Source organism: Sphingobacterium sp. 40-24 (assembly GCF_001899705.1).
Classification (GTDB): domain Bacteria; phylum Bacteroidota; class Bacteroidia; order Sphingobacteriales; family Sphingobacteriaceae; genus Sphingobacterium; species Sphingobacterium multivorum.
In genome coordinates this window covers 173,014-230,684 of the sequence record NZ_MKWH01000067.1, presented here as the reverse complement: position 1 = coordinate 230,684, position 57,671 = coordinate 173,014, and the positions used below count along the sequence as shown (strand labels likewise).

At 41.4% G+C, this 57,671-nt stretch carries 47 protein-coding genes (2 of these 47 only partly in view); 13 read left to right on the top strand and 34 right to left on the bottom strand.

Going from position 1 to position 57,671, the window contains the following annotated elements:
- The 11 genes from BGP15_RS26040 to BGP15_RS25990 form a co-directional block, all read right to left on the bottom strand.
- Nucleotides 1-399, bottom strand: partial view of a GDSL-type esterase/lipase family protein gene (locus BGP15_RS26040; protein WP_286771156.1) — the 5' portion only. Its footprint begins 291 nt before the window's first position; only the first 399 of its 690 coding nucleotides appear in the window; the start codon lies at nucleotides 397-399; its stop codon lies off the left edge, out of view.
- Between the two features lie 5 nt (nucleotides 400-404).
- Nucleotides 405-1,721, bottom strand: a complete 1,317-nt coding sequence (locus tag BGP15_RS26035) for an MFS transporter (RefSeq protein ID WP_286771155.1) — start codon at nucleotides 1,719-1,721, stop codon at nucleotides 405-407.
- Nucleotide 1,722: 1 nt separating this feature from the next.
- Complete coding sequence (locus BGP15_RS26030; RefSeq protein WP_286771154.1) at nucleotides 1,723-3,150, bottom strand: DUF5009 domain-containing protein; 1,428 nt, start codon at nucleotides 3,148-3,150, stop codon at nucleotides 1,723-1,725.
- Nucleotides 3,151-3,174: 24 nt separating this feature from the next.
- Nucleotides 3,175-5,025 carry an FAD-dependent oxidoreductase gene (locus tag BGP15_RS26025; RefSeq protein WP_286771153.1) on the bottom strand — a complete coding sequence of 617 codons (1,851 nt, stop codon included), beginning with the start codon at nucleotides 5,023-5,025 and terminating at the stop codon, nucleotides 3,175-3,177.
- Between the two features lie 125 nt (nucleotides 5,026-5,150).
- Nucleotides 5,151-5,942: an alpha/beta hydrolase gene (locus BGP15_RS26020; protein WP_201638924.1), complete on the bottom strand. Its 792-nt coding sequence runs from the start codon at nucleotides 5,940-5,942 to the stop codon at nucleotides 5,151-5,153.
- A 251-nt stretch (nucleotides 5,943-6,193) separates the two neighbouring features.
- Entirely contained in the window at nucleotides 6,194-8,692 is a 2,499-nt protein-coding gene (locus BGP15_RS26015) for a glycoside hydrolase family 2 TIM barrel-domain containing protein (protein ID WP_286771152.1), read from the bottom strand.
- Nucleotides 8,693-8,718: 26 nt separating this feature from the next.
- Entirely contained in the window at nucleotides 8,719-10,632 is a 1,914-nt protein-coding gene (locus tag BGP15_RS26010) for a glycoside hydrolase family 43 protein (RefSeq protein ID WP_286771151.1), read from the bottom strand.
- A 123-nt stretch (nucleotides 10,633-10,755) separates the two neighbouring features.
- Nucleotides 10,756-11,433, bottom strand: coding sequence for a DUF3823 domain-containing protein (locus BGP15_RS26005; protein WP_286771150.1), 678 nt, complete (start codon nucleotides 11,431-11,433; stop codon nucleotides 10,756-10,758).
- Between the two features lie 12 nt (nucleotides 11,434-11,445).
- Entirely contained in the window at nucleotides 11,446-13,296 is a 1,851-nt protein-coding gene (locus BGP15_RS26000) for a RagB/SusD family nutrient uptake outer membrane protein (RefSeq protein WP_115050423.1), read from the bottom strand.
- Between the two features lies 1 nt (nucleotide 13,297).
- Complete coding sequence (locus BGP15_RS25995; RefSeq protein WP_070568055.1) at nucleotides 13,298-16,420, bottom strand: SusC/RagA family TonB-linked outer membrane protein; 3,123 nt, start codon at nucleotides 16,418-16,420, stop codon at nucleotides 13,298-13,300.
- A gap of 362 nt (nucleotides 16,421-16,782) precedes the next feature.
- A complete protein-coding gene (locus BGP15_RS25990; protein ID WP_286771149.1) occupies nucleotides 16,783-20,778 on the bottom strand; it encodes a hybrid sensor histidine kinase/response regulator transcription factor in 3,996 nt (1,331 codons plus the stop codon).
- Nucleotides 20,779-21,146: 368 nt separating this feature from the next.
- On the opposite strand from BGP15_RS25990, the gene BGP15_RS25985 reads away from it, so the two are divergent.
- The gene (locus tag BGP15_RS25985) at nucleotides 21,147-23,438 is read left to right on the top strand and encodes a family 20 glycosylhydrolase (RefSeq protein WP_286771148.1); all 2,292 of its coding nucleotides are present in this window, start codon (nucleotides 21,147-21,149) and stop codon (nucleotides 23,436-23,438) included.
- A gap of 134 nt (nucleotides 23,439-23,572) precedes the next feature.
- Nucleotides 23,573-24,340 carry a DUF4382 domain-containing protein gene (locus BGP15_RS25980; protein ID WP_286771147.1) on the top strand — a complete coding sequence of 256 codons (768 nt, stop codon included), beginning with the start codon at nucleotides 23,573-23,575 and terminating at the stop codon, nucleotides 24,338-24,340.
- A gap of 164 nt (nucleotides 24,341-24,504) precedes the next feature.
- Here BGP15_RS25980 and BGP15_RS25975 read toward each other — a convergent pair whose 3' ends face one another.
- Both BGP15_RS25975 and BGP15_RS25970 read right to left on the bottom strand, forming a co-directional pair.
- On the bottom strand, nucleotides 24,505-26,961 hold the full coding sequence (locus BGP15_RS25975; RefSeq protein WP_286771146.1) for a PIG-L family deacetylase: 2,457 nt from the start codon (nucleotides 26,959-26,961) through the stop codon (nucleotides 24,505-24,507).
- Between the two features lie 136 nt (nucleotides 26,962-27,097).
- On the bottom strand, nucleotides 27,098-28,123 hold the full coding sequence (locus tag BGP15_RS25970) for a sulfite exporter TauE/SafE family protein (protein ID WP_286771145.1): 1,026 nt from the start codon (nucleotides 28,121-28,123) through the stop codon (nucleotides 27,098-27,100).
- 261 nt (nucleotides 28,124-28,384) lie between these two features.
- Here BGP15_RS25970 and BGP15_RS25965 point away from each other — a divergent pair, with 261 nt between their 5' ends.
- Complete coding sequence (locus BGP15_RS25965; RefSeq protein ID WP_286753615.1) at nucleotides 28,385-28,624, top strand: hypothetical protein; 240 nt, start codon at nucleotides 28,385-28,387, stop codon at nucleotides 28,622-28,624.
- Nucleotides 28,625-28,636: 12 nt separating this feature from the next.
- Here the strand turns inward: BGP15_RS25965 and BGP15_RS25960 are convergent, their stop codons facing one another.
- Together BGP15_RS25960 and BGP15_RS25955 are read right to left on the bottom strand one after the other, a co-directional pair.
- The gene (locus BGP15_RS25960) at nucleotides 28,637-29,350 is read right to left on the bottom strand and encodes a LytR/AlgR family response regulator transcription factor (protein WP_112376016.1); all 714 of its coding nucleotides are present in this window, start codon (nucleotides 29,348-29,350) and stop codon (nucleotides 28,637-28,639) included.
- Nucleotides 29,347-30,210 (bottom strand): sensor histidine kinase, encoded by an 864-nt coding sequence (locus tag BGP15_RS25955; RefSeq protein ID WP_286771144.1) that lies wholly within the window; start codon nucleotides 30,208-30,210, stop codon nucleotides 29,347-29,349. The genes BGP15_RS25960 and BGP15_RS25955 overlap by 4 nt, the downstream gene beginning before the upstream one ends.
- Nucleotides 30,211-30,642: 432 nt before the next feature.
- On the opposite strand from BGP15_RS25955, the gene BGP15_RS25950 reads away from it, so the two are divergent.
- Nucleotides 30,643-31,620 (top strand): hypothetical protein, encoded by a 978-nt coding sequence (locus BGP15_RS25950; RefSeq protein WP_286771143.1) that lies wholly within the window; start codon nucleotides 30,643-30,645, stop codon nucleotides 31,618-31,620.
- On the opposite strand, the gene BGP15_RS25945 is transcribed toward BGP15_RS25950, so the two are convergent.
- The 5 genes from BGP15_RS25945 to BGP15_RS25925 form a co-directional block, all read right to left on the bottom strand.
- Nucleotides 31,604-32,290, bottom strand: coding sequence for a class I SAM-dependent methyltransferase (locus BGP15_RS25945; protein WP_286771142.1), 687 nt, complete (start codon nucleotides 32,288-32,290; stop codon nucleotides 31,604-31,606). The two genes, BGP15_RS25950 and BGP15_RS25945, sit on opposite strands and share 17 nt — an antisense overlap.
- Before the next feature lie 694 nt (nucleotides 32,291-32,984).
- The gene (locus BGP15_RS25940; RefSeq protein WP_286753611.1) at nucleotides 32,985-34,196 is read right to left on the bottom strand and encodes a GTP-binding protein; all 1,212 of its coding nucleotides are present in this window, start codon (nucleotides 34,194-34,196) and stop codon (nucleotides 32,985-32,987) included.
- A gap of 444 nt (nucleotides 34,197-34,640) precedes the next feature.
- Complete coding sequence (locus BGP15_RS25935) at nucleotides 34,641-35,237, bottom strand: outer membrane beta-barrel protein (RefSeq protein WP_286771141.1); 597 nt, start codon at nucleotides 35,235-35,237, stop codon at nucleotides 34,641-34,643.
- Between the two features lie 25 nt (nucleotides 35,238-35,262).
- Nucleotides 35,263-35,454: a hypothetical protein gene (locus BGP15_RS25930; RefSeq protein ID WP_286771140.1), complete on the bottom strand. Its 192-nt coding sequence runs from the start codon at nucleotides 35,452-35,454 to the stop codon at nucleotides 35,263-35,265.
- Nucleotides 35,455-35,649: 195 nt separating this feature from the next.
- Nucleotides 35,650-36,099 carry a protein-disulfide reductase DsbD N-terminal domain-containing protein gene (locus tag BGP15_RS25925; RefSeq protein ID WP_112376009.1) on the bottom strand — a complete coding sequence of 150 codons (450 nt, stop codon included), beginning with the start codon at nucleotides 36,097-36,099 and terminating at the stop codon, nucleotides 35,650-35,652.
- A 366-nt stretch (nucleotides 36,100-36,465) separates the two neighbouring features.
- Between BGP15_RS25925 and BGP15_RS25920 the strand changes: the two genes are divergently transcribed.
- Nucleotides 36,466-36,975 carry a ClbS/DfsB family four-helix bundle protein gene (locus BGP15_RS25920; RefSeq protein ID WP_201638913.1) on the top strand — a complete coding sequence of 170 codons (510 nt, stop codon included), beginning with the start codon at nucleotides 36,466-36,468 and terminating at the stop codon, nucleotides 36,973-36,975.
- Between the two features lie 52 nt (nucleotides 36,976-37,027).
- Complete coding sequence (locus tag BGP15_RS25915; RefSeq protein ID WP_112376008.1) at nucleotides 37,028-37,180, top strand: lmo0937 family membrane protein; 153 nt, start codon at nucleotides 37,028-37,030, stop codon at nucleotides 37,178-37,180.
- A gap of 106 nt (nucleotides 37,181-37,286) precedes the next feature.
- On the opposite strand, the gene BGP15_RS25910 is transcribed toward BGP15_RS25915, so the two are convergent.
- A complete protein-coding gene (locus BGP15_RS25910; RefSeq protein ID WP_070568092.1) occupies nucleotides 37,287-37,793 on the bottom strand; it encodes a pyridoxamine 5'-phosphate oxidase family protein in 507 nt (168 codons plus the stop codon).
- A 183-nt stretch (nucleotides 37,794-37,976) separates the two neighbouring features.
- Between BGP15_RS25910 and BGP15_RS25905 the strand changes: the two genes are divergently transcribed.
- Complete coding sequence (locus BGP15_RS25905) at nucleotides 37,977-39,230, top strand: putative DNA modification/repair radical SAM protein (protein ID WP_070568095.1); 1,254 nt, start codon at nucleotides 37,977-37,979, stop codon at nucleotides 39,228-39,230.
- A complete protein-coding gene (locus BGP15_RS25900) occupies nucleotides 39,230-39,988 on the top strand; it encodes a TIGR03915 family putative DNA repair protein (RefSeq protein ID WP_286771139.1) in 759 nt (252 codons plus the stop codon). Before BGP15_RS25905 ends, BGP15_RS25900 begins: the two co-directional genes overlap by 1 nt.
- 49 nt (nucleotides 39,989-40,037) lie before the next feature.
- On the opposite strand, the gene BGP15_RS25895 is transcribed toward BGP15_RS25900, so the two are convergent.
- The 6 genes from BGP15_RS25895 to BGP15_RS25870 all read right to left on the bottom strand — a co-directional run bounded on the left by BGP15_RS25895 (nucleotide 40,038) and on the right by BGP15_RS25870 (nucleotide 43,850).
- Nucleotides 40,038-40,211 carry a hypothetical protein gene (locus BGP15_RS25895; protein WP_167450493.1) on the bottom strand — a complete coding sequence of 58 codons (174 nt, stop codon included), beginning with the start codon at nucleotides 40,209-40,211 and terminating at the stop codon, nucleotides 40,038-40,040.
- 486 nt (nucleotides 40,212-40,697) lie between these two features.
- Complete coding sequence (locus tag BGP15_RS25890) at nucleotides 40,698-41,564, bottom strand: AraC family transcriptional regulator (protein ID WP_286753606.1); 867 nt, start codon at nucleotides 41,562-41,564, stop codon at nucleotides 40,698-40,700.
- 40 nt (nucleotides 41,565-41,604) lie between these two features.
- Nucleotides 41,605-41,991 carry a hypothetical protein gene (locus BGP15_RS25885; protein ID WP_286771138.1) on the bottom strand — a complete coding sequence of 129 codons (387 nt, stop codon included), beginning with the start codon at nucleotides 41,989-41,991 and terminating at the stop codon, nucleotides 41,605-41,607.
- 9 nt (nucleotides 41,992-42,000) lie between these two features.
- Complete coding sequence (locus BGP15_RS25880) at nucleotides 42,001-42,492, bottom strand: c-type cytochrome (RefSeq protein WP_286771137.1); 492 nt, start codon at nucleotides 42,490-42,492, stop codon at nucleotides 42,001-42,003.
- 42 nt (nucleotides 42,493-42,534) lie between these two features.
- Complete coding sequence (locus BGP15_RS25875; RefSeq protein ID WP_286771136.1) at nucleotides 42,535-43,389, bottom strand: FixH family protein; 855 nt, start codon at nucleotides 43,387-43,389, stop codon at nucleotides 42,535-42,537.
- An 83-nt stretch (nucleotides 43,390-43,472) separates the two neighbouring features.
- Nucleotides 43,473-43,850, bottom strand: a complete 378-nt coding sequence (locus tag BGP15_RS25870; RefSeq protein WP_286771135.1) for a hypothetical protein — start codon at nucleotides 43,848-43,850, stop codon at nucleotides 43,473-43,475.
- 134 nt (nucleotides 43,851-43,984) lie between these two features.
- Here BGP15_RS25870 and BGP15_RS25865 point away from each other — a divergent pair, with 134 nt between their 5' ends.
- Complete coding sequence (locus tag BGP15_RS25865) at nucleotides 43,985-44,689, top strand: hypothetical protein (protein ID WP_286771134.1); 705 nt, start codon at nucleotides 43,985-43,987, stop codon at nucleotides 44,687-44,689.
- Nucleotides 44,690-44,910: 221 nt separating this feature from the next.
- A complete protein-coding gene (locus BGP15_RS25860) occupies nucleotides 44,911-45,597 on the top strand; it encodes a class I SAM-dependent methyltransferase (RefSeq protein ID WP_286771133.1) in 687 nt (228 codons plus the stop codon).
- 167 nt (nucleotides 45,598-45,764) lie between these two features.
- Here BGP15_RS25860 and BGP15_RS25855 read toward each other — a convergent pair whose 3' ends face one another.
- A complete protein-coding gene (locus BGP15_RS25855; protein WP_286771132.1) occupies nucleotides 45,765-46,658 on the bottom strand; it encodes a sensor histidine kinase in 894 nt (297 codons plus the stop codon).
- A 202-nt stretch (nucleotides 46,659-46,860) separates the two neighbouring features.
- Here BGP15_RS25855 and BGP15_RS25850 point away from each other — a divergent pair, with 202 nt between their 5' ends.
- Together BGP15_RS25850 and BGP15_RS25845 are read left to right on the top strand one after the other, a co-directional pair.
- Nucleotides 46,861-47,955, top strand: coding sequence for a zinc-binding dehydrogenase (locus BGP15_RS25850; protein ID WP_159333143.1), 1,095 nt, complete (start codon nucleotides 46,861-46,863; stop codon nucleotides 47,953-47,955).
- On the top strand, nucleotides 47,955-49,238 hold the full coding sequence (locus BGP15_RS25845; RefSeq protein WP_286771131.1) for an MFS transporter: 1,284 nt from the start codon (nucleotides 47,955-47,957) through the stop codon (nucleotides 49,236-49,238). Before BGP15_RS25850 ends, BGP15_RS25845 begins: the two co-directional genes overlap by 1 nt.
- 329 nt (nucleotides 49,239-49,567) lie before the next feature.
- Here BGP15_RS25845 and BGP15_RS25840 read toward each other — a convergent pair whose 3' ends face one another.
- The 3 genes from BGP15_RS25840 to BGP15_RS25830 form a co-directional block, all read right to left on the bottom strand.
- Nucleotides 49,568-50,935, bottom strand: coding sequence for a mechanosensitive ion channel family protein (locus BGP15_RS25840; protein WP_286771130.1), 1,368 nt, complete (start codon nucleotides 50,933-50,935; stop codon nucleotides 49,568-49,570).
- Nucleotides 50,935-52,005, bottom strand: a complete 1,071-nt coding sequence (locus BGP15_RS25835; protein ID WP_286771129.1) for a hypothetical protein — start codon at nucleotides 52,003-52,005, stop codon at nucleotides 50,935-50,937. The genes BGP15_RS25840 and BGP15_RS25835 overlap by 1 nt, the downstream gene beginning before the upstream one ends.
- A gap of 122 nt (nucleotides 52,006-52,127) precedes the next feature.
- A complete protein-coding gene (locus tag BGP15_RS25830) occupies nucleotides 52,128-53,144 on the bottom strand; it encodes a zinc-binding alcohol dehydrogenase family protein (protein ID WP_286771128.1) in 1,017 nt (338 codons plus the stop codon).
- A gap of 365 nt (nucleotides 53,145-53,509) precedes the next feature.
- Here BGP15_RS25830 and BGP15_RS25825 point away from each other — a divergent pair, with 365 nt between their 5' ends.
- Entirely contained in the window at nucleotides 53,510-54,373 is an 864-nt protein-coding gene (locus tag BGP15_RS25825) for a helix-turn-helix transcriptional regulator (protein ID WP_286753598.1), read from the top strand.
- A 33-nt stretch (nucleotides 54,374-54,406) separates the two neighbouring features.
- Here BGP15_RS25825 and BGP15_RS25820 read toward each other — a convergent pair whose 3' ends face one another.
- The 3 genes in view from BGP15_RS25820 to BGP15_RS25810 are tightly spaced (at most 19 nt apart) and all read right to left on the bottom strand, a layout consistent with a single transcriptional unit that may run on beyond the window.
- Nucleotides 54,407-56,458, bottom strand: a complete 2,052-nt coding sequence (locus BGP15_RS25820) for an alpha-glucuronidase (protein WP_286771127.1) — start codon at nucleotides 56,456-56,458, stop codon at nucleotides 54,407-54,409.
- 19 nt (nucleotides 56,459-56,477) lie between these two features.
- A complete protein-coding gene (locus BGP15_RS25815) occupies nucleotides 56,478-57,449 on the bottom strand; it encodes a glycoside hydrolase family 43 protein (RefSeq protein WP_286771126.1) in 972 nt (323 codons plus the stop codon).
- A 5-nt stretch (nucleotides 57,450-57,454) separates the two neighbouring features.
- On the bottom strand, nucleotides 57,455-57,671 hold the end of the coding sequence (locus tag BGP15_RS25810; RefSeq protein ID WP_286771125.1) for an endo-1,4-beta-xylanase. Its footprint extends 929 nt past the window's final position; only the last 217 of its 1,146 coding nucleotides appear in the window; the start codon falls outside the window, past its right edge; the stop codon is at nucleotides 57,455-57,457.

The window sequence follows — 57,671 nt, the reverse complement described above, 5'->3', positions numbered from 1 at the left end:
CTGCTTTATTATCCTTTCTATATTCGTTGAAATAATGGAAAGCGGTATTCCTCTTTTCATGTCGTTCACCCCACAGAGCAGAAATATTTTTCGTGGTCTGGACGCTAATATCTCGTCTAGTCGTGCTAAAATACCGTAAGTCACATCGCCGCTAATCCCACGATTGATCACATGCTTCCGCTGGAGGATTTCTTGCCATTTTCCACCTTCGGTAATGCTATTGCCAAGGAAAACGATTTCGTCCTTCTGATTGGGCATCGCTTTAAAAAACTCAAGCCTTGCGCGATAATGCTGATTATCAAACGTAGAATCAATACCCTTTGATTGCGCTAAAGTCAATGCCGGTAAAAAAAAAGGCAACAATAGGGCCTTCCAGTTCCTATAAGAAAGTCTGTTCATATGCATTAATTATTTTCGTCGGTATGCTCTTTTTCGGGTTTTCGCAATGGCACCCACCAGGAAACCAAAAAGGCTGGAATAGTAGAAATCAACACCCAGATAAAAAATTCTTTATAGCCCAAATGATCACTCAGCCAGCCGCTGATCATCGAAGGAATCATAAACCCCAGATTAACAAGTCCACTTCCGAAAGCGTAGTGTGCCATCTTATATTTGCCTGGGGCAATATTTTGCATGATAAAAAGAATAATTCCGATAAAGCCAAAACCATATCCAAAGTACTCGATGGCGACAGCAGCAGCTATGAGATAAAGGTTCGTCGGCAATGTGATCGCAAGAAATGCATAAGCTACAAATGGAACATTAAAGAAGGCACAAAGGATCATAAGTGTCCTCCGGTCTAAGCCCTTTTTGGATACAAAGTGCCCTGCGACAATCGACCCCAACACAAAAGCTATGGCACCAAATACACCATAAAGCAATCCAATTTCCGAAGTACTCAGGCCAAGGCCGCCTTCGGTACGTTGCGCTTTAAAAAATAAGGGGGTGATCTTAATGGCCTGCCCTTCAGCAAAACGATAAAAGACAATAAAAAGCAAACTAAACCAAATATTCTTTTTCTGAAAAAAAGTTATGATAACGTCTTTAAGCGTATCCATCCCCTCCTTTAAAGAAGTGGATTTGGGAGCTTCATCGTGAGCAGGTAAAGCACGTATGCTGTACAATCCTATCCCCAACATAATAAATCCATAAGCAAACATCACCACCATCCACGCGGATTTAATGCCGATTTCCTGCTCCAATTGCCCCGCCAAATAAACGAGTACGCCGCCAGAAAAAACTTTGGCCACATTATAGAAGGCACCTTGCCAGCCGACATATTTTGCCTGTTGTTTTGCATTCAGTTCATTCAAATATACCCCGTCGGCTGCGGTATCATGTGTGGAGCCACTGAATGCGATCAGTGTCAATAAGGCAATGGAGAAGCTAAAGAAATGATCCAACTGTAGCGTAAGACCAAGCAGACCAAAGAGTAGCCCCGTGAGTATCTGCGTGGTATAGACAAAAAATTTCTTGGTCTTATACAGCTCCAAAAAAGGCCCCCATAAAGGTTTTATTGTCCAGGGCAGCATAATCAAAGAGGTCCAAAAAGCAATCTTTGCGTCCGATACCCCCAAATTTTTATACATAATGGAGCTCGCACCCGAAAGGGCAACAAAAGGTAGCCCCATGGCAAACCATGTTGTGGAGATCCAAAAAATAGGCGGAAGTGCCTTACGCCCTTTGCGAAGCTCCATCGTTTGTTCTAATAATTCATTCATTTTATGACTTCCAATAAAGTTTTAACCGGCTGCTCAGTATCGTCAACAGCGCCACGATTCCAGTGAATAATACACCTCGCATCACTCCCCCAAAAACACCCTGTGCCCCCATCTGATCAAGAGCGCTCTGTAGTCCCGTAAGCGCCAAAAGTGGGATCAACACTAGATTTCCTGCGGTATAGGCGACCATGGGATTTTTACCAACCAGTGCTATACCTCGAAACAGCGATTTTCCAAAAGCAAGTTTCTCGATACAACACAACATTGTTAGCGCATAACAGGCTAAGCCCGTGCAGACAAAATAATAGCTGTATGTGGAATAATCCTTTTTTATTCCACCCTCATACGCTTCGAAGATCAGTCCTAAAAAAAGCAGATAGCTTCCGAGCACAGCCATTTTTGCCTGTAGTGTCAGTACTTCGCCCTTCCGAAAAACACCTGAACAGAAGCATAGTGAAAAGATCAACATCAGGGTAAGTCCGATATTGATATCGAGATAACGCATATAGAGATTGAAGACATTCAGCCCAATGAGAATGGCACAGAGCGAACCTTGTAACGCTAGTTGAGACCGCTGCATCCTGGGTTTGTCGACCAACGACCTATCAGCAATAATCCACTCGCCGACAACTGTAGCCGGAAGAATAATAAAGAGGTATTTGAGGTAATAAAATTGATAAAGCCAAGTCGCAGGGCTAAGTTTGTAGATAAATTCGTTGATACTACCGACTTCTTTCGCGCCCAAAAAAACGCCCATAATAAATGGTAAAATCGCCATACGTAACCAGATTGATTTCGCCGTCAGCCACCACCACAGTGTTCCAAACAAAGCCATATTGGCCAGTACCAGAATAATAATATCTGTCTTCTCGAGGGTAAATTTATCCGTTTGTGCATACAGCAGATACAGCATCCCTACAGATAGCAACAGGGCCGCTACGTGAACAAGTCTCGCGGTCCGCATCGGCAAATAGGGCGTTAAATCGGCATAGAGGGCAAAGAGCAGGACAAAACCCACGATTGACAAGAGATACTGCGACGCAGCAGGCTCACCACTCATAACCCAAGCGCGCATATAAAAAGAAAATAAGGCGAAAAAGAATAAGGCAACGAAACGTTTAAAAATTGTACTCACAATACGCCAAGCGTTTAGGTTAGCCACTTTTTTCCGCATAGCCAATGGGATGGCCGCCCCCATCGTAAAAAGGAAAATCGGAAAAACCAGATCTACCCAGGTTATACCCGCTATACTGGGATCAAATACATGTTTGGGCGGTGGCACCTGTGCATGGTACATCCAAGCAGGAAGGTTTCCAAATGAAATGCTCGATGAAAGCACCATTAAAAGGATGGCAATTCCTCGCAGCACATCTAAACTATCGTTTCGCTGTTGTGGAGTCGCTGTGGAATTTGGTAAAATTGGTATCATCTCGTTTTTCTATGCGTTAGGAAATCAATTTTTTGTTGCTATAAATTGGCCGGTAAAATCCACTGGCCGTTCAAATGGCTTTAGGATATCATCCAACACAACCGCCACTTGAGCCTTTGTTAACACTTGATTTTCTTTTGCTGCAATGACGGACCAGATTTTATCTTTATCCAAAGTGGGATCGACTTGGAGCAATAGAGCCACAAAAAATCCTGCGGTCACATCGGCACCCGAGCCAGCGACTTTATCGGCCGCTGGATAATAACTACGCATACCATCGATCAGATCCACTTCGCTTATACGGTGTTCGGGATAGAACCAGGTCTGATTGGCCCATTTGTATGGCACTCCTCTGCCTTTAAGAATACCTGTTGCTCCAATACGTTGGATTACCTGAAAAAGGCTATCTTTTGGATCAACATCTATAAAGGGCATGAGATAGGCATGATTATCCAAAAGTACTTGTTGCACTTGTCGCAACGAAAGTTCTTTGGGGCTTACACCTTGTTTTGCGGACAGCGCTGCAAGTACTCCGGCAGCTTGACCAACACCCAATACCACTGGCTGAAGGCGGGTGGCTCCAGCCACAATATTGCTCACACTGATGCTTTTTTCAGCAACGATAAAATCCGTTACTTTCTCAGGAATCAAACTTCCAAGGGGCACATTATAAGAAGGTACCCGAATCTTAACAAAATCGATTTTGGGTGCATCCGGGTTCTTCAGGTGATGATGATCGATGGTATAGTCCCCTACTATCCCTCCAGTGCGGTATAAGGGCAGCTCCTGCTCATAAGGACGCTGCACATAAGGCAATGTCAACTGGACCAAGCCCTTAGCGCGTCTAGACTCGCGATGATAAGCAATAAAGGGAAGTTTATCGGCCGTATCATATTCATCATCAGCAAGCCCCAAGTTTTTAAAACCAAGCTGATTTTGAAGATGATATACAAAACGTAAGGTATGATCTTTCGCCTTTTGCAACTCCAAAGCCCTCGCCTTTGGCGACATTTCGATAATATTCAGGTAGATATCATTTCCATCTTTAGGCCAGTTTATCATGTATTTTCCATTCGGCAATTTGCCATAGGTAATCATTTGATCACAATTGATGATAGGCGTATCACTGTGTGAAGCAGGATCTTTAACATCACAGGCATGTTCAAATTCTTTAGGATCATAACCCTGAGGTTTCTGTAGCAATCTTTTTGGATCAGCACCATAGTCTTTCAGAATAGCGACATAAGTAAGGTCTTGAATTATTGAATTGGCCTTTTCGGGAGCAAATTCCTCTTTCGTATCGTAGCGGCTATCCATACCGATGCTGTAAGCAACACCCGCACGCGGCAAGAGATCACCCAATTCCGTCGCATCGACTAAAATAGAAGCGTTTACGGTTTTCTTTTTTCCTTCCTGTTCAATGGCAACGGTCCAGCCTTTAGCCTGTTTTTTCAGGTCTAAAAGGGTACTTCTATACCAAACGTCAATATTTTTTTCGGCTCCAACCATCTTTTTTAGCAAACGGTTACCGACCGAAGGTTCAAATAGCGTATTGCTTACCCAGCCTGTTTCCACGGCCTTTGGACCACCATAATAGGCATAAAGCTCTGTCCTAAATTCGCCCCATATTCCCGAAGGCATACGATGGTTACCGTCAATAGCGGAGACCCCAGCGGCAGTGAGCATACCACCCAACCAGCTTGTCTCTTCCACCACAAGGACCTTACTTCCCAAACGGGCAGCCTGCAAAGCCGCAGAAACACCGCTTGCGCCTCCCCCAACAATCAATACATCGTATGAAGCAACAGCCTGCCCCTGCGAGGAGAGCGTGACAGAAACCAATAAAATAGAAAAAAAAGATTTAAACCAATTCATATGAAGTTAATTGCAGTAAATAATTTGAAAAATACGCGCCGAATACCGACGTAAGAACCAGAGATACACGGTTTTGTTGTCGGACTAAAGGATCAGTATAAGGTGAATAAAACATAGGTTATCGATTAATGGATCAGACGATTAAAATAAGCGAAATGAACCGGAATGGTTTTAGCCCAATAGCCAGAGGTATGAGCGCCGGGCTGAGCAATATAAGTGGCTTTGATCTTGAGTACATCACAGCTATCCCGAAGGGACTTATTGGCCCCATATAGATAATCTTCAGTACCACAATCAAAAATAAATGTCTTTTCAGTCCCTACGATCTTATGGACATTATGAATGGCACTAAAACGATCGAATAATGGATTTTGATCGCTGTATTGCCCTAAATGTTGTGCTAGACTTGTCTTCTTGAAAGCCGAATGTCTCAGATTGACAACTCCCGAACTGCTACCGGCACTCTTAAAAAAAGATGGATAGTTAAAAAAGAGCCAAAGTGCACCATGCCCCCCCATGCTCACACCCGTAATAAATGAGTTGTCCCGATCCGTATGATATTTATCCTGTATGTAAGGCATTAATTCCCCTGTCAAAAATCGACCAAATTGTGCTCTGCCTTTTTGTGGACTGTCTAAAAACCAGCTCGTACCAAGACCATCAGGGCATACAACGACAAAGCCATATTGATCGCTCAATGCCTGAAAATCGATAAATCTTGACAGGCTTTTATAATTCGCCCCATGGCTATGCAACACATATACAACAGGTAACGCACGGTTGTCCGGCTTCATCTTTGGTGTATAAACGTAGCCAGAATCTACTCCAGAAAGATGAGCAGACTGCAAGGTATAAAGCTTTTGTCCTTTGGCCAACATGCTGCCGACCACACATAAAAGGCATATGATTAAACGCATTGGTATAATTGAGTCAGTCTTTAGATTTATAGTGAAGCTAAATTAATAATAAAATTTATAATAAAAAAAGTATTTAATAATTTTTTTTATTTAATACTGCTTTATTACGGTATTTTATAACGAAGTAATTACGGATAGACCGCTGAAATAAAAAAAAGAGCATGGAAGGTTTTTCCAATGCTCTTTTTATTCCCAAGATGAAACACCTGGTAATGAATTGACTTACTTATTTCGTAAACCTTATTTATTCTTTATTTTATCCGGCATTTTACCGTTGCTGTTTTCAACCAAGGTGCGGTAAAACGTACATCGACCGTTTCTCCAGATTTACCCAAAGCCTGAACATAAGTGATCATCTTTCCGTGATAAACGCGCTGCTTCTTGTCCGTATAATCGCCCATATCGGCATTATTTCCAGCTTCCATTCCAAGTAGACGCGCATTTCCCACGATGTCACAGGTAATTTCATCCTCCGATATTAAGACAGGAACGCCCTTTTCATCCAGGATCTGCAAAGCAATCTGGATCACTCCACCAGCTTCGACTTGCTGATTACCCAACATGACAGCTTGAATAACTGCGGGTCTCTCGCTGGATTGAATCGCATGCCGAACGACCTCCTTGCCATTCGCATCCAAACCCACCACCTCTAGCTTTCCTGCTTTATAAGGAATGTCCCAAAAGATGATCCCTGTTTTCTGATCGTAGTTTTTCTTTTCGCCCACCACTTGAGCATCCAATTCTAAGCGCGCGCTAGCACTATTGGTATAACAGACCACCCTGATCTGCTGGCCCTCTTGGTAGTTCCAGACTGGCCAGGCGTCCATGGAAGGTGCCTCATTTTTCCGTTGCCCCTGTTCAGATTCCAATGCAGACCAAACATCTGTGGCTGCGGCACCTCCCTGCAATGGATAAGTACCCAAGTAAGCCATCGGTTTATCCAACCACAGTGATTGACGGTAATAGCCTCGCGGCTTGATAAAACCTGCGAAATCCAGCAGTCCTGAATAAAATCCACGTGAAGGCCAACGCCCCGACTCTCCGAGGTAGTCAATACCTGTCCACAAAAATTGGCCAAATATATGGTTGTTGTCACGTACCGCAAGCCATGCTGGAAGATCGTGTCGATTCTCGCTTCCAAAAATTACCCGTGCTGGATAGCGCTGATGATCCTGCTGATAACGACTTTCGGTATAATTGTATCCAGCAATATCAAGTGCTCCCGGATAGGCTGTTTCATTCGACATCGCTACCCCGGCAAGCCCTGCTGTAACAGCCCTACTTTTATCATATTTTTTTACAACCGCTACCAAGCGTTTGGCGATATCCCCCAATCGCATCGCATCTGGTGCATCCTTTTTGTAACCACCATACGAGGCCTGCGTGAAACCACCTTCCTTCTTCTCGCCGTTAAGGACAGGATGTGAATAAGGGTCATTTGGATAATCCACTTCGTTGCCTATGCTCCAGGCGAAGATCGAAAGGTGATTGCGGTCTCTTTTGACCATATCGGCCAGATCCTGCTCTCCCCAGGATTCAAAAAAGTCGTATGATCCCTCAAAACCCGGTGTCCCGACATTCCATCCCTGTAACCATTTCCTCTTCGGGTACTCCCACTCGTCGAAGGCTTCGTCCATAACAAGTAAACCGAGCTCATCACATAAAGCATAAAGCGATGATGCCTGCGGATTATGACTGGTTCGAATGGCATTAACCCCCAAAGATTTTAAGGTAAGCAGTCGGCGGCGCCATACTTCAGTATACATTTCAGCTCCCAATACCCCAGCGTCGTGATGCAAACAAACGCCTTTGACTTTCATCCAGGAATTGTTTAAGGCAAAGCCCTTGTTCGGATCAAATGTAAAGGCCCTAAAGCCTGTTTTCACCTCTGACTGATCAATCCGCTTTCCATTTTGGCTTACGATGGTCCGCAGGGTATATTGTGTGGGTTGATCCAAACTCCACAACGATGGATTCGATACTGCCAATTGCTGTGTTACAGTTGCCTTATTCGAGGCCCCGACCTGCACTTTCTGCGACTTTTTGGCAACCACCTTTCCTGTTGGATCAAGCAGCTCCTGCTCCACTTTAATCGGGGCAGCAACTTGCGTACTGTTGACAAGGGCTACTTCTGTATTTAAAATACCTTTTCCTTGTCTTAGTTCTGGATAGGCATAGACTCCCCATTGATCGATATGCAGCGTATTCGCCTTTACAAGCCATACATCGCGATAGATTCCTGATCCTGTATACCATCTTGAATCGGCGCTTTTACTATGGTCGACCTTAACAGCAATGGTATTTTCCTTCCCAAACTCAATGTATGGTGTGATATCGTACGAAAAGGAAACGTAGCCATTGGGCCGCTTTCCAACCGATTTACCATTGACAAAAACTTCGCTTCGGTTGTAAACCCCCTCAAAATATAGAAACAACCTTTTCCCCTGATCTTCCACTGGTATGGTCAGTTGTTTTCGATACCAGCCAATGCCGCCGGGTAAATAGCCCGTCGCACTGGCTAGCGTTGGGCTCAGTGGATATTTTACGCTCCAATCATGGGGCAAACTAATGGGCTGCCAGCCTGCGCGATTCTTTTCAGCGCCTGCCTGTCCTTCAATATCGCCCAAATGGAAACGCCAATCCGAATTCACACGTTCGGCGATACCAAATCCGGGCTGTGCATATAAGCTATTCATACCCAAATAACTTGACACAGCTAAAACGGCCAGATTTCTTATTATTTTTTTCATTGTACTATATGCATAAGGTTTAGTGATTAAAGTGTAGGAACGACAGGCAATACATGGCCCTGATCATCAAAAAATAACCGGTCCATGCACACCTCTCGATTAAACCCAGCAGCATCGCCCATATCGATACCTTTGGGATAATTGAAACGATGGTATACAATATACCATTCATCTTTACCTGGAATCTGCAAAATAGAATTATGCCCTGTACCATAAATGCCTTTGGTAGGATCTTTTTGCAAGACTAAATTATTTTCAGGAACAGTGATCGGTCCATCGGGAGAAGTCGCGGTTCCATAACGTACCCGATAATTTTCACTTCGGGTGTCGTCCTCCGACCAAAAGAAATAATAAAGACCTTTTCGGTAGACAACATAGGCGCCTTCCCGGAAAGTCTTGTCGGGTGTTAACACTTTGAGTGTATTTCTTTTAATCGAGATCATATCCTTATTGAGTTCAGCAACAGCTAGGTAGCCATTTCCCCAATACAGGTAGCTTTTTCCCGATTTCGGATCGTTAAACACTGCAGGGTCAATTTCCTGCCCTCCTTTTACACCATTTGGTTTAAAATCGATCAAGGGTTTACCTGAATCTTTAAATGGGCCTGTTGGCAAATCGGCCACCGCAACACCAATCTTTTGGGCCGCTGTAAAGTAATAATAGTACTTATAATCGTTCTTGATTTTCTTTTCCGTAATTGTAGGTGCCCATGCATGTCGAGGCCCCCAAGCAACATCTTTTTTCAGATCCAAAATCACACCCTCATCTTTCCAATGAATTAGATCTGTGGAAGAAAAAGTTTTAAAATAATAACCACCCCAACCGTCAAAGCCATCACTCGTTGGATAGATATAGTATTTCTTTGTTTTATTGGAATAGAGGACATCCGGATCGGCATAAAAGCCATCCAATACTGGATTCTTTCTGAATGTGAATTCCATATCTTTGGATTTCCCCCATTTGGTGGTCAAATCCAGAATTTCTTGTCTTGAAATAGGAATGATGGTCCCATGCCGTGGATGAAAATCCATGTCAATTTGATGGTCGATTACTTTAAAACGATCAAGGTCTTCAGAGGTGCAGAATTGATACTTCCCCTTACCATAGACATCATACATCAGGATATATTTGTCCGACTGATTGAGTTTAAAGACACTGGATCCTTCCACAGCATCATTGGTCTGCTGTTTATAGCCCGGTTGTTCAATCCACTTACCCGAAGTCAGGGAATCGGTTATCGCCAGCTTAATGCCATTTCCATGTCCTTCGGTCTTGTAAAAAAGGTAGAACAAACCATTCTTTGCAATAATATCGCCATCGATACAGGATTTACCATTTTTTGGAAGAAACAGCACGTTAGGTTCGGTTTCAAAATCTGTAAAGTCCTTGTTTGCATAAGCATAGTAGATGATATCTGGACCATTTCCGTGCTGCATGGACCAGTACACCATATATTTGTCCACCGAAGGGTCAAATATAGTCTGGGGCGCCCATACTCTTTTCAACGCTTCCTGACCTTTGAAACGCTGCTGTATATCGATTGCCTGATGGGACCAATGCACAAGGTCTTCGGATTTTAGCAGGATCAAACCCCGATTAGAATCCCAGCCTTTGGAGGAAGTCATGTCGGTGAGCACCATATAAAATGTTTTTCCATCTTCGCCACGGAGAATATGCGGATCCCGAACACCGCCGGTTTTACTGATTATCTTCGAATCCAGGATAGGTTGATTATCATTCAACGCGCGATAGGTATAGCCATCTGTGCTGATCGCAAAACAAACAGCTTCGTCTACAACAGCATTCCCTTTGAAATAGGCAAATAAGTAACCTGCAAAATCTTTGTCGGTAGGTCCGCTGCGATAAGCCTGTGCAAAAACACCGCACGTAGCATGTATTAAAAATAAGGTAACTAAGATTGAAATTCTGTTTTTTTTCATGAAGATTTAGTTGAAGAAATAAGCATTGGCATATTTTTGCGTCTATACATTTTTGCATCTCTAAAAGCCACGGGATTTGATCCCGTGGCTTCGTAATCTGACCATTTAACTTGTCGTCAGTACCTATTTTAAAGCTATTTTTTGAACGGCAGTATAGTAGTACTCTCCCGATACCGTAGCTTTCACCCCTATTCGGGCAAACACATAATCGAGGTTTTTCAAATTGTCCGGCAACTCTCCGACAATCCTCGTCGGTTGACCGAAAGCAACGTTAGCCAAATTGGCGTCCACACGTAGCTCGCGTTGTACCTGATCTGTCAAGACAGATTTACCGAGGTAAAGACGCACAAACTCCAAATTTGCCGTACCTACTATTCTGTTCACCGTAAAGTTAGCCGAAATACTGTTATTATTTTTTTGAAAAGACTCGTTTGTCACCGTAAAATAGGGTGTTACAGGTACATCAATGGTCGTATTCCCCTTCACTTGTACCAAAACCGTATCAGTTGCCTGTTGCAGCCATGGTGAATCTCCTTTCCGCACCAATTTGTATTCGCCATCAAAAAGACTAACAGAAAAAGAGCCGTCCTGATCAAAATATACGGGTATTGCTGAGCGAAGCGGGTACCCATCCTGCCATAATTCCAATTGAGGGCCGTTATTCCGAACGCCAATTGCCTTCCCCTCATAAACAACGCGTCCTGAAAGGGTTGATTTTGGAGCTTCAAAATTATCATATTCACAACCTACAACGAGTAGACTTGCAAAAGCTACCAATAAGCTTAAAAATTTTATTTTCATGGTTCAATTAGATTAATGGAATGGATTTCTAACTATTTTAGGATTTTTATTGATGACATCCTGACTAATGGATGCATAATAATTGGCCATACGGAAAAAGCGTGCCTTTCTGAAACGCGCAGGTCTTACCCGTTCATAGATATACTTACCGTCATCGGCATGCCCTGGGCGCACGACACGATAAGCATATAGTCCATATACAACCGCGTTGGGATCATTTTCAGATCCGTCCCACACCAAATGTGCAATACGCCATCTTTTAAGATCATAGTAACGATGATCTTCGAAGGCAAGTTCAACACGACGCTCGTTGCGGATGATATCCATCGTTAGATTACTGATGCTATTGGCCGGAAATCCTGCTCTTTCCCGCAACTTATTGACATAAGTTCTTGCATCTACAGTCTGCCCCAGCTCAAATGCAGCTTCTGACGCGTTGAGATAAATTTCACCCAGACGAAACCACGGCCACCAGTTAGCAGCTGATGTACCACGTGTGCTGGCCGCCGGCGCATCACTGACAAATTTCCGGATATAGAAACCGGTGTTGCTGACGTCCTGTGCATCATAAAGCGGTCCATCAAAGCCGGTCCACAAACCACCACTCGCATAATTCTGTCCCAGTTGTGGTGCTGCAGTAAACTGGTAGGCTCCATTTGCCCCCCAAGTTGCCACTCCAGCCTGAATACTTACAGCACGTCCGCGGAATGAAGTTCCCGGATAAATCACCGTTCCAAACAAACGGGCATCTTTATTTGCAAAAATATCGTTGATATTTTGGTAGGCTACGTAATTTCCTGCGCCGTTTTTATCATGTAATGTACCTTTGCTACCGTCTAGATAATCAAAACTTTCTACAAGGCTCAATGAAGGCGAAATCGTCGATGACGACTCATTGTCTTCGGTCAGACTTCTGACGATATTGTCATAAGCAAAGCGGTGAACTTTTAAACTCGTTACAAAATCCTTTGCAAAGATGACCTCAGCACCAGTTTTCTTATTGAGCATATCATAAAAATTGGCACCTTTATCGGCATTCTCATTGTAAAGCGCATAGGGACCGTTCATAATTTCCTTGGAGGCAGCCAGCGACTTGGTATAATACCCAGTAGCCATATTGGCAGGAATTCCCACTTCTCCCCCTGCAGTCGTTATCGGTGAGGCCATCAGATTATTATATTTCGCGATGGATGCCGCATAAAGCATTGCCCGACTTTCCAAAGCTAATGCCGTATACTTGTTGGCTCTGGTCTTACTGGCATTATAGACGGCGAGATCTTCCTTAATCTCTTCCAGTTCTTTATAAATAAAATCGTAGACTTCATACTCTTTGGCACGTGCCACCTGCAATGGTGTTGGATCGCCGCTAAAGTCATAGATAAGTTGCGTAGTGACAATCGGAACCCCTCCCATGCGTTTGACGAGTTCGAAGTAAACAAAAGCGCGGATGAAGCGTAATTCGGCTTTATACTGCTTGCGTTGTGCATCAGACAATTGTGTACTGAACTGATCGATATTTTCTAGGGAAAGATTCAGATCCCGAATAAGTCCATAGTCCCAATAGCGACCGTAATCGTCACCAAATTGGTAATCGTTACGCCAGTTTTGATCGCGATGTCCCGACCACATCGCATCATCCAATTCGGTCATTCCTCCTGTATTGAAAACACCATGTAACGTTGGCATTCTATCGTAATAATTGGCGACGAGTGAAGTCAATAGTTTCGGATCATTCCAAAGCTGTGCATCGGTAATCAATGATTTTGAATCCCGGTCAAACCAATCGTCGTGATTGCAGCTGCTCAACGAGGACAAGGTCAATAAAGCAACGCCTATGTAGGTAAGTTTAAATCGTAGTTTCATGTTAAAAAGTCATATTAAATCCAACCATAAATACCCTTTGCTGTGGATATACTACTGCTGCTCTCGCTTCGATCTCAGGATCAATCTGGTAGTCTTTGACATTGTCAAACGAAATCAAGTTTGAAGCATTGATATAGAACCGTATTTTTTCGGCCTTAATCTTTTGAATCCATGCTTTTGGCAGATTGTATCCAACCTCCAGGTTGCGGACTCGGAGGTAACGCACATTGGTCAACCAAAAATCACTGTTTCGACTATTGGGACCTGAGTTGCCGTTACGAATCGCAGGGTAGCGTCCCGGAATCCATTCGCTGTTTGGATCATAAGGGTCTTTGCGATGCCATCTATCTTCCAGCAGGTAGGCTGGAGAATTACCACCACCATGGAAGGCATTACGTAACTCATAATCCTGAAACCAGGATTGCACCGCACCACCGGCCAAATCAATATTTAAGTTGATACCCTTCCAGTCAAGTCCTATCCGGCCACCGAAGCTCATCATCGGTGCCCAACCTGTCGGATAACCAATCGGACGCTGATCCATATCATTGATAACACCGTCGCCGTTTACATCTTTATAAATCAGATCACCAGGAAGTTGTGTCCTATTGTTCTGACCATCATTATTGATCGGATGGTTGCGGATCTCTTCTTCCGACTGAAATCTTCCGACAACTTGGTATCCCCACCATACGCCACCCCAGCGGTCTTCAATCGAGTTACGGTATTCATTCCACGAATTACTGAAACGAGGCTTATAGGTTTCTAGGTCACGATAACGTGAAAAAGTCATATTCCCACTGACAACATAGTTAAGTTCACCGACCTTATCGGTATAGGTAATGATACCTTCCGCACCATAATAGCCGTTTTTGCCGAGGTTTTCATTGGGAAGGTCATAACCGATTTCAGCTGGTAATAGGACATCGTATCGTTTTCCAGGATATCCAGTACGGATAATTTTAAAGATATCGGCCGTCAATGTCAGCTTATTATTCAACAAGGTTGCATCGACCCCCATATTATAATTGGTATTTTTAACCCAGGAGAGGTTGCGCACTGGTAAACCTCTTGGCTGTACCCCGGGCACATAGGCTCCGTCTAAGACAGCACTTCCAGCCGCCCAATTATATCCGGCAAGGTAATCATGCATTCCCACACCCTCTTCAAGTCCGGTTTGCCCGATCGAAGCACGGATTTTAAGGTCACTCACGACGGATTTCAAAGGCTTGAAGAACCCCTCATCCGAAATACGCCAACCTACTGATGCTCCTGGAAACAATCCCCAGCGTTTACCCTCATAATATTTAAAGGACCCGTCATAACGGCCCAGAACTTCCAGAAGATACTTGCCCTTGTAGTTGTAATTGATACGGCCAATATATCCAGCCCGAGCCTCGTAAGCCCATTCATCGGCCAAACTATTGAGCTCCGACAGTCTCAACAACGGGATATAATTGTTCGAAGGATTTGCGCCCAACGCTTTATACGTCCGGTCCCAGTCTGAGCGCTCATAGCCTAACATTCCTGCGAAAGTGTGATCGCCGATCTGCTTGTTATAATCGATCTGGAACTGCGCAAACCGAGAAACAATCTCCCTCGTGGTATCGTAACGCCAGCCAGCATCACTTCCACCAGTTCGCTTATAGGCATTATTTTCGTATCGATATACATCATAGGTATATTGGAAGCCTTCAAATTTATTATTGGTATAATTGTAAGAAACAGTTCCCTTTGCCGACAAACCAAAATTTGTCTTATAGGCCGCAAAGAGATTCACGTTTCCAGCAAGGTATTTATTGTCTTTATAGCCGGCGATATCGCGACTAAAGAGCGCCGGGTTATAGGGAAAATCATTGGTATGATTGATATACTCTGGATTGTCATTTGCATAAGGGCCTACCGTCGGTCTATTTTTCATAATAGCCAAAATCGAGGAGAAGTAGCCATCTCCACCTGGTAAGCCAACATCCTGGGTTCCCTCATGTCTTCCTGAAATCTGTGTACCCACTGTAAGTCCTTTGAGTACCTCAGCTTCCATATTGGCCTGAAAATTGGTTCGCTTATAATTGAAATCCTTGATCATTGCATCCTGATTGAGGTGGCCCAATGACAGGAAATAATTTGATTTTTCACTTCCACCGGTGACATTGGCATTGATGTATCGCTGTGGGATATTCTTACGGATCACCATATCATAATAATCATAGCCTTGGTAGCCAGGCTCTGTTCCAGCCTGCCATTTAGCCAACTCCTCGGGCGTATAAACCGTCTTCGGATCGCGGTTTTCATTCTGCGCAGCCTCAACCAATCCACGCGTGTATTGTTTCGCGTTTGCCATGGTCGGAAAACGTGTCAAATTCTGCCAGCCTTGGTAGCCATTAATATTGATTTTTGCACTTTCTCCTTTTGCTCCTTTTTTGGTGGTAATAAGTACAACACCTCTAGAAGCACGGAATCCATATACTGCCGCTGCGGCATCTTTCAAAATAGAGATACTCTCAATATCTTCGAGATTTAGCGAGTTGAAGATATCTGCTCCGGAGCCATTCTGTGTACCGACCCAGTCCGTACCTTCCTGACCTCCGTAGGCAACCCCATCAATTACATATAATGGCGAGCCCATATTCCGGATTTCAATCGCTGCACCACGACCGGGACGCGCGTCTTTGGCACGCACGGAGATTCCCTGCACCTTTCCTGCCAAAGCCCCAGCAGTTGTCGTCGATGATGACCGTACAATATCCTCTGATTTAATATTGCTTACTGCCCCCGTAATATTACGTTTGGACTGTTTACCATAACCAACAACGACGACATCCTCCAAAACATTTTCATCTGCCTCGAGCTGGATTTTTAAATTTGTTGTTCCATCCAATGGAACTCGGCGAGTCTTATATCCAACAAATGACACAACGAGCGTTCCTTTGTTGGCATTCAGCTCAAATTTCCCCGATTTGTCTGTTGAGGTTCCCTTTCCCCCTTCTAGGAGGAGTACACTCGCACCAACGATAGGCTCGTTTGCTTTGTTGAAAACTTGTCCCGTAACCTTCTCCTGCGCATACAGCAATGTTGGCATCACACTCAACATGGTGTAAAAAGAAGCAATCTTTAAGTTTTTCATAAATTTAAATACGAATTAAACAGTAAATAATACAATCTAGCCGGACAAGACAATATGATGGTAAACTATGGTCTACTTTGGTTATTTCTTTTGCATCGTTGCCACCCCTACCTAGATTTTATAATTGGATAATACCTCAAACTTAGCCCATTTTGCAGCATTACATCATATACAAATCCGTCAAAAATCATATAATTTTCAGTCAAAAACAGCTTTTATAATATATTTAAGGCATATTTCCTGTTTGATGAAACCTGAGCCTGCTTTTATCGGTCTGCCATGGGGAGGCTGTTTTATGCGGAAAAAAAATGCCCCTCGCCACGGAGGAGTAGCAGGGGCATTATGAGCTTTTGTGTATTCTTTTAATACGTTACCCGGATCTTATTGTCGGCTCGTTGGTATTCGGAAGGTAGCTGGCCAAACTCTTCCTTAAAGCACTGCCGAAAATAAATTGCACTATTGATTCCGACCATAAACGACACTTCAGTCACATTATATTTCCCCGTCCGAAGTAGATCCGCAGCCTTATGGATACGTATCTTGCGAACCAGCTGATTGATATTTTTACCTGTGATCCCCTTCAACTTGCGGTATAAGGTAGACTGACTCATATTCATTCGGTCAGCAAGGGCAGCAGCGTCCAATACTTCATCCTGCATATGCTGCTCGACAATCTGCATAAAATCCTGAACAAATTCATTTTCCCGCCACAGCTCCTCAGGAGGTTTTTGCTCGGTATAATCATCTGAATAGGGTGATTTGCTGTTTAAACTTTCCAAAATCAGTTCATTGATCTGTTTCTGTCGGCTCAATAGGTTGTCGATACGTTTGAAGAGTAACGCTGCCGTAACAGGCTTGATCAGATAGGAGTCTATCCCCAGATCATAGCCCCGTTGCCGGTCTGCATCGGTGTTTTTCGCCGTCAATAGTAGCAGTGGAATATGACTTGTACTGCGTTCCTGTTTGAGCTGCTGTACCAGCTCAAAGCCATCCATATCGGGCATCATAATATCACTGATCACCAGATCAGGTATTCGTGCCATCGCCGTTTTATAGCCCGCAGCTCCATTTTCAGCAAGTACCACATCATAATGCCTTTGCAGGGTAGTTCCAAGATACTCACGGAGCTCCGAATCGTCCTCGACCAGTAGAATCAGGGGGCGCTGCGAAGCCGTGGGCGGTTCGCTTTCTTGTGCGACAACTTGGTCTACTTTTAGCTTGACCGTAAATGTAGTGCCTAGCCCAAACGTACTACTTACCTCTACCTTTCCATGATGTATTGCAACTAGTTCCTTGACCAAAGCAAGGCCAATTCCTGTACCTTGCGTACCTGTGCCTGGAATCTGATAATACTTTTTGAAAATCCGCTCAATATCTTCTTCGGCAATACCAACCCCCGTGTCTTCTACAGACAATATGGCCCAATGATTTAGATCTGCACCTTCGTAGCGCAGGCTTAGTTTAATATAGCCCGACGCTGTGTATTTATACGCATTCGACAATAAATTATCGACAATCAATTGCACAATTTCTGCATCAAACAACGTACGTATATCCTCGGCAGGGAGCTCGGACGATACGCGAAGACCAGGTTTGTGATTCAATGTTTTATATTTATGTGTCAGATCGGCGAGCATTTCGCCCAAGGATCCTGCTTCGGGAACAAAGGGTTTAAATTGCGATTCTACCTTCCGAAACTCCAAAAGCTGGTTGACCAATGTGAAAAGTCTATTGGCACTTTTCTGAACCGTCTGAACCAACGCACGGTGTTTCTCAGCAAGCTGCTTTTCTTGCGACAGATCCTCAAGGGGACCCAGGATCAACGTCAGGGGTGTACGTAATTCATGGGTAATATGCGTATAGAAGTTCATCCGCTCGGCATGCAGCTGTTCGTCTTGTAGATGTTGCCGTTCTTTAAGTTTGAGTTCCGATTCGGCTTTCATCCTTTTGAAATAAAAGGATATAATCACATATCCAATCAGAAGCACGAGTAGCATATAAAATGCCTTAGCAGGTAAGCTCAAATAAAAAGGTGGCGCGATGTTAATCAGCAGCCGTTGATACTCTTGCGACCACTGACCGTTTTTCATTCGCGTACGAATGAGCAGCTCGTGCTCACCATAGGGAATATTACGAAAATCGAGGCTTGTCTCATTGCCCAAAAAAATCCAGTCATTATTGAGTCCTTCCAATTGATACCCAAATTCGACCAATCCATCCAAAGCAAAATCCATGACAGCAAGTTCGATGCGAAAACTATTTTCCTCATAATTGAGCGTGATAGTCTTTGTGCCCGACGGATATTTATCAACCTGCGCATTGGATTCGCCCGATTGAAAAACAATAAATCGGCTCACACTTACAGGTGAACTAGGTAAATCGGATGGAATAGCTGTGGGATTGAAATAACACATCCCTTCTTGCATCCCAAAATACAGGCGTCCTTCTGCATCCTTTCCAACGCTTCCGTTGATAAAGCCACCCAAGGGTAAACCAAAGGATTGGTCGTAGTGGAGAAAACGCCTCTCTTGCGGGACATAGCGCAACATCCCCGATTTGGTTGCGCACCAAATATTTCCGGTATGATCCTCAGCAACTCCATTGACAAACAGCCAAGCATTACCTTCCGGGGGTAACAATACTGCGAGATCACCGATTTTCTTACCTGCATCCTGCATGGCCAATCCGTGGTTTGTAGCGATCCAAATATTATTATCTCTATCGCGTAGCAAATGATTGATTGTATTATTGCGCAATCCACTCTTATTGTCCATCTTACGAAGCAGTTTACGGTCGGAATTATATACATAGAGTCCTTGCCCATAAGTTCCTACCCACATATTGTGCTGACCATCTTCCACTAGCGTTCGCGGTGCATAATCACCAAGCATAGGCTTATTGATCAGAAGCTTTTGAACATGGTGTGCCACTCCATCGTATATAAAAAGACCTTGATGGGCAGCAATCCAAATGTGCCCCAAATGATCCTCATATATCGCACGAACTTCGGTCACCGACTCCCCTAAATCGATCATATGCCAATCGTAAGATCCAGCATATTGGACAGCAATCCCGCCCTTCCGCAATCCCATCCATACATGCTGATGCCGATCCTTAAATGCCGTAAGTATAAAATCGTCGGGCAATCCGTTTTTTTGGGTAATTTGTCCCAACAAACGGCCTCCAGCATTCATTTCTACTATACCCGAGCCCTCAGTTACCAGTCGAGTCCGATTTTCACCGGTTAATACATTACTCACTGTTGCCAATCGGTCAGGTAACATATTGTCAGAAGGAAAAACACTAAAAAAAGGAGCCATATGCGAAACAACCCCTACACCTCCACCATATAACGCCAGCCAAATATTTCCGAACCGATCCGGAGTGATATGCTGGACCATGGTATTATTACCTTTGCCAAGATCAAAAAGCTGTATGTGCTGGACGCCTTCAAAACGTTTATCAAACGTATATTTCGGCTGCAACAAAAATAGTTGCGACGACTCGCCTCCTATCCATAAGGTATTGCCAATTTCCTTGATTGCGTAGACAAAAGGTTCATTCCCATTTTTTGCTAATCCTGCCAAAGGGACTTGCTGTAATTGACCTGAAGCCGGATGATATACAGCCAACCCTTTACGGGTTCCAATCCACACATTCCCCCCCTGATCGCAAAACAACACTTTAATTTCATTATCAGGAAGTTTACCCAATGTATTCTGATTAGTCAATCGTTTCAGTGACCGACGGGCGGGATCCAAAATTGTCAGGCCTTCATTTACATGCCCAATGTAAAGCATGTTACTGCGATCTTCAGCTAAAGACCAAACACTATTCTCGGGAAGTCCGGGACAATTTTTCTTATTGAAATGATTAAACTCTTTGGTTATTGGATCGAAATGCTGTACACCTTGATGATAGGTGGCCAGCCACAGTTTTCCATCTTTCCCTTCAATCATATCGGTTATATCATTTGTCGCGATGGATTTCGGATTAGTACCGTCATGTGTGTAATAGCTAAATTTATTTGTACGTAAGTCAAGTACATTCAGGCCATTGGACCGCGTTCCGATATACAATTTCTTGTCGGTATAAAGCAAGGTATTGATTTCATTACTATTGACCGATAGCCCATTCGGCTTGTCTGTTGCATAAAATGATTTAAAAGACTTCCCTGCATACCGGTTCAATCCCAGCTCGCTGGCTATCCACATAAATCCGTCATCATCGTGCACAATATCCAGCACCTGCTGATTGGTCAGACCATCTTGAAGGGAGAAAAAATGGACGCGATTAGGCTGTCCATAAACGTGGGCCAACTGACAAAAGAAAACAATGCTAATAAGAAAATTTTTCATAGCTCTACCACCACCAATAAATTAACAACACCAACCTACTTTATTGAAAGGCTTCTCTGCAAAATATCAAAGCAGTCAACCCACAGGCAACTTTTTACGATCTTGTTTAAAACAGCAGTAAAATAATTATGCAATGAAAATATTCAAGATATAAACATACTATAGGCCTATTCAAATACAGGTTATTTTCAAGTTAAAGATAAGAATAAATATATAAATGTCGAACAAACATTTATAACAATATTAGGAGAAATGCTTTGCTTATAATGCTAAGAAGTACAGATCAACCAAATTGCCGGCCGATACCCGAAATATTGGTATATTGCAGCAAAATCTAAAACTACTTGTGAATCACAAAAAACACATTTATGAATAAAATCTTCTCAACCTTACTTGTATCCTGTGCCCTGTACCTGCCGACATTAAGTTTTGCACAACAAAAAAACATACTTCCTCAACTTATTCCGTTTCCTCAACAGCTGGAAGCCGGGCCGGGCCTTTTTCAGCTAAATGGTCAAGAATTGGGCTACGCTATTGATCCAGCATTTTCTTCTACGTCACTGCCGGCATGGATCAACCAATCGCTATTCGGTCAACTGAACAAAAAAAGCGTGAAGAAGACAAACGCCACGCTGCAATTGATCAAAGTCCAGGGCCTCTCAAATGAAGCGTATGAATTGAAGATAGATCAAAAAGGTATTCAAATAATCGCTTCTTCAGAAAAGGGCGCATTTTATGGTTTACAGACAGTCCAGCAATTGTATCTACTTTCGGGAACAACAGGTAAGTTTGCTCTTCCCTATGTAACCGTAAAAGATCAGCCCGCTTTCAAATGGCGCGGTGTTGAGCTCGATGTAGCCCGCCACTTCTTTCCAAAAGATTATATCTATAAATTCATTGATCTGCTTGCAACCTATAAGTTCAACAAATTTCACTTGCACTTAACTGACGATCAAGGCTGGCGCATAGAAATCAAGAAATACCCTAAACTAACAGAACAGGGGGCTTGGCGTACTTATAACAACCAAGATTCGGCCTGCTTTGTGAAAGCCAAAGAGAACCCCGACTTTAATCTACCGAAGGAATTGATCCGCACAACAAACGGAAAGGAAGAATATGGTGGTTTCTATACACAACAAGATATCAAGGACATTGTTGCCTATGCGGCCAGTCGCCAGATAGAAATTATTCCTGAAATAGACATGCCCGGACATATGATGGTGGCTACCAAGGCCTATCCTGAACTCCTATTGGACAGCCAATCCGCGGGCTGGGGAAAGCAATTTTCTGTCCCCATCAGCCCCTGGAAAGAGAGCAGCTATACCTTTGTTGAGAACGTACTAGGCGAAATTATTGACTTATTCCCTTCGCATTATATTCACATCGGAGCCGATGAGGTCGAAAAAGACTCCTGGTCAAAATCAGCAGCGGCTCAAGCTTTTATGAAAGAAAAGCAAATAGCGAACTTACATGATCTTCAAAGTTATTTCGTCAAACGAGTAAACAGTTTTATTCGTTCAAAAAATAAACAGAGCATTGGTTGGGATGAAATATTAGACGGTAGTTCAGACACGAGCATGATGGTGATGTACTGGCGTGGTTGGGTAAAAAATGCACCGATAGAAGCTGTAAACCGTGGTCACCGGGTCGTTATGACACCTACAAACCCGCTATATTTTGATTATTTACCCAATAGCAGCAGTCTGGATGCCGTGTACAATATGAATGTCGTACCTACGGATATTTCCAGCCAAAAAGCACCGCTGATCCAAGGTGCTCAGGCCAATATCTGGACAGAAATGATTCCTTCCACCGCCCGGTTGGAGTTTATGATTCTCCCGCGGTTAAGCGCTTTATCAGAACGTGTATGGACCAACAAACCGCTGTATGATAGCTATAGAAATCGAGTAATTGCGCACTTTGGACTTTGGAACAAAATGGGTTTACGCTATCGTATGCCAGACCTTACAGGATTCGCCGAAACACAGGTTATTGTTGACGGACAATCTGTTCTAAAGGTTGTAAACGAACTTCCACAGAATCAAATACACTTTACAACGGATGGTAGCCTTCCAACACAGCAGAGCCCAGTATTGAACGGTTCGCTGGTGGTTAAAAAAGAAGGGCCAATTCGTTTTGCAACAATCTCCTCTTCCGGTGCAAAAAGTGAACTTTATCAGGTTGATTTTAAAAATGATACCTGGAAAAAGAGCGTAAAACCCAATGAAAATAGCGTAGCCCCAGGGCTTATGGCAACACTTTTCAATGGAACTTTTGCCAACACTTCGGCCATTACAGGGCCCGAAGTACGCCAGGAAGTGATCAGCAATATCGCTTTAAGCGATACCGTCAAAATGCCTTCATTTGGTGCAAAAATACGGGGATATATCTATGTCAAGGAAAAAGGAATCTATAATTTCTACTTCACCTGCGATGATGGCGGTGTCTTGCGGATACATGATCAGCTCGTCGTCAATAATGACGGGCAGCATGCACCGATTATGAAAAGTGGACAGATTGCTTTAGAACCAGGCTACCATCCAATTGCTGTAGATTTCCTTGAAGCTGGAGGCGGATTTACCCTAAAACTTCAATACAGTCTCAATGATTCAAAGGTAATTGATATTCCCAAAGAGTCCTTTTTCCATAAAAAGGATTAATAATCATTATGAAGTATAGAAACAACCCCAGTATGGTCAATTCCATCTGGGGTTATTTTTTCGGGCCTAGGGACTTTGTTTTATTTATAGAATGGCATAAGTTTTGCCTAGCTGTAACCATAATGTTACTAACTATGAAAAAGAACTTTATTCTCCTTGCTCTAGCGACCCTGGTGTTGTTAGGCAGCTGCAGCAAAAATGATGGTCCCTCCTCACAAAAAACACCTGTCACAGTAAAAATTACGGATGCTCCAGGTTACTATGACGCGATCAATCTTCACATCGATGCGATCGAGATCCGAACTACTTCGGGTAGCACAACGATAGATGTCGCCGCCGATCCATTTAATATTTTGAATTATACAATGGGAAAAGATACCGTCATAGCCGGACAGGATGTTCCTTCTGGTATGATCCAAGAAATTCGGCTCAAACTTAATGACTCAGGAAATGAAATTTGGGTCAATGGCGTTGTACATCCGCTAAAAACACCTAGCGGACAGTCCTCTGGCGTTAAACTCAAAGTACAAGATGAATTAATTCCGGATGTAGCGTACACACTTCTTTTGGATTTTGATGCGTCAAAATCGATTGTAAAGACGGGCAACGATCAATATCTTCTTAAACCCGTTATTCGCGCAATCCCAGTGGCCACATCTGGAGCAATCACTGGCACAATTAGTCCTGCGGAATCACAAGCCAATGTATTTGCTATTACCGGTGTAGATACTGTAGGTACGTTGGCAAACTCAGCCGGAAAGTTTTACTTTCCTGGGATGCCTGAAGGCACTTACAAGATTGTTGTCGAACCTTCGGTAGCTGGTTACATGAACAAAAACATTGAAGGCGTGCAAGTAGCCAAAGCAAGTGTGAAAGATTTAGGAATTATTTCTGTACAATAACGTACGATCGGATTAAAGTATCTGATAAGAAACCTATTGTAAAATTGGACATGCCCCAAATAGTTGCCACTATTTGGGGCATTTTAATTGTAGCGGTCTTCTAATCCATCCACGAAAATGTGTTGATTCAATTTTTAGATCATCTCGCCTACAACACTTATTGATCAATAAGTATCTGAGACTGATGAAAGTGAAAGCATATTGGCAAAAAGACGATATGCTCCCGCTACTCCTGCAGGCAGTTGTCTAAATAGAGACAAACTATTGTAGATATAATAACCTTTTCCTGTTTTGCGAAGCAGCAACAAACCATCTTCATGCTGATTATTTGCGTTTTGCCCCCGTAGTATTGGTTCAAAGTCTGCACTCCATTTTTGCGGTAAAAAAAGTGCCCTGTCCTGCACCCAATTTTGAAAATCATGCTGCCCAATTACATTGGGGTAGTTCAATATACGATGGGATGGGTCCAAAAATGAAATGCGGGTTTCTGTATTTGTAATTCTTTCCTGAGAAACAGCTAGAGGATAAGTCCCAACCTCAGTCAAATGCAAATCATATGGCGTATTATACTGCCCTATCAATACACCGCCCTGCTCCACATAGTCACGGAAAAGCTGATGAAATTCCGTAATTAAGGGATGGGTATTGTAAATCCGTACTCCCAAGACCACTGCATCAAAATCGAAGAGATTTATTTCACCAATGGACTCAAACGGAATAATATCCAATTGCTCAACAAGTTGGCACAAGCTCCCTCCAAGTTCATCATTCATCCCCGAAATATAAGCAACTTTCCGGGCCGTAATATCCACTGGCAAGTTCAGCACCCGTAGTATTCCCTTGGGAAAGTAAGTTACTTTGTTAATATGCGGATAAACAATACTTTTAGCTGTGAACGGATATATACCTGAACTGGTCTCAATCTCAAATCCAATCTCTTGAATCTCTTCCTGTGATGCTGATGAACTCAACTCAAAATAAAGTTTTTCCGCTGCATTACCTGCGATGTTGAGATCAATTTCTGTCGGAAATGCGCTCAATCCGTCCGGAAGCGTTAACCTCACTTTAATAGGTAAGGATTCGGCTATATTGGATTGCAGCTCCAAAGCAACTAAACGTTGGGTCGCTTTAGACAGCACAACGATTTCCGAATCAAATGCTGCTGTTACCGGGGGAGCTACGACAACGGGACTACCTGCATGTCTTACAGGAAGCTTAATCGCGATCGGTAAGCCGGCAAATTCCAGTTCCAGATGAACCAACAATTCGGTCCCATATTGTGTCAATACAACATCAGCAGACGATTCTGGTGTATAATTATGTGCGTCACCATTAGCATTAAGCCAAGTTGGAAAAGAAGGTAAAATTGTATCAAGAAGCTGACCATTCAAATGGATCATTTTCGATGGAGACGAGGGAAGATCTATTTGCCTTGCCCCCCTTATAAAAGGAACATTTACCGCTGTCAACTGCAAATTAGACTCCACTGGAATATGCGCATGCAAGATCATATTAACTTCGGTTCCCGGCACCCATAGGGCGTTAGAAGCCTGTACTTCTAAGGAGACACCAGCAAAATCAAGTAGCAGACGTTCTACCTCAGCTCGTTTTTCATGAATAATATTATCTTCAGGAACAATCTTCATCCAAAATAAAATCGAAGCAAGCTCCAATGTAAGCTCTGCCGTATCAGACTCACATTTTGCGATAAGGCTATTCACCAACCTATTGAATACATTTGCATAAGAATCTTGCACTGAACAATGCGTAAAAATAGTATTCACAGCCTCTGAATTGATCGATGCACTTTTTAATACTTCAAAATACTCGATACTAGGGTGATGCTGCGCCAAACTTCCCATCGCCTGAGAACGATGTCGATTACGACTTTCTGCTGCAATTTCACCATAATGTAAGTCAAAAGAGCCATGTCTTATAGGAATATCCAAAGAAATATATGCTGGCAAAGGTGTTACTTCTCCGCCAATATCTTTAACACCACTCTCCTGATATACATTCCACAGCAATTGCTGAGCTTGCCAAGGTGCTAGTTCTGCTAACTGTTCGCTGTAAGCTGTTGGATCAGCGGCCAGATCAAAAGCTTTCGCCATTAGGATTGCTGAGGCCTGATGGTGTCCATGCGAGTCAGGGACATTCGGCGAAAATCGCGTTACAATTACAGTCGGACGAAAATAACGGATAGTCCATACCATATCTGCCAGTACACCATTTTCATCCCATCGCGCCAACGTCTCATCGACTGATTTTGCAAAGCCGAAATCCTTTGCCCGTGTAAAGAACTGTTTTGTTCCCTCAATTTCACGTGCCGCAAGTGACTCCTGCACCCGAAGTACCCCCAGATCCAATCCCTTTTCTCTACCTATAAAATTCTGTCCTCCCTCACCTCGCGTAACAGAAAGGTAGGCAGTATCGACCACCTGATCCTGCGCTAGAAATGTCAATAATTTATTGTTTTCATCGTCTGGATGGGCACCGGTATATAAAACACGATCCGAAATTTTAAGCATAGATAGCCCGCGCATCATCATTTGTTTTTTACTTGAAAAAGCTTGATTTAAATGCTGCGTTTGTGCCTGTTGTGCTAAAAATTCCATTGCCATATCCTTCCTGCTAAATAATTCTTCGGTTCAAATATAGGAATATTTTTCAATAATCTACTAAATAGATAGATTATATATCAATACACTTTAAAACCAGTAGAAATAAGCATTTTAAAATAAAAAGGCAAGAGACAATTTAATCCAATCGTGTTAACACGCCTTCTTTATGACAGTAAAATTCATAACTAGCCTTCCTTCTAAAACGTATAACCTTTTCGATATAGATACTATTATGTTTTTTGCTAAGGGCAAAATACTTTTGCTGAAGTTTGAGTGGTAAACCAGTCCAGTGAATAGATCGTTCGAGTTCTAAGCCATGCGTCTGACTAAATTCCAAGACAAAATTTGTGTCTCGCCAGCTCAATGCAATTTCAGTTTTATTCTTCGAGCGATCTAAGGCTATCAGCACGTCATTCTGATCGACAATCTTACGCGAACTACCTGCCAGCAATATCGCCCCTGAAACCACCATAGCACCATAACCTATTTTTTTAAATACCTGGTCGCTGAGGTAGGGTAATATAAACTGAACAGTAAATGATGAGACTATTGTTGCAACGGCAATTGCCAGGCCCAGTCCCAGCGCTGCCTTAGAATACAGACCTAAAATAATATAAATAATAAGTTTTACGAGATGTGAAAACACTTCATTAGCACGGGTGGCAATAATCTCCTCTTTGGAAAGCCCCATTTTGAAATAAAACCGATTGAACAACAAGCCGATTGCACCTGTAATTCCTGAAATAAAGCCCGAAAGAAAACCTATAATTGCCAAAAAAGATTTCGAACACTTACTTTCCGAAGATAACGCTGCATTTTTTGATTTAAACAATTGAGGGATATTTCCCATGAGGAAAAAAGCAACAATCAACTGCAAATAGGAAGGTTCTATATATTTAATCAGATATCCACCTAATAGTACAGCCGGAATTGAAAACGGTACAAACCACAGAAAGATCTTCCAGTTGATATGCCGCTTAAAAACAATTATTCTCGATACTGAGCTGGTAAACGTACCAATCGTCAACGAAAATGGAATTAACGATGAAGGCAACATAAAATTCAATAAAGGAATAAGAATAAGGCTTGCTCCCCCTCCACATATGGCGCTGATCCAAAAAGCGACTATGGTACTTAAAAACAGGACAACTAAATTTATCATAGGATTTCAACAAAAAAACTACTTCACTGTAGCCTCTGACAAAAATGCACCGACTTTCTGTAGAAATTTAGAATTGATATCCCTAGCCTCTCCATATGATCTACACCATTCATCTGCTCAATGCTCAACCTTGTTTTTGTATAAAAACTAAATGCTTTCGTATAATATAGGTTGCGTGAAGCAATGAAGAATATAGATTTGTAACGATATCCCATACGTTAAGGGTATCAAATAATTTTGAACACATATAAATTAGTCGGGATGAAAGTTAGGCAAGTGTTGATTTTTAAAAGTTCTGTAAAGACCAAAAGCAAGAAAGAGTTTTTGATGCAATTGGTCAAAACTCATCTTCCACAAGTACAAGATGCTACTGTCGATCTAGATGATGAGGATGCCATATTCAGGTTCGAAACAGAAGAGTGCTCCATCGACTACCTGACGAAGTTCCTACATGGTTATGGTATCCAAGTTGATTTCCTGGATCGCTTTGTAGTTGCCTAAGCCGCCAGTAGATTACAGCAGTCCTCCCGTGTATTGTTTAAAGAAAGCTTCTCGATAGATTTCACCGATCGGAATTTCAAATTTGTCGATGTAAACAGTATGGTTGTCAAATGAATCAATAAAGGACAAATTAATCAGATAGGATTTACTGGTGCGTGCAAAGAGGCTCACCGGAAGTTTCTGGTGAATTGTCTTCAAATTCATTGCAGTAATCAGTTTATTGTTCCGGGTATAAATAACCACATAATCTTTGAGTGCTTCTATAAAGCGAATATCAGTAAATGCAATTTTATAGTATTTCCTATCCGATTTAATAAAAAGTGCATCCTCACTGGCCTTCTCAACCGTACTTTGATTTTCTTTTAACGCTAGTAATTTTTTATAGGCTATTGCTTTATCGATCGCTTTGGCTAAGCGGTCTTTATTGATCGGCTTCAACAGATAATCTATTGCATCCAATTCGTAACTTTTCAGTGCATATTGCGCATAGGCAGTCGTCAGGATAACCAGCTTGTCATTGGGAAGAGACTGTGCAAAATCGAGTCCATTAACCGTTGGCATCTCAATATCCAGAAAAAGCAAATCCACCGAATTTGTTTTAATACATTCTAATGCCGATATCGCGTTGGAAAATGTACCGACTATCTGAATGGACGAAATTTCTTCGATTAAATTTTTCATTTCTTCCCTAGCCAGGGGTTCATCGTCTACAATAATGCAATTCATAATGGAATAGTAAGTTTAACGCTATACAATGTTTCAGTCGTTGACACCGACAGTTCATAATCATTTCTATATAGGAGATCCAGTCGTCTTTTGGCATTAGCCAATCCCAGTCCGCTGTATTTGCTTCGGACAAATAAGCTGTCGGGATCTTTCGAATTTTCACATTCAAAACAAAGCTGCTGATTAGCTTCAGAAAAATGAATTGTAATAAAGGTATCACCAGCGCCTGCGCTTAGACTATGTTTAATTGCGTTTTCAACAAAGGCTGTAAAAAGATGTGGTGGTAGGAATATACCTTTCTTTTCCAATTCTGCTGGGCAGGATATACGCGTTGTGAGGTTATCACGGCGTATTTCCTCCAATTTTAGAAAATTGGAGATAAAGTTGATTTCAGACCTCAAAAGCGTCCTATCATCATTATTTTCATAGAGCTGATATCTTAGAAAGTCTGATAGTTTCATGATGACCTCCGTAGCCATATTCGGATCTTTTCGAATTAAAGCCTTAACATTGTTCAGCATATTGAATAAAAAATGTGGCTGAATCTGGTTCTTCAAGGATATAAGCTCTGTGGTCAGCGCCAAATTTTTCAGTTCAGAAATGCGCTTATTGTCTTCCAACCAACGCTTAAAAAGCTTAAATGTCGTCGTCGTCAGAATAATCGGAATACAGATAAATAATGCGGCGACTAGCCCCATAGAGTCCGACTCCGGTTTTTTTATAGCGGGAATATGAATGGAATAGATGTAATTTGCAATGTACATGACCACCAGCAAACTGGCCGTTACCAGCAGTATCAATGCTAAGACATATAGCTCATATTTAGCCTTAAAGAAAAACTTGGGTATCAGTACATACATATTAGCATAAAACATGCATACAAATACAAGCCACAAGATAATAGAAAAATAAAACCGATAACTACCCTGAAAATGAGAACTCGAATTTGCATTTGCAAAAAGTAAAAGTAAACCGATCAGAAAAAACACATGTCGCAGTGGCCTGAATTTATTTTCTGTAAAATACCTTAAAACAACGCTATTATTGAAGTCCTGCATGCTTTAGAACAATTTTTAACCTGAATAACAAAAATAGCGCTTTTCTTGGCAAGTACCCGATCTCTTATACGAAGGCCTGTTTTTTTTATACCAAAACTAATGGATGATTTTTAACTTTTCTTTCCGCTGTTCCCCCAAAATGGACTTTTGTATAAAAAGAAGACCTGTTGGTCTAAAAAAAGAATCCCACCTACAAATTTCGGCTATTCTTACAATGATTTTAATCATATATTTATGCAAAAAATACTTTCAATGTTTGTGCTGTTACTTAGCCTATCCACGTCCATCGCACAGACTAAAGATAGCGTGCAGCAAAAAGTGAGGGCTGTGGTTACCGACAAATTTCCCATAACACGGGTCCTCAATTTGACCTATGAATCCAATACAGGATACCGTTATTCATCAAAGCTCCAAGGTCAGGATTTACCTAAAACAAAAGTAGAATCGATGTACCAAGCCGGAGGTAGTATCAACATTAATTTTTTAAAGAGCAGAACCTGGAACTTGGGTACCAATATTGGCTATCAGTTCACTTCTGTAAACTCCAATCGTTTAGACCCCATCGCACAATCCACCATACAGTCAACCCATCAATATCATTATCATTACGAATCACTTAATCTTACCCGTTATTCACGTTTGTGGGGCAAGGTAGCATTTTATACCGCAACGGTTGCTGCCAATGGGAGTGAAAAAGCAATAGAACGCATTAATGGGATATTATCTGCTACTGTGGTACTAAAAGCTACGCGGGAGATTCAAATGGCGGTGGGCCTCATCGGCTTTATAGATCCGGCAGCAATTATTCCGGTTTTACCAACCTTTGCCTACAAGCAACAATTTGCCAATGGGATGATACTTGATGTCATCTTACCTAAAGGAGTCTACCTTCGAAAAGAGGTCTTGCGGAATGGCCGCGTTTCAATAGGTTCCGATTTAAATAGTACGATCTTTTACCTCTATAACTTTCAAGGCGCTGAAAAAGTATATACCTTCAGTCAGATGGAGATCAATTCGGGTCTGACTTATGAACATAACCTGGGCCGATCTTTTATTGCCACCCTTAAATCAGGACTAAAAACCATACCCCGTGCACGCGTATTTGAAAAAAACAAAACCCAGCGCGATTATGTATGGGAAGCAAATCCCGATCCTTCGTTTTATATTAATGCGGGGCTTTCCTTCAATCCCTTTGCTAAGAAAAGGAAATAATATCTTTTTTTCGGGTTATCCACCCCATATAAATCGATGATTGAAAGAATCGAACAGGAGGTTCAAATCCGGCTTCTTCACAGAGCTCGACTAATCGTTCTTCCGAGACATGCAACAATTCGTGCTCGATTCTTCGCAATCTTTGAGCGACCTGTGTTTCATCTATCCCCTTGGGCAGAAGAAGCCTCAACAACTGCAAGTTTTGTTGAATCTGCTCCTTATCGCCCGTAATATCTAATAATAACAAGGGTGCTTGCGACATCATTCTCTTGGAAATATCTTGGAGCATAACCAATTTTTCGCCATTGTCTTCTAAAAAGTGTAATACAAGCAAAAGCGTCGCAGCACCAAATTGTTTCTCTTCGTCCAAATCACCTACCACACCTTCGACAAGATGAACATTCTCATCCGCTTCAAATTTTTCCAGGGCCTGGCTAATCATCTCAGGCGACGGATCTACCCCGGTTATTGTCCAAGATTCTGCTGTGTCGACAAAACGTTCTATTTCATTTCCAGTACCACATCCTACCACCAGTAAATCCTTGTTTTCAGTTTCTCGGAGGAGCTTTGGCAACTGATCTAAAAAATAATGGTAATTGGGAATCCAGCTCTCAACAAATTGATCATAGCCACTTGCACGCTCATTTTCAAACAGTTCTACTTTATTCATTTATATAACAATAATCATTCAATATAAAATTAGCATTCAATTGAAAGGGTGCCCTTCTGTATTTCAAATATACATGGAAAACCAGTAGTTTAAAACAATTCTAAATAACATACTACAATTCTGACAATCCCGTTACTAATTTCACCTCTTTGATGCGTGAGCGAGTTTTATCTTTAGACTATCAGTGCTGTTTTTTTGAAAGTCTATCAATTACTTTTTCAGATCAATTCCTTTCATCACCCCAGGTTTAAAGATATTACCCAGCGTATGCATGCGTTCAATTGCATTCAAGTTAATCCCATTCTTTTTTTGATGCTTTTTCAGTATTGATTTAGGTATAAAATTAAACCTTTTAGATATTATTAAAATCAAGCAGTCTGCTCATTGTTAATTATATCATGCATAGTGACTATGATTGTTCCTTAACTATACTGTTCTTTTACCATGACATCTTTGCTATGACTCTTTGAAATTTTCGGAATCATAAAGATGATTTTCGACCATCATGATTAAGCGTTTTAGGGATAGATTTCTATATTTTTAATAGCGCGATTGATGAAGGCTGATAACCGTATCTTGATAACATCTGGCAAATCAGTATAAAAAAGGCCAGAAAATTAATTCTGGCCTTCGAAAAATACAATATCTAACCTACATTACTTACTTTTTTAACCGATGCCGATCACAAGTGGTTTTAAATATTTTTAGGAAATTCGTCTTTCCACCAAGTAAAACGCCAGTCATCGCCTTCTTCTTCGGTCAATAGGCATTCTTCAAGCTCCGACAGATATTTTTCTTTATCTAGATGCTGACCTATAAATACCAATTCATTTTTTCGATCTTCCCACTCCGGGTGCCAACGTTTAAGAAGTTCAGCGCTGATTTCGGCATAACTGGGATACTGATAACGCTGCTCTTCGGGCATGCTACTCCACCATGAGCCTGCACTTTCCAATCTTACGCTGCCACCTGCCTGACTAAAACTAATCGCAAGATTCGGCCGGGATGCCAACCAGAGGAGACCTTTAGCGCGTATGATATTATGTGGGTACCGCTCATTGAGATAACTGTGCAGTCGCTGGGGATGGAAAGGCCGTTGCGATCGAAAGACAAAAGATGAAATACCATACTCCTCTGTTTCAGGGCTATGTTCATTTTCAAGTTCTCTGATCCATCCAGCCGAAGAGGAAGCTTCATCAAAGTCAAACGAGCTCGTACCCATAATTTCCTTTGGATCAACACGTCCAAATTGTGTACGGATTAATTTGGCTCCAGGATTGAGCCGCCCAATAGCAGACTCGAGAGTGCCCAAAGTTTCCTCAGATACCAGATCGGCCTTATTCAAAAGGATAACATTGGCAAATTCGATCTGATCAGTCAACAGATTTACAATTGCCCTATTGTCATAGTCGTCATCCGTCAGTTTCCGATCTAATAAGGTATCGGCGCTTCCAAAATCTTTAGCAAAATTGAAACAGTCCACCACAGTTACCATAGTATCAATGTAACTGAACGTAGACAGATCAATCCCATTGTCAGCACTACTATAACTGAATGTCTGCGCTACTGGAATAGGCTCCGAAATACCAGTACTCTCGATAAGAAGATAATCAAAGCGATTTTCTTTCGCTAGTCGCTCCACCTCCACCATCAAATCCTCCCTTAAGGTACAACAAATACATCCGTTGCTCATCTCCACTAACTTTTCTTCTGTTCGCGAAAGCACATTTTCACGTTCAACAGCTTGTGCATCAATGTTCACTTCACTCATATCATTAACAATAACAGCAACTTTCTTGCCTTCCTTATTGTGTAGAATATGATTCAATAGTGTGGTTTTTCCCGCACCTAAAAATCCACTTAAAACAGTGACAGGTAATTTAACTTTTTTGGAAATGCTGCTCATAGTAATTTCGTTTAAACAAATGTAAAAACAAAACAACATAAATGCAACATTGTTGCTATATAAAGATATACGCTAAAACAATAACAGGTGAACTTCCTTAAAAACTTTCGCATGATGAAGTACAAACCTCGTTTAACATGATCAGCATCCCCTTGTCGTAACGTACGTTCACGATCAGCATCCCGGTATTTGCAGTCTAGTTTGATAAACGGGGAAAATCCTTCAGCCCTATAGGAGCTCCATCCTCCATCAGCCCGTTACAAGTACATCGATTGGTGTATCGAGCTAGTCCTGCAAATATCCATGATATCCAGCAATAAACATCTCCACAACAAATTGTAAATCATTAATAAAATTAAAGCCGCCTGATGTAGCAAAATCAGAGCGGCTCAGCTTACAGCACAGGAAAGTCTGTAAAGGTTACCTACCAGTGGAACTATTAGCTTAAAACAAACGCACTTTAAATCCCAGTTGATACTGGTCAATATGTGCATCCCAATTGTCTACAATTTTATTATTCTTTTTGAATTGTCGGTATCTAAAATACAGCGCGCCAAGATTTATCCCTAATGCGTAACCTATCCGTGTACGACTGTTGAACGCTGGTTTTCCATCATTAAGTTTATACCTGTCGTCGTTGAGCAACATATTCAAGTCTAGGCCACCCAAGATTGAAAATTTACTCGTAAAATTAATTTTTAGGTATACGGGTGTATTGAGATATTTCAGCGAACGGGTCCCCTTGGATAAGCCTCCAGCAAGAGATGCCGTGTTACCATTGACACGAATTCTGGTTAAGTTGTAACTAGGCTCAACTTGAATATCCATCTTGCTATTAAGTCCAAAAATCAAATCCCCTCCCAATTGATATCCCATTCTATTGGCGCCAAATGCATTGCCACTTGCACGCGAAATATTACCACCCACCCGAAGTCCAAACCCCATTTGTCCGTAACATGCGGTCTCGAAACATAACAATCCCATGATCAAAAAACTAACTAGTGTACAATGCTTCAACTTTAATCGATCTATCTTTATCATTTTTATCATAAAACACACCATTACATTAGACCGATGACTGTTTTCCTGCAATTCTATCCTCGGCCGTCAAGGCATATTTTTCACTTAGGGTCATTACTGCGTTTACAATATCTCGAACACTTTCAATGGTGTGAAAATATAGCTGTGGGTTGTGGTTCTTGCGGTAACTATGCACTAAAAAAAGATCTGCCTGCTCAAGTAAGTTTGTGTAATCCATCTAAACAAAGCTAAAATTTCGTAAAAAATAGATTTAACATATTATACCAAAGGGCGTATTTTTTATACCAAAAGCCCCCTTTAAACAAAAAAGGCTAGGTGCGATTACCTAGCCTTTATCCTTAATTTTCCTTTTTCTATCAATTATCCTAAGCGCCAAATCGCTTTAGATCGTTAATTGCTCTTATTTATTAAACTATTTGATCGTTACAGCAAAAGCATACTCATCTGGAGGAAGACATTGTGAAGCGTCACAAGCTTGCCATTCCACGGTACCTTTTACTGTTGCTGTTCCTTTCGTCAGCGAAACCTTTTGCTGAAAGATCACTTCATTGGTGAAGTATCCCACATCCATTTTGAAAACCTCTTCGTGTTTGATCTTCGGTTTTGGTTCAGCCGTCTTACCGACCAAAACGTAGTCAGCAGCTTTACCGAAATTGAAAGATGTTGGAATTGGGCCACCGTCTTTTACATTTTGGGAGTAAATGTGCCAACCATCTTGAATAGTGGCCTTCACATAGACCATAGCTTCCTTGTTGTTCAATTTTTTGCTGGCCACAGTCCATTTAACAGGCTTATGAATCTGAGCGAATGCGCCCGAAACGACGAACATAACCACGGTTAGTAACAATAAAATCTTTTTCATCTTTGTATCAATTTTTCAGTTTATTATTTCATTGGCAGTACATCTTAGGCAGTATCTCCCCTATGAAAGATCCTGTCTAAATACTTACAACAATATTCGTTATAAGCAGAATAAAATACAACACCACTTTAATAAAACAATAAATTTTACCAAAAAATACACATAAAACCATATTTTTTACGATTTAAGGTTTATTGTTTTTTCAATTACAATAATATATTCAAAAACCCTATCAGACTAAAACAAAAGGCATTGTCAAACATTGTCTGCTGTGGGCTTGTGAACACGTTCTGCTCTACAACTCCATCCCAAGCTAATCAATTATACATAATTATTTGTATCTTATGTATAATTCACATTTATGCCATGGCTATACCAACCACAAAAGACGAACTCCTTCAAGCTATCCGTATAAATTACAGCAAGCTTGTCTGTGAACTTTCCGATATTCCGAACGATCAAACTAATCTTCTTATACTCCAGGGTCATGCTAAAGGAACAGTAATGAGTATAAATAACCTAATTTCCTATTTAATTGGCTGGGGTGAGCTGGTTCTCAAATGGAATAAGAAAAGTGAAGATGGCAAAGAGGTTGATTTTCCGGAGACTGGTTTTAAATGGAATGAGCTAGGCAAACTGGCTCAAAAATTTTATCAGGATTATAACAATCTAGATTTTAATACTTTGTGCGCAAAACTAGACCAAACTGTTTTAAAAATTGTGGAACTCATTGAGCAAAAGACAGACATGCAGCTTTATGGTGTATCGTGGTATGAAAAATGGACCTTAGGCAGAATGATTCAATTTAACACCGCTTCACCTTATCAAAATGCAGTCGGGAGGATCCGTAAGTGGAAAAAAGAGAAAAAATACTAAACCATCGCTGGATAAGTATTGTTATTCAATAAACACATATATATTCATTACTATGGGAAATCTATTATATACTATCGCTGTTATTTTGGTCCTGATATGGGCAATCAGTTTTTTTGGAGGCTTTGTTGGCGGAGGGCTAATTCATATTCTTTTGGTAATTGCAATCATCGCAGTACTTTTACGTGTGATCAAAGGAAACGCGTAACAGATTTTTTCGATAAAAGCTTGGTTAGAAAAAAGGTCCTCATTTTGGAAAAGAGGACCTTTTTAGGGTGCTAATTACTGTGTTGATATTATAGATTCCGTTTATATTAAATATTAAGATCTCCTTCTTTACCTATATCTTGTGTATTGCCTGTAACAGCCGCTTTCAACATTTTAAACAAGTTGATGACCATATTTGAGTTTGAATCCCAATAATGCGCTTCTTCAGGTGTGATCTGTAGCAATTGGATATTGGGATCTTCTTTTCCTTTCTTAAACCAGCCTTCCATCATTTTGTTCCAATAACGGTCTATCCTTTCCTGATCCCGCGAAAGACTTGCTTTACCGTTTATACTCAAAAAGGTGTAGGTTTTGGGATCGGCATAAAATAGGGAAACTTTGGGATCCTGTGAAATATTTTTAAACGTCTCACTTTCTGCAGAACAGATGTACCAAATGTCACCATTTGCATCCACTTCCTGTCTGCTCATCGGAACACCATGGGGATAGTCAGAATCTGATGGAAATGAACAGACTGTTCCCACATCAATTTGATCTACGATCCCTTTTAGCTTTTCTAGCGCTTCTTTATTATTCAAATTATTCTCTGCCATAATATGTAGTTTATTCATGAACAAAATCCCGTCACAAATCGTTTATTTTTTTAGCAAATTTGGGCATCCTCCCGCAGTTGAAGATGAATAGTACGAATCTAAAAAAGGCAAATCAAGTAATTTTACGGGTATTTATTACTAATAATATTAGTAATTTTACAGCAAATTACTGGAGAACATATCATGTTTGGTTTTGATGATAAATTGCAAATATTAGCTGATGCCGCTAAATACGACGTAAGTTGCAGTTCAAGTGGAAGTAAACGAAAAAATAGTGGTGGAATAGGCGATTCATCGGCTAGTGGCATTTGTCATACCTACACCGAAGATGGCCGTTGCGTCTCTCTACTAAAAATTTTAATGACCAATTACTGCATCTACGACTGTTCCTTTTGTGTTAGCCGACGTAGCAACGACGTGCAACGCGCAGCATTTTCGGTGAAGGAAGTTGTCGAATTGACCATGAATTTCTACCGTCGAAATTACATCGAAGGTCTTTTTTTAAGTTCGGGTATTTTCAAATCTGCAGACTACACCATGGAACGCTTAATGTTAGTTGTCAAGAAACTTCGGACGGAAGAACGTTTTAATGGTTATATCCACCTCAAAGCCATCCCCGGAGCAAGTGAATCATTATTAAAAGAAGCAGGTTTATATGTTGACCGAATGAGTGTAAACCTCGAAATTCCTACTGAGGAGGGACTCAAACTTGTTGCTCCGGAAAAGGATCATCAGTCCGTTCGCGAGCCTCTGGGGATTATTAAAAATGAAATTCTCAATCTTCGTCAGGATCGAAAAAAAGACAAGAAAGCACCCTTATTTGTACCAGCAGGCCAAAGTACGCAGCTGGTTATTGGAGCAACTCCAGAGAGCGACCTACAGATTATGCAGGCGGCCAATACATTCTATAAAGATTACAATCTCAAACGGGTGTATTATTCGGGTTATATTCCCATCAACGCGACCGATTCCAACCTTCCCCAAATTGGAACAACACCGCCTCTTGTACGTGAAAACAGACTTTATCAGACAGATTGGCTACTTCGATTTTATGGTTTTTCGCTTCATGAAATACTCAACAGCACGCATCAACATCTCGATCTAGAAATAGACCCTAAGCTTGCTTGGGCGCTACGCAACCCGCAATTCTTTCCTATTGACATCAACAGCGCTACTTATGAGTGGATTATCCGAATCCCGGGTATTGGCAGGCAATCTGCCAACAAAATTGTACAGTCGCGCAAATATGGAAAATTAAAGGAATATCAACTTCGAAAAATGGGAATTGCCTATAATCGCGCCAAATATTTTATGGTTTGCCAGGATACACTCATCGCTGGAGGCTTCCACTATCCCGAAAACATCAGAAAGTCTATTCTTGAAAGTAATCCTCGTACACAAGCCAAGGCTTCCAATACACAGCTAACACTTTTCTAATGGACTATATTTTTGACGGAAGTTATTCCGGTTACCTCTGTTGTGTATTTGAAGCTTTTGAACGGAAAGAATTTGATAGCATTCCCACAACAGAAAAGTCTATGGCAATTAGTATTTTTTCGGAAAAGCGACAGGTTCATACTGAGGTTAAAAAAGCCATGCGCATTTTAGTGGGAATGGAAAAAATACTTGGAGCACAAGAAACAAAAATCTTTTATCATAATTTTTTGTCCGATAATCAATCTGAATGGCTCAATGGATTTCAATTGATTGTTGAACTTTTTCGAAGGGGAAAATTAGATATACGCAATTATGGATACCCACCCATACTCCGTATCCATCAGACAGTCAAAAAGATCAGCCGCGAACGACACCGCATGAAAGCTTTTATCCGATTTGTCAAGTCTAACGATAATCTCTACACAGCCATCGTTGAACCCGATTTCAATGTGATTCCCCTGGTTGTAGACTTCTTTAAAAACCGATTCGCCGACCAGTGCTGGTTAATTTATGATATACGGCGAAACTATGGCTTCCATTATGATGGCAAAAATATCTTGGAGGTATACAACAACAATAAAGACGAGGTTCAAGATCCATATCAGCTAGAAGTGGATCTCGATCCTCAAGAAAAAGATTATCAGCATCTCTGGAAGACTTATTTTAAAAGTACCTCTATTGAATCACGCAAAAACCTGAAGCTTCATTTAAGACATGTTCCCAAACGTTACTGGAAATATCTCATCGAAAAACAATAAGTGCCTAAATACAATAAGTCCCAAAATAGCGAAAATCCCGTTCATAAAATCATTTTGATCCACCAAACAACTTGCTGATCAACCAAATGACAATTGCGACTACGACAACAACCAATAGGATGCCCGACCATACGCCTGCTTTAAATATACCTTCAATTGCTGCACAACTCGACACGAGCATCAATAAACTCGACATGAGCGCAAATGGAATTATCTTTTTCATAATACCTGTTTTTATTATTAATCGTAAGTATGACAATGCTGGCATAGAAAATGTTTTACAGCAAAGACGTTCATGTACTTTTTACTTCTCATTGCCGATTCATCTGATATTTTCACTGTATTAAATACCTGAGCAGTCCGTATTTTTTTGTCAAATAATGAACGCTCTACGTTATTTATGCCCTAAAAATACGGTTAGCGAGCCTCGGGAAAGTTTTGGGTACAGCATTTGATTCTGTTTACACAAATAGCAAAATAAAATTTAAACAACAATTGACTAAAGATATGGATACGATACACCAAAAAGCACAAAAAATGGGATTGGAAAAAGGTTATTATCTATTACTAATGGCTATATTGGATTTACCTGTTGATGGTAAGGAAAAATCGGAAAAGAAAAAATAAGGTTGCGTAGGCTACAGGACATTTTTTTTGAAAAGTAAAGCCTTTTTCAACTACATGAAAAAGGCTTTTAATCATATTTACATCAACAATTTTTCCTAAACTCTTCAGGACTCATTCCTTTATTTGCTTTAAAAAAAGTACTGAAATATGGTACATTTTCAAAACCGAGTTCAAAGGCAATTTCTTTTACCGTTTTAAAGGTATGATAAAGCAATCGCTCGGCCTCCAATAGTATCCGTCCGCGGATAATAGTGCCGCAGCTCGTCGATCTGTTTTTTCGACAAATCCGATTAAGATAGTTGATCGATATATTCAATTGCTCTGCGTAAAATGACGGATAACGCTGCTGCGCATAATGACTATCAACCAAAGATTCGAAACTCCGGATTTTATCGTCATCTTCCTCCTGCTTTGCAGCCACATGATCGACCACGATTTGCCTTCCCAAAATCTGGAGCAGCATGGTTAAGTAGCGGCTCAATACACCGTGAGCACTCAATTTAACTGAATTATAAGCTGTTTCCATCAAACTTACTATATGTAGACAACTGATGATATCTTCTTTCGATAGCACAAAAGCGTGTTTACATCTACTCCTTAAAAAATGAAAGAAGTTTCTTACAGCAGTGTTCTGACTTTCCATGAGAAAGGATGCTGTAAATAAGACACTGTATCCTTCTACAGACGAACCTGCATGAAAACTACACACACAATTTGAATTTATGCTGATTATATCATGGGCAGCTATAATCTGTACGCTCTGATCCGCTACCATAGACAGTTCACCACTATTGATAAGCAAAAGGGTATAAAAAGACCTTAGGTGGAGCGTATTTTGATTTGCTTTAGCTTGTAAAAAAGCTGCTATAGGCATAATAACGATTCCCTGCGAAGTGGAATCAATATCTTCTAATTTTAGAAAATCTAGTTTCTCTTTTCGTATTACCATTTCTTTATGATTATTCTGTGAAAAAATATTTGTGGAATAATCAAATGATTGGCGGTCTAAAAACTTCAGGCAGTATACCTCCGAAGGTATCGGAGACAAAGTCTTTCGGATAGACAGTTTTCACATCAGGTACTATTGGAGAGTACAGCAAGACTCCCTTCACATACTGCACAAAGACCAATATTTCCATCCCCTTCATTTTGGCGAGCACATTGTTCACATCCTTTTGTTCAACCGTCTTTTCGCTAAGGAAACAGAAGCCTTTACAGCTCACTGCCGGTTCAAAACGATTGACACAGAGGTTTTGCTCGATATAGGTACGATTGCACTCAAATTCAATAAATGCCCACAACAGATTGGTTGCCTGCACACATATTGCCCAAGCCATTGTCATGCAAAACCACCATCTACAGTATTGAGACTTCATTGATCCGATCTATTTTGTAGTGCTATTACGTTCGCGCAAATATTCTAAAATGGCACGTGCCTCTTCTTGCTTCAAGCCCAAGCTAATCATTGGCGACCCATACTCCTTACTCAGTGCTTTCGCGTCGGCATCTTTCTCCAGCATGGTTGCCGGATCTAGCATCATGTTCATAATCCACTCCGGGGTACGACGTTTGATGACAGCGTCCAACGATGGACCTACCAATGTACGATCAAAACTATGGCACATTGCACATTTCGACACAAATAGTTCTACGCCCCTATTTGCAAGCCGCGCATCAAAAGGTTTGTGTTCGAAGGAAGAAATAGTTCCCACCCCTTTGGGCCCCTCGGTTTTATAATCGAGCATGGTCCCAGACTCAACTGCGGAAGGTTGCTGGGCACTATTTTCCTTCTTGACTTTTGTCGCCTCATTTCCGCTACACGCCAGTATAGCTACAAAACCGAAACAGCCTAGGATTACGTTGATTCTCTTTTTCATTTTTATTGTTTAAGTATATTGGTAAAATAAATTCTGTTTGTATTAAGTGACCTGCACTAGATATTTTATATCATCCTGATTTGATTTTTTGCCCGCTTTCCATAGTTCGACAATGACTTCCCAACGACCAGGCATAGAAAAATTAACAGTGCCTTCATAGTAACCATTACCTGTACTTTCAGCAGCAAAATTTTCCGAAGACCCCGTTTCCGTAGTAGGCCTATTGGTCTTTAGTTTAATGACATAATGATCTAATACCGGAAAATGATGACCATCCATTTTATTCATTAAAAATCGGATGGGATGCCTTCCCTGCTTTACGCTATCAGGCAATAGGCAGGAAATAAATACGCGGCTATCGTCTCTGGTTCCAGAGCTCATTGTTCGCATGGTTGCTGCTGCAGTAACCGGAATCTTGATGGCAAGTGTATCTTTTATGCGATTGTGACTGCGTATCGTATGTAATTGCCAGCCCTTCCCCATCTGCGGGATATCCGCCATAATAAAAACCATTGGGCTGCTATACCAGCCTTCGCCGAGCGCGACGGGATGCTCAAAGGGGCCTCCATGCTTCATACGTCCCATACTCATTTCTGGATAGAAATCAAGGGATTTGTCATTGATCGGAATTCCCGAGGTATCTCTTAAACGCAGATAAATGGTATGGTATTTATTGTTGAGTTTGGCATCCGCATATATGGTATAATTGGTAACATCCCAAACAGTATCCGCTACACGGACCAGATCGGATTCCTTAGGCAGGATAAAATCCGTAGCTTTCTTACCGTTCTTTTTTGAATGATCGGCAGTACAGGATGAAGTTGAAAAAGCAACTGAAAACGCGAGTAGCAGTAAGATCACGCCCCCGACAGTCCCTACGCGGGAATATAAATTCATATGTATTGATTTAAATCTTTTGAAAATAGACAGTACCTGCCATCAGTCAATATGCCGACAGCCCGTACGAAAAGCAAAATGACTTAAACCAAAGGTGGATGAAAAATAGTAAAGATTGGTCTATAGCTATAGTTTACCTGATATGCCGGAAGTAAGGTCTCCGCAGCCGCTTCTTCAAAAAAAGTGATATCAAGGTTAAAACATTGCTGATTATTGATAAATACAACGTCGATTATACGAGATTCCAGGTTCTTTTGTTCCTTCTCCTCATGTTCACGCATTTTCTTCATCAAGATACATTGTCCTCTACAGGAAAGTGCCTTTTCATTGAATCGATTGATACACTCATTCTTAGCAATATAATCTCTGTTAAATTCAAAAACAGTCCATAGCCATACCGACGAGAAGCTCTGCAGGAGCATCAGCGGCAGTAGAATCCATATCAATTGTTTCGCTTTCATGTATCGCTAGTGCAGCAAATATACTAATTATTGACATACCAGCAACGAACTGCCTCTTTTCAAAACGCTCAAATGTTTTCTAAAACATCAAGAAGTTTTAGTACATTTAGCTAAAAATCACGCGCTTTGAACAAATGAAGTTTAATCCTCTTTTAGTCATTAAATTATTACTTGGGCTGTTTATCTGTATCGGAATAGCTTTGACAATATTGATGATGGTTCATGGCAGCAAAATTGTGGGGGCTTATGTCGTTTCTGTACTTTTCATACTATTCCCCGGTATTATCCTGTACGGTATGACCCTTGGATTTCGAGTATCCGAGAAAACCATAACACGACAGATTGCCCAACAGGAAAGTGTAACATCCGATCATAAAGGCATATCCTATCAAATCCCCTTGCTAAAAACAACCCAATTTATCTCCTGGGAAATTATCGAGACCATTATCTACAGCAACTACCACAGCGACGACCAGGCGCAGTTCAGCTTTTATCTGACACAACCGGCAATTCAAATCGCGTCAGAAAAGCCAGGATGGTTAGCGAAAGTTCTCCTACCCTTGATTAAAACAAGTAAAAAGGTCGTTATTTACGAAAATTGCATCAATTTTCGCGAAATCCCGAAAATGCTAGAAAAACATTTTTCCTCCATCAACCCTGTTGACATAAACGAAGTCCATGGAAAAGGTACACTACTGAGATCAAAGACCATCTTAAAGGAAAATACGATTCAGATCGAAGAATATTGGAAACCTAATCCAAATTTTGAACCTGAAAAAGTTATTTATGATCGATACAACCGGACGATTGATGAACAAATACAATCAAAAAACAGCTAAAATTTGTTTTCCTGGGCAAATTCACCCACGTCGTCGTGCAACATTCAATAGGTATTGCTTATTTTTTAATATTACGTTTGTGGATTGGCTGGGTGATATTTATGTCCGCAGCTGAGGCAAGCAGAATAAAAATCCAAAATAAGCTGGTCAGAGATATGACATAAATTCCAGCAATTGTTGCTGATAAAATGGATAAATTTGTACCTGTTAACACTATTGCAATGATTAAAAGAATAACAGCATATTGGAATGACCGTAGTAGCTCCTGGCGCAAGGAAAGGGATGAAGCTTGGTCCAGGCCGGAGACCGAACGCTGGCTAGCGTTTTTCAAGTCCGTCCGTAGCCAGGCTTGGGGCAATAAAGTACTTGAAGTCGGTACTGCTACGGGATATTTCGCCAACATTATGACCCTTGCGGGTTTTGAGGTTACTGCCGTTGACCTCTCCCCGCAGATGATTGAATATGCAAAACTCGTCAGCCAAGAACTAGAACTTCGCGTAGACTATCGGGTCATGGATGCGCAAGTACTACAGTTTGAAGCCAACACCTTTGACTTCGTCTTCACTAGGTTGATGACGTGGACCATCCCCGATCTCGAAAAATGCTACCGCGAGATGGAACGTGTGCTCAAGCCAGGCGGAAGAATGATCAACCTAGATGCCGATTTTGGGAAAACGGTCTTTAGTACCGAAAGGCACGATGAATGTCCATTGGGCGCTATCGATCAGATCAATGACATCAAATCGGCATTAGACATCAGTGCACATCAGCGTCCTGCCAAAGACATCGAACTATTGGAAGCAGTTGGATTTGGTTCTATTAAAGTCGATATGGATGCCCAAAATCGTATTCTTGAACTCCCTTTCGAAACTGAAGGACTTTTTATGCTAGAAGCTCTCAAAAAGTAAAACTTTTTCAAGACCTTTGAGGTGTTTTTCGTCGGGAAAAGCCGCATAATGATTGGTTTACGGATCTTTCATACCAACTGATCTTTCATAAAAAACTAAGTTTGTCATTTAATTCTTCATAAAAAAAGCCCGATCTATATCGGGCTTTTATAGTAGATTGATTGTTATCAAGAGACAGCCTGATAAGCCTTCCGCGGAAACGAGATCCGAACAGAAACGCCTATACCATGCTGATTCTCGAACTGCATTTTTCCATCAATCCGTTTGATCAAATCCTTACAGAGGGAGATACCCAACCCTGCACCATTTTTGTTTTCAGATCTTTTACGGTCCCAGCTATTAACAAAATTTAAATTGTGGAGGACTTCCGATGAAAGTTCTTCCCCATCATTGCTAACGATAAGCTCCCATCGATCCCTTTGGTCATCGATCAATTGCAGCACGATGCTACCGCCGACTCGTCCATATTTAATGGCGTTGCTAATCACATTTCTTAGCACAAAAGCGAGAATTCCTTTATGTGTATCCGCGCAAAAATCCGGATTCACCGAATTTATGATCTGTATATTGAAACGTTGGATTTCTAGCGCATAGATTCCCAATACCGCATCAATTTGATCGCGAATATTACAGTTCTCGGTATTTTCAAGCTTATCTCGAAGTTGTGATTCTGTCCAAAGTAAAACCTCTTCCAACATCGTCCGCGATCTGGCCACCTGACCTTTTAGATTTAAAAAAATGAGTTTAAGATCCTCCTTATCAACGAGAGAAATATCATCAATCGCCAGCAAAATTTCGACCGATGCAAATGGTGCCCTGAGATCATGCGATGCAATGGATAGGACTTTAGTCTTGAAACTCTCAGCAATTTTTAACTCCTCATTATAATGATGAATACGAATTGCCTGTTCACTGAGGATACTGTTGGCAGTCGTTAATTTGAGCTGTTCGACCTTTAGCAACCGGTTCTTTCGGATTAAAAAGTAGATCAGTACACCTATCAGCGTTTTACTGATGACTATTCCAACAATAAGTAAAGTAATAATAGTTTGGCTTTGCACAATTTTTAGGTAATAAATTAATAATAATGACTAATGGAATATCAAAGCTAAACAATCACGTGCTAATTAAAAAATTTACCTTAAAACGAATCTCATTAATTTTGATCAATCGTTGACCTTATTTACAAAAACTTAATCATTTGAAAATATAGTATAAATAAACTTTGTTTAGTATTGCATAACTTATGTATTTTTATGCAAAATGAAACAACTAGCAACATATTACGTTTTTGATCAAGCTAATACGGCGCTCGCTAAAGTGAGCAAACCTATTCCACCTTTGAAAGATGGCGAAATTTTGGTCAACATACGCTATACCACTCTTTGTGGTAGTGATCTTCATACCTATTGTGGGTTGCGAAACGAACCATGTCCTACGATTTTAGGTCATGAGATTGTGGGCGTTATCGCAGCGATTTCTTCTGATCATAGCGGACTTGATGCACGAGGCAATCAGCTACAGATTGGCGACCTAATTACCTGGACTGTTTTTTCCAGTGATCCCAATAGTGCCAATTATCAGCCGGAGATTCCGCAGAAAAACGATAAGATCTACAAATATGGTCACCGTCAGATAACCGAAATGGATGACCTTCATGGTGGATTGGCAACCCATATCATCTTACGGCCAAATACCTGCATACGAGTACTTCCAAAAGATATCTCTCCTGCAGTAGCTGCCACCATCAATTGTGCTGTTGCTACTTCGGCAGGAGCCCTTCGCCTGGCAGAGACCATTACGAAAAAAAACATTCATGTTGCAGGCATTGGATTATTGGGACTGGTTAGCATTGCCATGTGCAAGGAAATGGGTGCTAAAAGTATCATCGCTTCTGACATTAATCCTGCACGTTTAGAACTCGCTAAAAAATTTGGCGCGACAGCTACAATAGATCTACGTGAAACCACATCCAGCACAGCATTAGAAGCTACAGTTATAGACCGATTTATCGACATGAGCGGCTCGCCAGAGGCGATGGAGCTTGGAATCGATACGTTGGGGCTCCATGGGAATGCTGTTCTCGTAGGTGCCGTGTTTAAGCAGCGCGCTACTGGGATAGACGCCGAAAAAGTAATTCGAAAGATGCTCACGATCAAAGGACTGCATAATTACAACTATACCGATTTCTCTGTCGCTGTAGACTTTATCATTGAAAACTGGCAAAAGTATCCCTTTGAATCATTGATCGAACGTGAATTCCCACTTGCTGAAGTCAATGATGCAATAAGCTATGCGTTAACGCACAAACCAATACGAGCAGGTTTATTCGTCCACCCCTCAACGGAGCAGCTTTAATGGAAAGAAAATTTAGAAAAGATCAGTGGAAAATGTTGTTTGTAACCATGTTTTGTTACTTATTCTTTTACACAGGTCGACACAATTTTGGATGGGCAGCAAGAGGTATTGCCAAAGAGCTAGACATCAGTTTTCAGCAAGTAGGCTGGATCAGTTTTGCAATGTTAATGGGCTATGCGATCGGCCAGCTCATCAATGGAAATCTAGCCGATCGATGGAGTCCCAAAATTATGATTGTCGCTGGAGGAGGCTTGTCCATTCTCTGTAATCTCGTCATCAGTTTCGCTGGTTCTTATACAGCTATTTTGGTTCTTTGGACGCTGAATGGTTATTTCCAATCCATGGCATGGGGCTCAGGAGGTAAGCTTATTTCCAATTGGTGGAGCAGCTCCGAACGTGGCAAGGCTTTTGGCTTTTATACCATGGCTGCCGGAAGCTCCTCCGTTTTGACCTTTCTGATGGCTTTGGTACTCGTCCAACAGGAACAAAGCTGGCGCACCCTATTTCGCTATCCTATCCTATTTCTCGCTGGCGCATTATTGGTCTTTCTTTTTGTCGCATACAGCGACCCTAAAAAAAAAGGCTATACTCCTGCTGACGAAAAAGAAGGAATCGCGGAACCGGAAGACACACCAGAACAAGTTGCAGCATCCGAAAAACAAGAAAACTGGAAGCAGTCCTATCTGCATGTATTTCAGCATCGCAACTTTATGATCGCTTCGCTCGCCATTGGTTTTCAAAGTATGGCACGGTATGGCTTAATCTTTTGGGTACCGATCCACTTTTTAGGGAACAACTACAAAGAATCATCAGGCAATATGTGGTTAACCTTACTCATCCCCATTGGGATGGCCCTTGGTGCTGTTTCTTTCGGATACATTTCAGACCTCGTCTTTAACAAAAACAGAAGTAAATCGATCGCTGCGGGTATGATGATCAGCTGCATTATTGCCCTTCTCATTTATTTGGTACCTGTTCACAATCACCTCCTGATGGGCATACTCATGTTTACCTCAGGATTCTTTGTGTATGGTCCGCAAGCCAATTTCTGGACCCTGAGCCCAGATCTGCTTGGAACCAAACTTGTTGGAACAGGTATCGGCGTGATGAACATGTTTGCGTATGTATTTGCGGCCGTTGGTGAACCTTTGTTTGGTAAGCTGATAGATTACACAGGCAACACGGCCAATATATTTCTTTTTGTTGCATTGATATGTGCGATATGTGCAACAATCATTGGTTTTGTCCGAAGTCCAAAATCAATATCAAATAAAAAGCCATGATAAACCGAAAACAATTCTTAAAAACTTGCAAAAATGCGTACCGACTTTGACACAGCTCCAACCGAGAAGTTGATGCTAGACATCAGAACTTAAAATTCGGTGTTATCACCGATCTACATTACGATCTGATGCAGGATGGGAACCGTTGTACCCAACGCTTTATCGATGAAATGAACCACGAACAACCCGACTTTATTATTTCCTTAAGTGATTTTTGTGTTCCCAAAGGAGGACATTCTACCCCATTTCTTCAAAAGTTGACTCTCGTAAACTAATGTGCTGATTCGACCATCAGTCAATACCATGGTAAAATAATCTCCTGATCAACTTTAATGATTGGGTTTCACTTTTGTTTCGCTATTGGTCTGATTGAGGATTACCTGTTGAATCGGCAAAGCCATATCGACACCTTCATCAGCAAACGCGTTATAAATCTTGGTTAATAGTCCGCTCTTGACACTACCACCGTCTTTAGATATTCTGACCCAAAAATAGAGTTCGACCACCACTGCCTGTGAGGTTACCTGTGCAAACTGCACAGCAGTACCCCCAGAAGAGAGAATCTGCTCGTCCTCATCCATTATTTTTTTGAGCAACTGAGTTACCCTTTCAAGATCTACCCCATATTTTACCTCAAGCCGAATGCAGAGACGTTTTTTTGCCCCACCCTGACTCCAGTTCATCACATGCGCATTGAGCAGGTCCCCATTGGGCATAATCAGATCCGCGCCCTCGGCCGTCGCAATGACACTGCTGCGAAACCCTATCGATTTCACTTTTCCCGATCGCCCACCGATCTCAATTAGGTCGTCCACATTCACAGGCTTTTCAAAGGCAATAATCAAACCACTCACCAGATTGTTGACCAGCGTCTGCAGGCCAAAGCCTATTCCTACCCCCAATGCCCCTAAGATAATACCAATCTGTTGAACAGGGATCCCCAGTGCCGAAAAGGCCAGAAAAAATCCAATCACGATAATCGTGATCCGAACGAGTAAAATCCAGCTTCCCAGTCGAAATTTGTTCTGAGCTGCCCCTTCCTTTTTCTCCCATTGGGAATCTGCTGCGAAATAGGAAACAATCTTTGAAAGCACCGTTGCACAGACCATAATGAATAGAAATACCAGGAGGTTATTGACGGAGAACTGATAGTTACCCAAGCGGTGTCCGGTTTCCAAAAAATCTCGCAAGGGGTCTGCGAGGAATCTGAATTCGTAGAAATTTCGGCCAAAGAGCACAAACCATCCAACAATCAATACCGCATAAAAAAAAGCTGGAGCTCTTTTGCCTACCTTATTATAATTAATATAAAATAGTCTTCTTTCCTGCTTCTGATAGACCGAAGAAGCCAATTGCAATCCCTCATTGACCAATCGAATCACCCACAAAAACAAAATAAAGACTACAGCATTTGTTAACCCTGCTACCAGAAGAACTTTACTGAGGTTAAAACGGCCGAAAAGATTCAGTATAATGGACGCAAATTCCAGGAAAACCATAAATGCGATCGGAAAAAGTATCCAACGTTCTTTTATCTCATCGCGACGTTTCTTATTACAGAGCGCAAGCAGACCCACCAGGCAGGCAAGGGCGGCAATGACAAGAATCAGCCAGCGTTCCAACCGTGAAGGTTGAAGCACCAGGTTATCCAATCCGGCAAAAATAAAAAGGGTTAAAATGGAAAGCCAAACCTTCATCAGTACCCCGTTATTGCCGGTCTAAAAACAAGAGATAAAAAGATTGACGCAATCGTCAAAATTGTGATCGTGAACACAAAAGGTGGCGTCGGGAATATAAATTGCATAACACACAATCCAATCGTCAATCCGCTCAATAGCGGTCTATGCAGTAACAGACTTGCCTGAATCACATTTTCATCGTTGATCTTTCTACGCAAGACATGGACATAGATGACCACAATCAAAGTCCCCAAGAAAAAGAAAAACAGCTTTCCAAGATGCGCCCTTAAATAATAGAAGTAGAGCAATTTGGCTTTCACGAATGAGAAGTAAAGGATTTCATTCATGGGTCGTTCAAACTTACTAGGGACCCAAATATTGACAAAGTTGCGGCCTATCGTTCGGTTTGAGAGTCGGTTCTGGTAATATAATACCTCCTCCATATCCGATTGCAGCCGTGCTAGCTCTAAATTAATTTTATTTTGTAATTCATGCACACCGTTAATCCGTTCTGCCAATTTCAAGGTGATGGGTGCGATCTCCAAAGCAATCACCCGAATCCTGCCCAGATAACGGGCAAGGTTAGCAGAATCTTTGGAAATAACAAAAAGTGCAGGATCATTACTTAATGAATCAAGTTCCAGCTGATAGTTTGTGAGCCGATCCTGATAGCGGTCTATGTCACGTTTTAAGCTCCTTACTTCAATGGACAAAGCATTCAAAATATTAAATGTTACGGTAAGATTGCGCGAAGACTGTGCCGACCCTTTATTCTCAAAAACACCGTCCTTAGCTATATCGTGTAAGGCGACCAATTCTTTCAACCCTTGGTCCACACTCAACGAATCGAAACCTTTATGCAGGAAAGAGCGCGATTGACTCGCCAATAACTTAACATCTTCCAGTACCCGATTCTGGCGGATGGCCGCACGATCCATCTCCAAATCCTGGACACTCTTTTTTGCCGATTCTTTAAAAAATCGGTCCATCTTGGCGACGAAACCCGATTGGACCGAATCTTGCGAATTGCCTAGAAGCATTTTCGAACACAGCATGATGAAAAAACACGCTAAAACTTTGCTGTTCATTACAATTGAAGTTTATTTTTTCCTTTAGGTATTTAAATTGTACGCTAAACATCTAAATGTACATATATTACTTCAAAAAACACGCGTTAGATTATGTGGAAATGTAGCACACCGCCATCGTTTTAAAACGCAATCAATAGCCTAAAAACTCGTCCAGGATCATTTAACCAGGCTTCTAAAGCGAATTGCGCATCTTCCGCCCGATAAATAGCTGTTATCAGATCTTCCAATGGACAGGTCTTCATTTCCAGGTAATTCATTACTGCGACAAAGTCTTTTGACGTAGCGTTGCGCGACCCCCTGATATCGAGCTCCTTTTTGACAAAAAACTGTGTATCAAAGGGAATAGCATCTTTTGCATAGCCTATATATAGCACTCTACCCGTATAGGCCGCTGCAGCAATAGCAGCTAAGTACGTTTCTTTTCGGCCAACGGCTTCGATCACGACATCAGCCCCCATGGCCTGGGTCAACATTGCCAACTTCGCATGCAGATCTTCTTCAACACTGTTAATTGTAAACTTTGCACCGAGTTTTCTTGCAAGAGCAAGCTTTTCAGCACTGACGTCAACTGCAATGACTGTGGCCCCTCGTAATGCCGCCCGAATGATTGCCCCCACCCCGATCATACCGCATCCAAATACCAATACAACGTCGCTGTCCGTTACCGAAGCTCGATCAACAGCATGAAATCCCACACTCATAGGCTCCACCAAAGCCAATTGTTTGGATGATAGTTGTCCCCCAGCGATAACCTTTTCAATCGGTACAACAATATATTCCGCCATAGCACCATCGCGCTGCACCCCCATGGTCTCATTGTAACGGCAGGCATTAGGCCTATTATTTTTACAGGCCGTACAAACACCACAATTGGAATATGGATTGACGGTAACTTTTGTACCGATCGTAAGATCAGTCACCACATTAGCGCCCAATTCCGCCACCGTTGCCCCAATTTCATGCCCCGGTATCACCGGTAAATTGACCAATGGATTCAATCCCTTAAAAGTATTCAGATCCGAACCACAGAATCCAACATAATCAATTTTTAACAGGACATGTCCCTCTTTAACAGTGGGGCGTGGTATATCCGTGATTTCCACACTCCCCGCTTTAATAATTTTTATTGCTTTCATTTATAAATGGTATCAAGATTTAAACAGCAACTGCTATGGGTTATTGTGATACCAAAGATCATATCAGAATTCAGAAGGTTTCCTATTTCAAAATCTTTGCATTATCATATAGCCAAAAATAATTATATAGCATGGAGAAAGAAACTACATTAGCGATAAAAAATAATACGATATCGACCCATCTCCACTAAGCATCACAAAATGCTCCGTTTAAAAAACACAATTAATTTCCTAGCGATACATCGATTGCGCCAAAAAGAAACATTATCAATAATTGTACGTAAAAACGCTATTTTTTTTTAGAGAAAACGAGTATTATTGTATCTGGGATTAATATTGTATCTAATTATTTTCCGCTTCGCATAATGATAAATAACGAAAAGAATAAACTTGATTTTACACTATTGAATATTGGCTATGCGGAACATCAGGCAGATTGGAATTTTAAAGATATTAAGAGTCCTTTTGCCAGAATACACTATGTCTCTGAAGGAGAAGCAGCTATTATTGTAAATGACGAGGTCATTAAACTCCGACCTGGCCATCTCTATCTCACCCCAGCCTATATCCATCACAGCTATGACTGTTCCGATAAATTATCCCTCTATTATATCCATATTTATGAAAACCCCGAAATAAGATCAAGTATTTTCGACCGTTACACTTTTCCGAAGGAAATCAAATCGGATCAGCTATTGGAGACAGTTATCCAACATCTATATGCTATAAATCCAGGTCGTGAATTAAAAATATACGATCCAAAGGGCTACGATAATTCAACAGAGTTAATGAAAAACATGGCACTGCAGACGGCTTCACCTTTCGCCAGAGCTTCCGAAAACCAAGCGATCATTCATTTATTGATGAGCAGATTCCTTGCGGAAGCAACCAACAAGATACCACAAGTCGAAAAACGCCTTCTACGTGTACTCGATTACATAGACGAAAATATCCATCATCCGATTGCTATCGAACAACTCGCCAATCTAATTTTTATCTCCAAAGATCACCTGATCCGACTCTTTAAAAAGCATATAAATATCACGCCAGTGAATTACATCAACCAGAAGAAAATAGAAAAAGCACAACTAATGATGTTAGTTGATGAAGACAATATTCAACAACTGTGTTTTAGACTGGGCTTTGAAAATATATCTTACTTTAATAGACTATTTAAAAAACTAACAGGCGAGACACCGATGAGTTACAAACGTCGGATAAGCAGATGAAGTAATCCATTTATGAATAAGACCTTGAAGTTGCTAATTATGATGCCCCATCGGCAACTTGATCTTCTTTAGCTCCTCTAAATTATGTATTGGCCGCTCCAACTCGTAAGGAATCGGCTGACGTGAAAAACACTTAAAGTACTGCAGACAAGCATCTTTCCACCAAACTGCATCTCTAGTTTGGATTCTAAGTTTAGCTTGAACAGCTGAAAAACGTGATCGATCAATATATCTTTCCATACGATCCCAAACTTTTTGAAACGCTCTCACTTTTTGGACACCGTGATCATAACGGAAACATAATTCGCTCCAAAGCGTATTTCCGCTATTCATTCGATGATTCCAGGAAACATGATGAAACCACAATAAAAGATTTTCCGGACAAGTGGCTCTATTTCCATATATTTCGTTCAATGGTGGATTGTACTGTGATACTGCATTACTTCCCTTGGCTGTTCGGTCAAAACCCAATCCCACGCTATCCGCATTATGGTAGTACCAGGGCATCCAGTCTGGACGCCCCCCTGGAATATCGCCCCAAGGTTCCGGACCGTAATGATGCTCAAAAGCAAAAAGGTGATGTAGACCTAATGGCATCATATAATCGACCGCTGCCTCCCGAGATTCCAACATCAGCTTCTTGACTGGCTCGAGAAACTCCTGCGCTCCCGTAAACGTCAACCGTATCCATTCATCAGCTATTTGTGCTGAAGACAGACTATTGTTCCAGGCCAAACGGCCGAAAGCATACCAGTTGGCTTGCGCGAAGTGGTGCCCCGTCCAATTGGTATCCAAACCAATATTAGCTACTGCAGCGATTGCCGTTTTACGCCCCGAATGCCTACTACTGTCGGTCTGCTTTGCCACCGTTCCGCCCTTTCCAGTGGCATAGGTTTCACTATCCAATACTTCCTTAAACAAAGGTGCCAAATAAACCAAATGGTTGGAAAATCCCAGATACTCTTGTGTCAACTGAAATTCGAGCATCTTCGCTGTGTTTGGCATCGCCCCCAATAAAGGATTGAAAGGTTCCCGGGGTTGAAAATCTATCGGGCCATTTTTTACTTGAAGAATAACATTGTCACGAAACTGACCATCGAGTGGAACAAATTCTTGATAGGCTTGTTTGGCACGGTCATCTTTAGTCGGATGATAGACAAAAGCACGCCAAAACACGGTACCGCCATAGGGGCTGAGCGCATCGGCAAGCATATTGGCTCCGTCCGCATGGGTTCGTCCATAATCTTGGGGGCCTGGCTGTCCTTCAGAATTTGCTTTGACCAAAAATCCGCCGAAATCCGGAATTAACGCATAAATCTCCTTCACCTTGGATCTCCACCAGTGCTGAACATCCTTATTTAAGGGATCCGAGTTAGCTAAGCCATCTAAATTTTTCGGCGCAGAGAAATTGATCGACACATATATTTTTATACCATATTTACGGAAGACATCCGCCAGAGCTTTAACTTTTATCAGATACTCCTTCTTCAATAGATCCGAAGAAGCATTCACGTTATTCAACACGGTAGCATTAATTCCAATCGAAGCATTGGCCCGTCCATATTGTTCATATCGGGGTGAAAGTTTATTCGGCAATTCCTCCCAGTTCCATAGCGAATGCCCTGCATATCCACGTTCTATCGTCCCATCCAAATTATCCCAATGATTCAAGACCCTAATATCGTAAGACGGTATTTCAATGAATCCTGTAGGAGGTATCCCTGCTCCTGTCTTCTGAAGCCGCAATAAATGATAAACAGCATATAATATACCCGCTGATCGGCCGGCGACCACATAAACCCGATTTTCGCGTTGGCTTATTTGATAGCCATCTTTTAAATCCTTTCTGCTATGATCAAGTTTTAAAATGACATCCCCACCCTTCCAGTAATATTCCAGTTCCTGTTTTGCCAATGCCAATGTAACATCAGTTGATTTTCCTTTTATAATCTGGACGGTGCCTACTGGTTTCTCCTGTTTTGAAAACCGCAGCCATAACTGACTACCGTCCTCAGCTCGTAAAGCAGCGGAAACACAACACAGTATGATCACCAAATAGAAATGAAAACGCATGATATATCTCATCTTGAACTAAAATATATCATTACGAAGACAATCCATCAATCGGCTTAATATGACCATTTTCATCATAGCTCAACTCTATAACTTTCATGCTTCTAAGCCAGGTCTTTCCTCCAGAAGGTACCGAATCATGATAAAATAGGTACCACTTACCCTTGAATTCGACAATGCTGTGGTGCGTGGTCCAGCCAACTACGGGCGATAGAATCACACCCTGATAGGTAAATGGTCCATATGGATTGTCTCCTATGGCGTAACAAATCAAATGGCTGTCGCCTGTAGAATAGGAAAAATAATACTTACCTTGGTATTTATGCATCCAGGAAGCTTCAAAAAATCGCTTTTCCGTATCCCCATGCGTTAATGGTTTGCCCTCTTTATCTAAAATAAGAAGATCCCTTGGTTGTTCCGAAAACTCCATCATATCAGCAGACAGCTTGACAACCTTTGGAGACAATGCGGGTTCATCAGATGTTGGCAATTCATTGGGCGAAATAATTTTATTATTCCGATAAAATTGAAGTTGTCCACCCCATATACCACCAAAATATAAATAATAGGAACCGTCTGTATCTTTAAAAGCACATGGATCAATACTGTAACTTCCTTTGATAGGATGCTCCTGCGGAACAAATGGTCCATAAGGATGGCTTGCCACAGCAACACCGAGTTTAAAAATATCGTTTCTATCCTTCATGGAGAAATACATATAGTATTTTCCGTCTTTCTCAGTCACATCAGAGTCCCAAAGCTGACGACCAGCCCAAGGAATATCTTTCACATCCAGTACCTTTCCATGGTTAACAATGTCCGCATTGATATCTTCAAGAGAAAACACGTGGTAATCCTGCATATCGAAATGGTCGCCGTTATCATTTTCGGGAATACCGCTCTCCCTGTCGTGAGAGGGATAAATATAAATTTTGTTTTCAAACACATGAGCTGAAGGATCAGCCATGTAATCTGCGGAATATAAATACCTACTTTTGCTCATATTTCTTATTTCTTTTTTTTTTGAGTCAACGCAATAATATCTTTTACAAATGGTTTGGGCTGATAATTCCGATCAAATAACAACGGATAGTCTGTACGTCCCGGAATAGGCCAACCATTCTTCCATGAATCTCCATCGCCTACACCCCACAATGTCACACGCGATATTTTATCCCGATGTTTGAGATATAATTTAAAAAACGCTACATATCTCTTTCCTAGC

Excerpts from the sequence above, each read along its gene's own strand:
- BGP15_RS25915 (WP_112376008.1), top strand. The coding sequence starts at position 37,028 with ATGGGAAATCTATTATATACTATCGCTGTTATTTTGGTCCTGATATGG.
- BGP15_RS26010 (WP_286771151.1), bottom strand. The coding sequence starts at position 10,632 with ATGAAAAAAAACAGAATTTCAATCTTAGTTACCTTATTTTTAATACAT.
- BGP15_RS26015 (WP_286771152.1), bottom strand. The coding sequence starts at position 8,692 with ATGAAAAAAATAATAAGAAATCTGGCCGTTTTAGCTGTGTCAAGTTAT.
- BGP15_RS25850 (WP_159333143.1), top strand. The coding sequence starts at position 46,861 with ATGAAACAACTAGCAACATATTACGTTTTTGATCAAGCTAATACGGCG.
- BGP15_RS25840 (WP_286771130.1), bottom strand. The coding sequence starts at position 50,935 with ATGAAGGTTTGGCTTTCCATTTTAACCCTTTTTATTTTTGCCGGATTG.
- BGP15_RS25980 (WP_286771147.1), top strand. The coding sequence starts at position 23,573 with ATGAAAAAGAACTTTATTCTCCTTGCTCTAGCGACCCTGGTGTTGTTA.
- BGP15_RS26005 (WP_286771150.1), bottom strand. The coding sequence starts at position 11,433 with ATGAAAATAAAATTTTTAAGCTTATTGGTAGCTTTTGCAAGTCTACTC.
- BGP15_RS25870 (WP_286771135.1), bottom strand. The coding sequence starts at position 43,850 with ATGAAAGCGAAACAATTGATATGGATTCTACTGCCGCTGATGCTCCTG.
- BGP15_RS25905 (WP_070568095.1), top strand. The coding sequence starts at position 37,977 with ATGTTTGGTTTTGATGATAAATTGCAAATATTAGCTGATGCCGCTAAA.
- BGP15_RS25995 (WP_070568055.1), bottom strand. The coding sequence starts at position 16,420 with ATGAAAAACTTAAAGATTGCTTCTTTTTACACCATGTTGAGTGTGATG.
- BGP15_RS25860 (WP_286771133.1), top strand. The coding sequence starts at position 44,911 with ATGATTAAAAGAATAACAGCATATTGGAATGACCGTAGTAGCTCCTGG.
- BGP15_RS25975 (WP_286771146.1), bottom strand. The coding sequence starts at position 26,961 with ATGGCAATGGAATTTTTAGCACAACAGGCACAAACGCAGCATTTAAAT.
- BGP15_RS26035 (WP_286771155.1), bottom strand. The coding sequence starts at position 1,721 with ATGAATGAATTATTAGAACAAACGATGGAGCTTCGCAAAGGGCGTAAG.
- BGP15_RS25825 (WP_286753598.1), top strand. The coding sequence starts at position 53,510 with ATGATAAATAACGAAAAGAATAAACTTGATTTTACACTATTGAATATT.
- BGP15_RS25945 (WP_286771142.1), bottom strand. The coding sequence starts at position 32,290 with ATGAATAAAGTAGAACTGTTTGAAAATGAGCGTGCAAGTGGCTATGAT.
- BGP15_RS25990 (WP_286771149.1), bottom strand. The coding sequence starts at position 20,778 with ATGAAAAATTTTCTTATTAGCATTGTTTTCTTTTGTCAGTTGGCCCAC.
- BGP15_RS25955 (WP_286771144.1), bottom strand. The coding sequence starts at position 30,210 with ATGTATGTACTGATACCCAAGTTTTTCTTTAAGGCTAAATATGAGCTA.
- BGP15_RS25875 (WP_286771136.1), bottom strand. The coding sequence starts at position 43,389 with ATGAATTTATATTCCCGCGTAGGGACTGTCGGGGGCGTGATCTTACTG.
- BGP15_RS25880 (WP_286771137.1), bottom strand. The coding sequence starts at position 42,492 with ATGAAAAAGAGAATCAACGTAATCCTAGGCTGTTTCGGTTTTGTAGCT.
- BGP15_RS25830 (WP_286771128.1), bottom strand. The coding sequence starts at position 53,144 with ATGAAAGCAATAAAAATTATTAAAGCGGGGAGTGTGGAAATCACGGAT.
- BGP15_RS25960 (WP_112376016.1), bottom strand. The coding sequence starts at position 29,350 with ATGAATTGCATTATTGTAGACGATGAACCCCTGGCTAGGGAAGAAATG.
- BGP15_RS25815 (WP_286771126.1), bottom strand. The coding sequence starts at position 57,449 with ATGAGCAAAAGTAGGTATTTATATTCCGCAGATTACATGGCTGATCCT.
- BGP15_RS25820 (WP_286771127.1), bottom strand. The coding sequence starts at position 56,458 with ATGAGATATATCATGCGTTTTCATTTCTATTTGGTGATCATACTGTGT.
- BGP15_RS25950 (WP_286771143.1), top strand. The coding sequence starts at position 30,643 with ATGCAAAAAATACTTTCAATGTTTGTGCTGTTACTTAGCCTATCCACG.
- BGP15_RS25935 (WP_286771141.1), bottom strand. The coding sequence starts at position 35,237 with ATGATAAAGATAGATCGATTAAAGTTGAAGCATTGTACACTAGTTAGT.
- BGP15_RS26020 (WP_201638924.1), bottom strand. The coding sequence starts at position 5,942 with ATGCGTTTAATCATATGCCTTTTATGTGTGGTCGGCAGCATGTTGGCC.
- BGP15_RS25865 (WP_286771134.1), top strand. The coding sequence starts at position 43,985 with ATGAAGTTTAATCCTCTTTTAGTCATTAAATTATTACTTGGGCTGTTT.
- BGP15_RS26025 (WP_286771153.1), bottom strand. The coding sequence starts at position 5,025 with ATGAATTGGTTTAAATCTTTTTTTTCTATTTTATTGGTTTCTGTCACG.
- BGP15_RS25940 (WP_286753611.1), bottom strand. The coding sequence starts at position 34,196 with ATGAGCAGCATTTCCAAAAAAGTTAAATTACCTGTCACTGTTTTAAGT.
- BGP15_RS26030 (WP_286771154.1), bottom strand. The coding sequence starts at position 3,150 with ATGATACCAATTTTACCAAATTCCACAGCGACTCCACAACAGCGAAAC.
- BGP15_RS25900 (WP_286771139.1), top strand. The coding sequence starts at position 39,230 with ATGGACTATATTTTTGACGGAAGTTATTCCGGTTACCTCTGTTGTGTA.
- BGP15_RS25965 (WP_286753615.1), top strand. The coding sequence starts at position 28,385 with ATGAAAGTTAGGCAAGTGTTGATTTTTAAAAGTTCTGTAAAGACCAAA.
- BGP15_RS25910 (WP_070568092.1), bottom strand. The coding sequence starts at position 37,793 with ATGGCAGAGAATAATTTGAATAATAAAGAAGCGCTAGAAAAGCTAAAA.
- BGP15_RS25845 (WP_286771131.1), top strand. The coding sequence starts at position 47,955 with ATGGAAAGAAAATTTAGAAAAGATCAGTGGAAAATGTTGTTTGTAACC.
- BGP15_RS25890 (WP_286753606.1), bottom strand. The coding sequence starts at position 41,564 with ATGGTAATACGAAAAGAGAAACTAGATTTTCTAAAATTAGAAGATATT.
- BGP15_RS25835 (WP_286771129.1), bottom strand. The coding sequence starts at position 52,005 with ATGAACAGCAAAGTTTTAGCGTGTTTTTTCATCATGCTGTGTTCGAAA.
- BGP15_RS25930 (WP_286771140.1), bottom strand. The coding sequence starts at position 35,454 with ATGGATTACACAAACTTACTTGAGCAGGCAGATCTTTTTTTAGTGCAT.
- BGP15_RS25925 (WP_112376009.1), bottom strand. The coding sequence starts at position 36,099 with ATGAAAAAGATTTTATTGTTACTAACCGTGGTTATGTTCGTCGTTTCG.
- BGP15_RS25970 (WP_286771145.1), bottom strand. The coding sequence starts at position 28,123 with ATGATAAATTTAGTTGTCCTGTTTTTAAGTACCATAGTCGCTTTTTGG.
- BGP15_RS25885 (WP_286771138.1), bottom strand. The coding sequence starts at position 41,991 with ATGAAGTCTCAATACTGTAGATGGTGGTTTTGCATGACAATGGCTTGG.
- BGP15_RS25920 (WP_201638913.1), top strand. The coding sequence starts at position 36,466 with ATGGCTATACCAACCACAAAAGACGAACTCCTTCAAGCTATCCGTATA.
- BGP15_RS25985 (WP_286771148.1), top strand. The coding sequence starts at position 21,147 with ATGAATAAAATCTTCTCAACCTTACTTGTATCCTGTGCCCTGTACCTG.
- BGP15_RS25895 (WP_167450493.1), bottom strand. The coding sequence starts at position 40,211 with ATGAAAAAGATAATTCCATTTGCGCTCATGTCGAGTTTATTGATGCTC.
- BGP15_RS26000 (WP_115050423.1), bottom strand. The coding sequence starts at position 13,296 with ATGAAACTACGATTTAAACTTACCTACATAGGCGTTGCTTTATTGACC.